Raw genomic sequence first — 57,671 nt, forward strand, 5'->3', positions numbered from 1 at the left:
GTCGTTGAATATAACCCTTTTCATAACGGTCATGATTATCATGTGCAACAAACAAAAAAGTTAACACACTCTGATATTATAATTGCCGTTATGAGTGGCCCTTTTTTGCAGCGTGGTGAGCCCGCACTCATTTCCAAATGGTATCGCACTAAAATGGCCTTAGCAAGCGGTGTAGACCTTATTGTAGAGCTTCCATACGCATTCGCAACACAAAAAGCTGAAACTTTTGCAAATGGTGCTATTTCCATCTTAAATGCCTTACGCGTTTCTGAAATTTGTTTTGGCAGTGAAGATGGACAAATCGAAAATTTTTATAATACCATCTCTGTACAAAAAAACGAAGAAGCGACTTTTAATCGTCTCGTAAAGCAATTTATGAGCGCAGGTAATAGTTACGCCAAAGCTACATCTGAAGCCTTTCTACACATTTTACCATCCAAAAAAAACATCGATATGTCACAACCAAATAACATTTTAGGCTTTCAATACATAAAAGCAATTCTGGCGCAAAATAGTTCTATGCAAGCACAAACTATAAAAAGATACGCATCTCATTATCACGATGAAACATTTAGTAACCAACATATCGCAAGTGCAACGAGTATTCGTAAACAACTCTTTAGCGAAAATGGTTCATTTACAGAAATTGAGCCTTTTATCCCGAAAGCAACCGCTTCTCTTTTAGCAACTTATAAACAAAACTTCGGGATATTACATAATTGGGAACAATACTTTTCATTTTTTAAATACAAACTTATGACGATGTCTCCAGGGGACTTACGACATATATATGAAATCGAAGAAGGTTTAGAGCATCGTATTTTATCAAAAATACAAAACAGCTCTTCCTTCCACTCATTCATGGAAGCATTAAAAACAAAACGTTATACATGGACTAGATTACAAAGAGCCTGTACACATATTTTAACAAACACGACAAAAGAAGAGATGCATATGGCAAATATAGAACAACATGCACCGTATATTCGTCTACTCGGCATGTCACAAAAAGGACAAACTTATATTTCAAAAAACAAGAAAAAAATAGAACTTCCAATCCTTACTCATACAAAAAGTTTTGACCATCCTACTTTACATATAGAGCGAAAAGCAAATTCTGTATATTTCTCTATCATGCAAGAACCATTACGGACACAACTACTAAAACAAGACGTAACACACCATCCAATTCGTTACGATGAAACAACTACAACGTTTCTATAAGAAAAACCTCTCTATTTCAGAGAGGTTTATTTTTTCTCACCCATTTTTTCCAAATACTTCAATGCATCATCCAGCGTATCCACTGGTACAACCTTCATTTTTGTTTTAATATCTTTCGCAGCCTCAAGTGCATCTTTATAGTTGGATTTCTCCGCACCTTTTTCATTTGGCGCAAAAAACACCTCAGCACCCGCATCACTAGCAGCTACCACTTTTTGCTGTATACCACCAATTGGGCCAATTTCTCCCTTTTCATTAATTGTACCTGTTCCAGCAATTTCATGTCCTTTTGTTAAATCTTCTTCCACAAGTTGATTATATATTTCTAATGTAAACATTAAGCCTGCTGATGGCCCACCTATTTCATGGGAATCAATTTTCACTTTCGGATCTACTACTAACTCTCTTTCCGTCACGATAGAGACACCTATACCTACGCGGCCATTTCCATTAGGAATTGTCTTTACATTTAAATTTTCTTTTAACTGTTTTCCGCCTCGCATGTACTCAATATTTACTGTATCTCCTTCTTTTTTCCCTGTCATATACTCAATAAATTGATCCGTCTTTTCGAATGTTTTTCCGTCGACAGCTATGATGATATCTCCAAGCTTAAGCTTCCCCTCTGACGGCATACCCTTCGCTACACCAGCAACTAATACACCTTTATTTTCAAAAGAAACAGTACGATTCGCTTGTTTATACGCATTATAAATTGCTGCATTTTGCGAGTCTTTCATTGCATAATTTTGGCGGAATTGATATTCTTCATCACTCTCGCCCCTTTGCAATATTTCTTCCGCCTTCGAAACATGTGTATATTTATTAAATTGTGCTGCTATTAAATTCACCACATTTGCCGGCCCCATCGAAACCGTTACAAGCATAAAATCACCAGATTCTTTTGTTCCACCCTCAACTTGGACATACGGCTCTAATTTCGCAGCCATTCCTGGTTTTGTTACATAGTACGGTAAACGCACATAAACAAGTAACATCGCCAATATCACACCTATTAAGATTGCATATATAAACCGAAAACGCTTAAACATTATGTTTCTCCTTCCACTGCTCAATTAATAAATAAATATTTGAAACATGTTTTTCTGCTTCTACTTCTCCGACTCGAATAATGTCTTCAATGTTTGTAAAAGCACGTGAACTAAATTGTTCCACAGCTGGTCGCATCATTAAATCTGATGCAATTTGCCGATTCATTACAAGCTCATGCTGCATAATTTCAATACTTTGCATAATTACATCATAAATAGATGTAACCTCACCATTCACCTTAATCGGAGATACATCAACAGCAATAACAATATCGGCACCTAACTCTTTTACAACCGAAACTGGGATGCGATCAATCACTCCACCATCTACTAATAATCGTCCATTTACCTTTTCTGGCACAAACACTCCAGGGACAGATATACTAGCCCTCACCGCATCTGCAACAGGACCACTTGTAAAAACCACTTTCTCCCCCTTCAATATGTCAGTAGCCACAACAGCTGTCGGGATATCTAACTCTTCTAAATTTTTATTATATGTAAACATTTTAATCATATCTTTGACACGTTTACCAGCAATAAACCCCATTTTTGGTACCGTGAAATCTAAATAGTATTTCCTCTTAAAAACAGTCGCCAATTTATACAATCGTTCAACGTTACAGCCAGCTGCATAAAATGTACCTATTAAGGCCCCCATACTACTCCCTGCAATCATATGAATCGGGATACCCGCTTCCCTTAAAACTTTTATAACGCCAATATGAGCAAATCCTTTCGCTCCCCCAGATCCAAGCGCTAAACCAATCTTCGGTTCTTTCATTTTTCTCACCCTTTAATTTTTTTCATCCCTTTTTCATACTTATGGTCTAAATTCACCACGTATCCACGTATACTGAAATGAACGTTTTTTGGGACAAAGGGGGATTTACTTACATGTATGAAAAATGGAAAACCGCTTTCCTTACCATATCAACACTATTTTTAACCTTTTCTCTTGTACTCCACCCCCAAGCTGCTTTGCAAGCTTCCATTCGAGGGTTAAATATATGGTGGGAAGTTGTATTCCCTTCACTATTACCGTTTTTCATCATTGCGGAACTTCTAATTAGTATCGGTGTTGTAAAATTTATAGGCGTTATATTAGAACCACTCATGCGACCACTTTTTCGCGTTCCAGGAATAGGTGGATTTGTTTGGGCAATGGGCATGGCCTCAGGGTTCCCTGCTGGCGCCAAATTAAGCGCTAGACTGCGAAAAAGCGATCAAATAACACAAATTGAAGCCGAGCGCCTCGTATCTTTCACAAACTCTTCTAATCCACTTTTTATTTTTGGAGCTGTTTCTATCGGTTTTTTCAATAATCCGAAATTAGGAATCGTACTAGCTACTGCACATTATTTAAGCAACTTTGCCGTCGGATTAATAATGCGTTTTTACGGGCATAACACATCTTACACAAATGATAAACAAACTACTAAAAAACGTCCTTTTCAAAACCCTTTTTCAATCCTTCACCAAACACGCTTGCAAGAAAAAAGACCAATAGGAAAATTACTTGGGGACGCTATCGTTTCTTCCATTCAAACATTACTTATGATTGGCGGATTTATTATTTTATTTTCTGTGTTAAACAAAATGATTACTGTATTCCATATTACAGCAACTCTTTCTTTTATTATGCAACATATTTTATCATTCTTCCAACTAAGTACTGATTTTAGTATTCCGATATTATCAGGTATTTTTGAAATGACACTCGGAAGCCAAATGATTAGTCAAATAAATGAAACACCCCTTCTGCAACAAGCGATGGTAACAAGCTTCATTTTAGCATTTAGCGGCCTTTCAATTCAGGCACAAGTTGCTAGCATACTAGCTGAAACGGATATCCGATTTAAGCCATATTTTTTCGCACGAATTATCCAAAGTATTCTTGCTCCTATTTTTACGTTTATATTTTGGAAACCTTTTTATGAGAAAGTAAGTTCTTTCTCACCTATGGAAAAAGATATTCCCGTATTTTTATCCAATCATTCTTCTACACTACTTGAAATTTGGACATCTTTTGTACACTACGGACCGATTTTCACATTATTTTGTTTATACTTATATGTTATCTTATTGTTTTTACGCATGAATAAAGAAAAACCCCGTTCACTTTAACGGGGTTTGAAACTTTTCTTTTAAAGCACGCTCTACAATAGGAGGCACAAGATCTACTACACTTCCTCCATACCTCGCAACTTCTTTCACAATACTCGAACTTAAAAATGAATATTGGTTGTTTGTCATTATAAAAAAGGTTTCAATATTTTCATCTAATTTTCGATTCATAGAAGTAATTTGCATCTCATATTCAAAGTCAGAAACCGCTCGTAAACCACGTAAAATTGCATTTGCATTACGCATTTTTGCATACTCCACTAATAGCCCACTATGCGAATCCACTTTTACATTTGGGATATCCTTTGTTGCTTCTCGAATTAAATCTAGACGTTCTTCAACTGAAAAGAATGGTTTTTTTGATGAATTGTTTAAAACAACTACGTACACTTCATCAAACACTTTTGCTCCCCTTTTAATAATATCAAGATGCCCAAGGGTAATTGGATCAAAACTCCCTGAAGAAATAGCTATACTTGTCATTCCGTCTCCTCACCTTCATACTTATAAATCGATATTGCTGTAATCCCATAATTTTCAGCTCTTACTTTTACAAGATTCCCTATAGAATCAGGTAAAACAACATCATTACCATGCTCTGACATAATTAATCCATCTCTATGTAGCAATCCATGTTGATCCATCACACTAATCAAAGATACAATTTTTTGATCTTTATATGGAGGATCTATTAGTATAAGATCGAATGACATTTCACGCTTTATGAGCGCTTTCACCGCACGCTCTGCATCATTTCGATACACTTCAGCTTGTTCATGTATTCTACAACTTTCTAAATTTTGATGAATGACTTTTATTGCTTTACTATCTCGATCAACAAAAATCGCTTTTTCAATCCCTCTACTTATAGCCTCAATTCCAAGGCCACCACTACCGCCAAATAAGTCAAGAGCGGTACCACCATCAAAATAAGGGCCTATCATATTAAAAATAGATTCTTTTACTTTATCCGTCGTTGGACGTGTTGTATTGCCGGGAACCGCTTTAAGTGGGTGCCCTTTACATTTTCCTGAAACTACTCTCATCTGTTGTCACTACCTTTATTTCAATCTATCGAGCGCTTATAAAATCATTTCCCAATTCAGTAACCGCTGCAAAACTATATGTAACTTTCACCTATCCATAAGAAACTTTCTCTAAAAATAACCGCTCGTCATTTTTTATGTATTTATCTCGCCATTCGCTAACACAAACCCATTATGTACATTAATTCCACTTTCCCCCGCATTAACGGGCAGTAAAACTCCCAACTCAAAATTCGGTTAGAACAAAAAGTGAGGTGGGAAATTAACTGCCCGTAAACGCCCGATTGGTGAAGGCTAATAATCAGCGGGGATGCCCCCCACTGTTTAAAGTTTCACTTTATCTTTTTTTATCCTATCATAAAATAAAAAAAAGAAAAATAAAAAGCCAAACATAAAATTTAAATTCATTATGTATATCTTCATTTAGATTGGACATAAATAATTATAACAACATCACCTTCGATGTTGTTGCCAACCGCGGAGAAGACTTACGTTTCCCCATAAGTTCTTCCTCCGGTTTCTCCTCTCCCTTTGCCTTCTTACTAGTACATACTAGTATAAGAAGGGCCCTGCTTTGCAGGGTTTTTTTTCTTTGTCTACTTTTCATTTAAAAAGTGAGATGGTACAGTAAAAGAAAGAGGAGGAAAAGATATGATTCAACGCTTTATAGAACTTGGAGAAGGCTACTCTGATTTATATGAATTACTTGAAATTGCCAAAGCAAACCAAGAACGTATAACACATATGTTACAATTTGAAACAATTAAAAACGAAAAGAAAGTATGCTCGCTTGTTGTAATATTAAAACCGACCACTACTGGTGATTTCCAGCCATTATACATATGTCGTGAAGGTATTCCTATGCCTGAAAATAAAAAAAGTAAACGTGTCATTTTATTTGAAGAAATGGCAGAAAAACTAGGAAAAAAAGTGACCACATTTACTGTAAAACCGTCCACAACTTTCCCAGAAAAAGAACTATTTTTCAATCATCTAATTGGTATTTTACGAATGAATAATTTCATTCCTCCAATGAAATAACACTTTATTTAAAGTAAAAAAATCCCACGCTAAACGTAGCAGGGGATTTTTTTACTTTAACTATAATCGTATTCTTTTGCCCGATCAGGACGGGAATTTTCAAATTCCGTTTTTAAAAACGGACGGTACGACTGTTCTATCTTTTTCACAAAAGGAAGTTTATTCAACTTATGCATCATATGCTCAATTTGTTCCATATCACAATATACAACGGCATATTTTAATCGTTTTGATATGTAATGTATGTTACCATATTTTCTTAAAATCTTGGCATGTTTCAATGAATGTAAATAAACAATCATACTTTGTCGTTGCCCGAACATAATCTTCTCCATCTTCTCCTTTTAAAAACTTATATTTTATATTTTTTGAAAACTAACCAGAAATTTATGACATAATGAAACAAACTCTGTATACGTTTTCTTACATCTTCTAAAAAACGGGGTATATCACCCCGTTTTTTTACAACCGCAACCTCCGCCAGTACCGCAACCTCCGCCACAGCCACCAGCATCGAAAAATGGATTTCCTGTTGGAACTTTAATAGAAGAGGATACCTCAGAACCAATTGCTACACTAACTTCATCTAATAACTTTTGTAAAGCAGTTTCTGCTCGTTTAAAGGTTGCAATCTTATCATGCAAGTCTACAGAACGCTTTAATTCCCTCATTTTTGTTGACACGATAGTATAGTCAGGATGGTATTTCCCAAAACGCTGCACTTCCTCATATCGTTCCTTCATCGCTGTAAATTGCTGAATTAATGTCTGAACTTCCACATCCTCATGCAATTCTTTATAACACTTACGATAATCTTCTGCTATATCTGAACAGATGATCGCTTTTGCAAGCTGCTCTGCCTTATCTAATATTAATACGCTTTCTAGCGTCGCTACAATCATGAGAGACACCTCCGAGTATTCATCATACCACATTTAGAATAGAACTACTAATTGAAGTGACTCACTTAAAAGAAAGATATGACTCTAACTATTTTCAAACAATCTCAGATACGCTTATACATTAATATGTCCCGCAATATTATATTTAAGAACATCCCATTCTCCGCCGTTTTCTTTCACATAACTAATACATGCATTTTTTAACGGGGTCTTAAACGTAATTTCATCTGGTGCAATTGCATGTAAAATAGCTTTTATCGCATGTGAATGAGCAACAATAATAATACGTTTACCAGAATGAGTTACTGCAACATCTTCTAAAGCAGCAAAGCAACGAGCTACAATTTCTTTATCTAACTCCATACCTTCTACTTTACCCTCCGCAATTAACTCTCTAACAGTCGCAACCGGCTTCCCTGAAGCTTCTCCAAAATTCCGTTCAACAAATCGTTCATCTAATAAAATGGATTGTAATCCAGCTGCCTCTGCGATTGCCTTAGCCGTTTCTTGTGCTCTAATTAACGGACTACTTATAATAATATCCCACGATTCTACTTGCAAAGCAGCCGCACTTTGACTCGCTTGCTTTTTCCCAACTTCATTAAGTGGAATATCTTCACGCCCCTGAATAATCTCTTGAAAATTCCAATCAGTTTGTCCATGTCGTACTAAACAAATTTCCGTCATGCTGCAACTCCTTTTTTAAATAATCCGCTTCTATTGTAACAAAAGTTCTGCATGACGGACATAGTTTTCCCTTCCAATTATGTCGTATTTTGCTGCTTCATATACTGAAACATATCAATCATGATCGAAGCAACCGCCAATTGATTTTGAAATTTTTCTACTTTATCTGGTATCGTTTTTTTGAAATGTTGCATAGCAGCCAGCTCAAAAGCTTCTTTTTCTTCAGGATTTCGGGTTAACTTCCTATACCAGTATGGCTGCTCCCTAATATAACGCGATAAGTCCTCATCAGCCTTTATAAACTCCATAAGTTCTTCTCTCATCATCTTTCCCCCTAATCCTTTTGAAAGAAAAATGGATTATTTTCTTTGGAAGTACTTTGTTCTTGTTGCGTGCGACTTCCTTGAAACTGTTGAATAACTTGTTGCACACTCCCGATAGCACTCGTCACATTAGCTAAATGATGCTGCATTTGTTCCACATCTAGCTTTTTAAAAAAAGAAAGCATTTGTCCCATCACATCAGCAGTTTTTTCCTCTTCAGTTCGATTGTCTTTTTCCTTCTCTTTTTTATTTTCTTTTACTGAAGAAAAGGCAGGCGCTCCATCAGGTCTATAAGTTGCCCATATTGGATCTTCCTCACCAAGTAAGTACCATTCTTCATAAAATTGCTGCCAAGTTTTTTGACCACTTCTAACGTCATGAACCATTTTAGGGTGATGGTTTACAAATTCTTTAAACTGTTGAACCGATGGATGTAACGGTCCTTTTGTTGTTGGCATAATCCTCACCTCTTCATGTATATCTACTTATATTGTAAGAAAAAAAAGGCGCATGGTTCGCCTATTTTTAGACGATTCATGCACCTTTTTTACACTACTTAAAGTTTCACTTTATTTTCGAATAAAGTTTTGCGTATAAAATTTATCATATACCCCAACACCTAATCCGGTAAATTGTTCATTAAATAAATTTTTTCTATGCCCCTCACTATTTAACCAACCTTGTACCGCCGCAATTCCATCACTATGTTGTGCCGCTATATTCTCACCAGCAAGCTGAAACCCTACTCGTCCTCGTTGTAAACGATCTCCTAACGTACCTAATGTAGGTGAATCATGTGAAAAGTAATTATTGTCTTTCATATCTTTGCTATGTCCAATAGCAACATCTGCTGTTTGTTGATCCCACGTTAACAATGGTAGTTCATGACGACTTCGAATAATATTTGTTAAATCAAAAATTTGTTGCATATTCCCATTCTCTACTTGTTTCATCTTTTCTGGTGTTAATGGTTGTTCTGCTATTAATTCACCTGAATAAACAAGCTGATACGGTCTTTGGCGCAATAACGTTTCATCATCCATATAACGAACACCAACGAGTTCATGTGTGAAATGATCAAAATATAATTGTGCCCATCCATCTTCTACAGGTACTAACGGCTGTTCCATTACTTCCGTATCAGATAACTCAAATTGATAACTATTCTTCCCTCTTTTTAATGAAATCTCATGCGAGAGCGGATTCTTTTTGTATACATCTTCATATTTTTCATTTATATAATAAGGCGGTACCTTAACTTGTTCACCAGCAACATACGCTGTTACAATTTTACGTTCAGCAACTCCAAATTGAACGTACTGATTTAAATCTTGATTGTACACCCACCATTCATAACCGTAAGCAGATGGCTCTATTCGAGCTGGTTCTCCCCACTTTGCCAATAGATTTTCAGAATCTCCACCAATCATATTTAAAACAGTGTCTGAGGAGTCCTCATCGACTTGTTTTTTCTTTTTCACAATTTTATTTTCTTGTTTTGATTGAGATGGGGTTAATATATATTGTGAAACGAGTAATTTCCCGTATAAATCAACAGCTAAAATTAAAAATGTAATCATTACGATACGCAATAATTTCTTCAAACGATATACCTCCTGCACAAAACATAAAATTGAGATATACACAAATCCTTTTATTTCCTTTTTTGTGTGTACCGTACTCTTTTCACTATATCATATTTTCACAAAAAAAGTCTGGATTATCCCTTTTCTCTCAATATGAATTGCACTTTCTTATTATTCATACTATTATAAAAATAATGATGTAACATTAAAAAAGGAGGTATTATATGCAATTTACAAATACGAAATTTAATGGGGCCGTCGTTGATTTATCCCTTTTAACTGAGATTATGGAAAAGAACCATTTTGTACTAGCTGGACAGTGGGATTACGAAAGAGTTACATACGATTATAAATTTGAAATATTAAAGGATATTTATTACTTACGAGTGCGCGGAGTTGCTGTTGAAGGCGACATTGGCAGCAGACACGCTGAAGTAAAACTACTCCCTCCCTTATTAGGAAAACATTATTATCCTCACGGTGTTGAATATGGTGATGATGAGACTTTCCCAACAAATGTACTCCAAAAAAGCGAACAACTCCTACAAAATGTCGAAAAAGAGTTAAAAGAATTTCAAATTATTGAGTAAACCGAACAAGCGCATCAATATGATGCGCTTGTTCTATTTATCTTCCTTAAGAATGAATCGTCTTTTTAACTGGATACCCATAAATGGATCCATCTTTCACTTTAATCTCATCTTCCCAGGGAACCTTATACTTACCTTCAGCTAAATCTTTTACAAACGTATACGGGTTCTCTTTCACTCCACCAGGAGTCGCTACATATCCCCTTGAGCCTAAATTATATATATTATTTTCGAGCCCCCATCCTAATCTAGCCTGATCTGCTAGCTCTGGATATACTTCGGCAGTAACAATCTCCCAAGGGTTTCGGTGCCCCTGCACTAAAGTAGTCCCATCAAAATTACATACTTGTCCTTCACCAAAGTAATAAAATACACCATCATAACCCGCTAAGTTCACTGACAATGTATACATTAAATTTTGCCATGCATTTGAACGATTGGTTAACATCCATTGTTCACTAACTTGTGTGCTATATCCGGAAATACGGATCAAGACATTCGCACCTTTATAGGCTGCTTCACGGGCTACTTCAGGGAACATGCCATCATGACAAATACAAACAGCTAATTTACTCCCTCCAGGTCCATCACAAACAGGTAAGCCTAAATCTCCAGCTTTCCAAGGCTCGACCGGCACCCAAGGATTTAACTTACGATACTTCAAAATCATTTCACCCTGTGGATCAATAATAATCGCTGTATTATAAGGTTCTCCACCATCAGGATTTCTTTCCATTATAGAAAAAACACCATACACTTCAGATTCTTTACATGCCTCAGCAAATAAGTCTGTTTCTGGCCCAGGCACTGTACATAAAAACTCTTCTGTAGTCCATTTTTTTGTATTGAGCCCTTGTGTACTATATTCGGGAAATACTATTAATTCTAATCCAGGATAACCTGATTTAGTTGAATGAATTGTTTTTATGATTTGTTTAATTTGTTTATCAATGTCTGCACGTGACTCTACTACCGGTACTGGATATTGAATTAACGCTGTTAAAAAACCACTAATCGGCTTTACCATACTTCCGCTACTACCCATTTAAATTCCCCCTTAAAATAGTTCGTGTTTATTAAAGATAACAATATAAATTTGTAACTCTCTAAAAAACTTGCACTACATATGGAATTATTACACATGAAAGCTAGTAGTAAATTTTATATCCACTTTTAGTACACGCCAACACTAACTTAACACTAAAAGATTGAAAATTCAATCTTTTACAAATACCTAAAGCTAAAACTAAAAAAAAGAAAAAGCGTATGGAATCCCATACGCTTTTTTACTTAGTCTGTAAATATGGCGGCAATTGTTGCAACTGCTCCTTATCCTTTTCGCGTTCTCTACGCGCCCATTTAAAGAATACATAGCCGATAATCGTACCGTACACTATTTCCTGGACAATTTTCATAATGATACCGCCCGTTTGTTGGTCTTGTACTACTGGCATCCAGTGTAAAAATTCTGGTCCAGTTATATTTAATTCTGATAAAGTTCCCGCAGGTACGCATAGTTCCATCGCTTTCATCCAAGCAGCTGAATCCGTATACGTTGCAAATAACGGTGCAGTTGCAAAAATTATTAATGCACAAGCTGGCGTTAATAATATACCGTTAGCAAACATATAACCAAGTTTCTTTATATCACTTAACGTTTGATATTCTGGTAACGGATTTAACATCGGCCACCACATCATGATTGCCGAAAAAAATAATATAGCGAGGCAAATCGGATGGGCAATTTGGCTTTGTTTTACTGCATCAAAAACAACTGGCAAATGATAAAAAGAAAACAGTCCATTAAATACAAACAATGCAATAAGCGGTTTAGCAAAAATTTTCAACACAATTTGAACTAGCTTAAAAGAAGTAATATAACGATATAACCAAACTGGTATACCAAGTAATAATAAAGGCGGAACTGCAATATACATGACTGCCATTTCAAACATATGTGCACTAAATATAATATGGCCAATTAAATCAATAGGTCCACCCTTTACAAAATACAAAAGAACAATTCCAGACGTAAAATAAAAAATTTGCTTTTTACTTACCTTCGTCGCATTTTCAAATCGAGTTCTATATGGTCCAATAATTAAGAAGTATCCAATAAGAATCGAAAGCATAAATAATAAAAAGAATGGACTCCATAAAGCTTGAAAGCCAAATATCCATAAGTTACTCATTGTCACCCCCACCTTCCTAATGGTTATCCTTCCACATAATGTGAAGAGGGGGCTGTGACAACACAAGCCCCCTTATTCTTCACTTTTCAAATCCACACGATTGTCATAAAAGCTAAAATTGTAATTAATCCTATTAACAGGCCAGAATACAGAAAGAAACTTGCAGCCTCATGCCCTTTATGGCTCATATGCATAAAATAATACAATTGAAAAATTACTTGCACCACTGCTAATAGTAAAATAAACGGAACAGAGAAGGTTGGACTAAAAGTTTTTGGATATGCTACCGCTACAAATGCAACTAATGTCAGGAAAATCATTAGCGCAAACGTAATAACTTGGTGCTTCATCTCCTCTGCACTTTTTCTCTTCCGATAAACAAGATCCACCTTAGGATTATTTGTTTGTCTTATCGCCATTGTTTATCCCACCATTCCCATTAAATATACTACAGTGAAAATAAACACCCAAACTACGTCAATAAAGTGCCAATAAATTGATGCAACATAAAACTTTGGTGCGTTGTATAAATTTAAACCACGCTTCGCATTTCTAAAGATTAATGTTAAAATCCAACACAATCCAAACAATACGTGAAGTCCATGTGTACCAACAAGAGCATAAAATGCAGAGCCAAATGCACTACTTCTCATAGTATGCTTAAATTCATGTGTATAATGATAAAACTCATATATTTCAAATCCCAAAAACCCTAAGCCAAGCAACACTGTTACAAGTAGCCAAAGTTGCATTTTCTTAAAATTAAAGTTTTTCATATGGTACATCGCATATACACTCGTTAAACTACTCGTTAATAAAAGCATCGTCATAATGAAAACGAGCGGCATTTGAAACATCTCTTGAGATGTTGGTCCACCATTTGTAGAGTTTTTTAATGCTAAATATGTGCCAAACAAGGAAGCGAACAATACTGTTTCGCCTCCAAGAAATAACCAAAAACCGACAAACTTATTTTTCCCCTCAAGGGTTGCTTTTTCAGGCTCTGCTGGAAATGTTTCATTCGTTAATTTTTCATCTACATGCATTATGCCTTGCCCCCCTTATCCTCTAAATCTTCCTTATGAATATGATATCCATGATCATCGACTACTGAACGAAGGAACATTGCGCCAAATGTAATGATTAAACCAATAATTGCTACTAATAACCAGAACTTATCTTTTCCACCTTGCATATACATTGCACCGAATGCCGCTATGAATAAGCCTAGAGAAATGATAAATGGTGAAAATGAAGCATTTGGCATATGAATATCACCAACTGGTTCCGCCGCCGTCATCTCTTTATTACCTTCACGTTTTTCAATCCAAAACGGATCTAACCCGCGAACAAATGGTAATTGTTTGAAATTATATTCCGGTGTAGGTGCTGGCATTGTCCATTCTAGTGTACGTCCATCCCATGGATCACGACCAGCCTTCTCTTTTGATACAGTTGTTTTTATTACATTGAATAGAAGAACAATCGTTCCAAGAGCCATAAACACAGCTCCAATAGAACTAATCATATTCCCCATTTCCAATCCTTGCCCCTCAAGATATGTGTAGTAACGACGTGGCATACCAATCAATCCAAGGAAATGCTGAATAAAGAATGTTAAATGGAAACCGATAAAGAATAACCAAAATGTTATCTTACCTAATGTTTCATTTAATATTTTATTAAACATCAGTGGCCAATAATAATGAGCCCCTGCAAGTAAACCAAATACAACACCACCGACGATTACATAATGAAAGTGCGCTACTACGAAATAGTTATCATGAAATTGATAATCAGCTGGTGCAGATGCAAGCATAACGCCTGTAACTCCACCCATTACGAATGATGGAATAAAAGCTACCGCCCACATCATCGGTGTTGTAAAACGAATACTTCCGCCCCACATTGTAAAGAGCCAGTTAAATATTTTAATACCTGTCGGAACCGCAATTGCCATTGTCGCAACTGAGAAAATAGCATTTGCAACTGGACCAAGGCCAACAGTAAACATGTGATGCGCCCATACCATGAATCCTAAAAATCCAATTAATACTGTCGCAAACACCATCGATGAATAACCAAATAATCGTTTTTTCGAAAATGTCGCGAAGATTTCTGAGAATATTCCGAAAGCTGGGAGTATAAGAATGTATACTTCCGGATGACCGAAAATCCAGAATAAATGCTCCCATATAATTGTGTTCCCACCTAATGCTGGATTAAAGAAACTTGTTCCAAATAAACGATCTAACATTAAAAGTCCTAATCCTACAGTTAACGGCGGAAAAGCAAATAATATAAGTGAAGATGTTACAAACGTTGTCCATGTAAACATCGGCATACGCATATATGTCATTCCTGGCGCACGCATATTAATGATTGTAACAAGGAAGTTAATACCTCCAATTAATGTACCAATACCTGAAATTTGCAAGCCGAGTACATAAAAATCAACACCATGGCCTTTAGAAGCTAAAGCTAATGATGCATAAGATGTCCATCCTGCATCAGGTGCTCCACCTAAAAACCAACTTAAATTTAAAAATACTCCACCAAAGAAAAATAACCAAAATCCGAGTGAATTCAAAAACGGGAACGCTACATCACGCGCACCAATTTGAAGTGGCACGGCGGCGTTCATAAATGCAAACACGAGTGGCATAGCTGCGAGGAAAATCATTGTTGTACCGTGCATCGTTAATACTTGATTATAAGCATCCCCAACAAGAAAAGCGTTGTTAGGAATCGCTAATTGAAGGCGAATAAATAGTGCTTCTATTCCGCCTATTATAAAAAACAATCCACCTGCAATTAAATAGAGAATGGCAATCTTTTTATGGTCTACTGTCGTTAAATAATCCCATATGACAGCACCCATCCCCTGTTTTTTTGCTACAGAGCTCACGTTTTCAACCTCCCCTTCGCGAATAATCCCTCTTTACTTTTCAATCTTTAACGTTTGTAAGTATGCATTTAATGCATCAATTTGATCATCCGTTAAGTTGCCATATTTACCAGTCATTTTATTTCCTGGCTTCATATTTTCAGGATCTTTCAGCCATTTTTTTAAGTTTTCTTCATTATTTTCGGCAATACCAGCAACCGTATCACGATCAGCAAAGTTCGCTAAGTTTGGTGCGATACGAGCGGAAGGTGGTCTACTATCATTAGATCCAACTGCATGACAACCAATACAGCTTTTATTAAATATTTCTTGGCCCTCTTGCGCCTTTGTTGAAGCTACTTCTTTTTTCCCATCAATCTTCTTCATATCAGCAAGCCATTTTTTGTACTCGCTTTCATCTAAAGCTTTCACTTTAAATTGCATTAAAGAATGTGACGGGCCGCAAAACTCTGTACAAAAACCATTATAAGTGCCCGATTTATCTGCCTTTAACCACATTTTGTTTACATTGTCTGTATTTGTATCCATTTTACCAGCTAAAGATGGAACCCAGAATGAATGTTTAATATCGGCACCCTTCAAATTCAAATACACTTTCTTACCTGTGGGGATAACTAAATCTTGAGAAGTTACTATTTTTTCTGATTTATAAGAAAATTCCCACCAATAAAGATTCGCTGTTACATCAACAACGATCGTATCTTTATCAATATTCTTTTTCTCCATCGCACTTACATCAGCAAGTTTGAATGTATATGTAACCGTCGGAACAGCTAAGATTAGTAAAAGAATAATCGGAATAACTGTCCATATAATTTCTAGTTTGTGATTCCCTTCAACTTGTTCTGGAATATAATCTTCCTGACCTTTCTTTTGTCGGAAACGCACAATTACATACAAGAAAATAATAGTAACTACTAGTACTACTCCTACCATGATCGCACTCGCTAGTAAGAGCAGATCATATTGCATTTTTGCTACTTCTCCTTGCGGAATTAAAGTAGATTGAAAGGCTTTACCGCATCCCCCTAACAGTAAAGCCAGCAGTGAAACGAACGAAAGCAGTCGCCACTGTTTCTTCATACAAACAACCCCCACTTTCCTTGTGAATTAGATTGTACTTTATAGTTAAGTAAAGTAAATCTCAACGTAAAGAAATCCAATTATGTCGTTGTCTTAGAAGAATGTAACTACAATCATTGATACAAATAAGATTGTTAAATAATTTAGGGAATAAACAAACATTTGTACGGACCATTTGATGTCATCCTTCTTACGGAAGCCATAAAATCCTAAAACGATCCATCCGATGTTAAGCAATGTTGCAAGTACCATAAATGTTATCCCAAGTCCACTCATATAAAATGGTAGTGGTAATAAACATACTGTCCAAATCATAATTTGGCGTTTCGTAATTTCAAATCCATGAACTACAGGAAGCATTGGAATTCCTGCATTTCGATATTCATCAACACGTTTCATCGCTAACGCAAGGAAATGTGGGATTTGCCAAATAAACATAATTAAAAATAACATCCAAGCAATTGGATGGCCTAAAGATGGATCAATTGCTGCCCATCCAATTAAAGGTGGAACTGCTCCAGAAATACTACCTACAACAGTATTTAGCGTATACTTTCTCTTTGTCCATAAAGTATATAAGACAACATATGTGAAGGCACCAATAAATCCCATTAATACTGCCATCGGTGTTGTTAATAATAAGAATACAAATCCAAGTAGTAATATAACTAGTCCAAATGTAAGTGCAAAACCTGGTTTATACTTTCCTGTAACCGTTGGACGGGTTTTTGTTCTTTCCATTAACGGATCGATGTCTCGATCAATGTAGTTATTTAAACAACATACCCCTGCCATAATTAATCCGGAACCAACGATTGTAAAAAATAGCTTATCCAGATTGTCCATCACACTTAATCCATTAAAGTGTAACGCCAACCAAAATCCTGTAAATACAGTAAGTGTATTTGAGTTTACAATCCCCATTTTAACGAGCGCTGATAAATCTTGTAACCGAGTTGTTTCGGGTACACTTGTTACAGCTGACTCATCATGCAGCTCACTTGTTGCATGGTTCATCACTTTAACCCCCTCTTAAAACTTTCATCTTTCTTTTTGCGCCTATTTCGAATGAAATAATTCGCTTCTATATAGCAATATTATTACAGTAGAAATATTGTTAACCCATTCTACTACTAATCTACGCCCATACTCCAATATATTAAATCATATTTCCCGAACATTTTGTGAAGAAAACATGAACTTTTTGTGTCGAATATAAAAAAGCTTACTTCTTACTTATCCTTATCATAACATGATGTTACTTTCTATAATAAACTATTTTGTCATATTTAACACGTATTCTCCCCATTTCTTTTCAAAATAGCCTATTTTCCCCCTAAAAATTCCCTTATAAATTCTATTTTCACACCCTTTTTCTCCCCTTTGTCTTCCCCCTCCATTTCTTTGCTATTTTATTATTTTTTATATATCATAGGAACTAGCGCGTTTTATTCTATACATAATGGAATGAAAATATTTCGCAATAACTTCATAGCAGAAAGATGGTGAAAGAGATTGCAACGCTTTATTAAATGGTTAGCAGTCATTACAAGTCTTGATTTATTAGTAGTATTATTAGGAGGCGCTTTAGTTACAAAAACAGGTTCTGGCCAAGGCTGCGGTAAATCATGGCCGCTTTGTAATGGTGAGTTAGTTCCATCTAATTTATCGATGGAAACTATTATTGAACTAAGTCACCGCCTTACATCAGGATCAGCAGGAATACTTGTCACTCTCCTTTGTATTTTATCCTGGAAGTATTATAAACATGTGCGCGAAACAAAAACGTTAGCAATTTTATCCTTCGTATTTTTAGTTGCACAAGCATTAATGGGAGCGGCAGCCGTTGTTTGGGGTCAAATGCCAGCTGTACTTGCTATCCATTTTGGTATTTCCTTAATTTCATTCGCTTCTGTTATTTTGTTAACGTGTCTTATTTTTGAAATTGATCAGAAATTTGATGCACGTTCACTTATTATGGATAAAAAAATGAAATTTCACATTTATGGTGTAACAATTTACAGTTATATCGTCGTCTACACAGGGGCTTTAGTACGTCACGAACGAGCTAGCTTAGCCTGTCCAGACTTTCCTTTATGTAGTAAAAATAGACCATGGCCGACTCAATTACATGAGTGGGTTCAAATGGGGCATAGAGCTGCAGCGATATTAATATTCCTTTGGATACTATACGCAATGATTATTGCTATTCGTCAATATAAGCAACAAAGCGTAGTATACTGGGGATGGATTATTTCCTTTATTCTTGTAACACTTCAAGCTATTGTTGGGATTTTAGTTGTATATACAAATGCTAGTTTAGCAATGGCATTATTACATTCCCTATTCATTTCTTGCTTGTTTGCTGTATTATGCTATTTAGTTATGTTAGGAACAAGAAGTAAAGTGAACGCAAAAGAATCCGAATCAACTTCTAAACAAACAAAATAATTTAAAACTGAAATCCCTTGCCGAATCGGCAAGGGATTTTTTGCAATAAAAAAAGAGCTGTATTTACACAGCTCTTTTCTTATTTTAGTGATCTAATTCAATAAGTAAATCACCCGTTTGAATTGCATCACCATCGTTAACATATACTTTCTTCACTTTACCATTGAACGGCGCTTGAACTGTCGTTTCCATTTTCATCGCTTCTGTAATTGCCATAGAATCGCCTTTTTTCACTTCATCGCCTTCTTTTACAACTACTTTAATAACCGTTCCTGGCATCGTTGCGCTAATATGGTTTGGATTTTCACGGTTTCCTTTCACACGTTGTGCAACTGTTGCTTTCACACTTTCGTCTTTCACAACAATCTCACGTGGTTGTCCGTTAAATTCTAAGTAAAGAATACGATTTCCATCCGGCTGAGGTTCTCCAATTGATACTAGTTTAACCATCAATGTTTTACCTTGCTCAATTTCCACATCAATTTCTTCACCAAGTCTCATACCATAGAAGAATGTCGGTGTATCAAGCACAGATACATTACCATACATCTCAGCAACTTTTTCGTAGTCCATAAATACTTTCGGATATAACGCGTACGCAACTACATCGAAAATCGTTACTTCGCGTCCAAGTTTATGGAATAACTCTTCTTTTAAAGCATCAAAATCTACTGGCTCTAACAATTCACCCGGTCTTACTGTTAACGGCTCTTTCCCTTTTAAAATAATCTTTTGTAATTCTTTCGGAAAACCACCGTACGGTTGACCTAAATCACCAGAGAACATTTCAACAACAGATCCTGGGAAATCCAAAGCATGTCCACGCTCTAAAATATCTTGTTCTGTCAAATGGTTTTGAACCATAAATAATGCCATATCACCAACAACTTTTGAAGATGGCGTTACTTTTACAATGTCTCCAAACATGTCATTCACACGACGGTACATTACTTTCACTTCATCGAAGCGATCTCCTAAACCAACCGCCTTTGCTTGTTGCTGAAGATTACTATACTGCCCACCCGGCATTTCGTGCATATATACCTCTGTGTGAGGTGCATTCATACCACTTTCAAACGGTGCATAGTATTTGCGTACATCTTCCCAGTAATGAGATAGTTTTTCTAATGAATCTATATTAACATCTGGTTGTCTTTCATTTCCGCCTAATGCGTAGTATAGTGTGTTCGCACTTGGTTGTGACGTTTGACCTGCCATTGAACTCACCGCTACATCGACAATATCAACACCCGCTTCAATTGCCTTCGTATACGTTAATATACCGTTTCCGCTCGTATCATGTGTGTGCAAGTGAATCGGAATCGATACTGTCTCTTTTAATGCAGAAACTAAATCGTATGCAGCATTAGGTTTTAATAAACCTGCCATATCTTTAATACCTAATATATGAGCACCTGATGCTTCTAATTCTTTCGCCAAGTTTTTATAATAATTCAAATCATATTTACTACGTAACGGATCATGAATATCTCCTGTATAACACATTGTCGCTTCTGCAATTTTGCCAGTATCTCGTACAGCATCAATCGCAACTCTCATACCTTCTACCCAGTTTAAGCTATCAAAAATTCGGAATACATCAATGCCAGCTTGAGCAGAACATTCCACAAATTTTTGAATTAAATTATCTGGATAGTTTTTGTAACCAACTGCGTTTGAAGAGCGAAGTAACATTTGGAATAAAACATTCGGCATTTTTTCACGAAGATCTAGTAATCGTTCCCATGGATCTTCTTTTAAGAAACGATACGCAACATCGAACGTTGCACCGCCCCACATTTCCGCTGAGAATAAGTTCGGTAACATTCTCGCTGTCGGCTCTGCAATTTGATGTAAATCTTTTGTACGAATACGAGTTGCAAGTAGTGACTGATGCGCATCACGGAATGTTGTATCAGTTAAAAGTACACGTTTTTGATCTTGAACCCACTTTACTAATCCATCCGCTCCACGCTCATCCAAAATTTGTTTTGTTCCATTTTGTATCGGCTCTGAGTGTACTACATTTGGTATACGAGCATCCGGAAAAATTGGTTTCTCTTTTTTCCCTACTCCCGGGAAACCATTTACTGTTACTGAACCAATGTAATTTAACATTTTCGTTCCGCGGTCTTTACGTTTCGGGAATAAGAACAGTTCAGGTGACGCGTCAATAAACGACGTATCATATTCTCCTGATAAGAAGTTTTTATGTTTTACTACATTCTCTAGGAATGGAATATTTGTTTTAATACCACGAATACGGAATTCTTTTAAGTTACGTTCCATTTTTGCAGCAGCTTGTTCAAAAGTAAGAGCCCAAGTCGTAACTTTTACAAGTAAAGAATCGTAGTACGGTGTAATAACTGCACCTTGGAAACTATTACCTGTATCAAGACGAACACCAAAGCCACCGCCTGATCGGTACGCCATAATTTTTCCTGTATCCGGCATAAAATTATTTAGTGGGTCTTCAGTCGTTACACGAGATTGGATTGCAAATCCGTGCACAACCACTTCTTCTTGCTTCGGAACACCTACCATTTTACTATGTAATGCATGTCCATCAGCTATTAAAATTTGCGATTGAACGATATCCACTCCTGTAATCATCTCTGTAATCGTATGTTCAACTTGAACACGTGGGTTTACTTCTATGAAGTAAAACTCATCACCTTTTACAAGAAATTCTACCGTTCCTGCGTTTAAATAGTTTACATTTTTCGTTAACTTCACAGCAGCTTCACAAATACGTCGACGCAAATCATCTGAAAGCGAAACGCTTGGTGCGATTTCGACAACTTTTTGATGGCGACGTTGCACAGAACAGTCACGCTCGAATAAGTGAACAACATTGCCTTCTTCATCTGCTAAAATTTGTACTTCTATATGTTTAGGTTTTTCAACGAATTTTTCAACGTATACTTCATCATTACCAAAGGCTGCTTTTGCTTCTGATTTCGCGCGATTATACGATTCTCTTAATTCTTCACTAGCTCGTACTATACGCATACCTCGACCGCCACCACCAAGGGACGCTTTAATAATAATCGGGTAATCATACTTTTCAGCAAACTCTTCGACTTCTTCTATTGAATCTATTGGACCATCACTACCAGGAATAACCGGAATTTGTGCTAGCTGCGCTTGTGTTCTTGCTTTCACTTTATCTCCAAACATATCTAAATGCTCACTTTTCGGACCAATAAAGATAATTCCTTCTTCTTCACAACGTTTTGCGAATTGGATATTTTCTGACAAGAAACCATATCCAGGGTGGATTGCATCTACATGATTGCTTTTCGCAATCTCAATAATGCCCTCAATATCTAGATAAGCATCAATTGGCTTTTTCCCTTCCCCAACTAAATAGGACTCATCGGCTTTATAGCGATGATAAGAACCGCTATCCTCTTTAGAATAGATTGCAACTGTTTTTAATCCAAGTTCCGAACAAGCTCGAAACACACGAATTGCAATCTCTCCACGGTTAGCTACCAATACTTTTTGAATACGTTGCAGCTTTGTCATGATTTTCCCCCTCTACTTTCCTACCACTCTAGAGATAAAATATATACACACCATAAAAAGCGTGAAGTTCTTCACTTTCCACATTATATTATACTTAGAAAGTTTCACTTTATTTTTATCCATCATACCTTATTTTTTAACAAATGATAAGTTTTCTGTGCAATTTGTTTCACAAAAATAGTATAGCATACCTCTTCCTTTTCGAACAACCTAATTGTATATCACATTTGTTTTAATGTGATATATCTTTTGGATATAAAAACAATTAATATATCACATTTGAAATTACTTTAAATAAAAAAACACATTGTGCTCTACAGCGCAATGTGTTTTTATTTTACAACTACAAGATGCGGTCCACCCTGTTCTCTTTCTTTAACTAACTCATTTTGTTGTTTTTCTTGTCTTTTCACATGACTAGCAATATTCAATAATATCCCCATCGCAAGTAGATTAGCTAACAAGGAACTTCCGCCGTAACTAACAAAAGGTAACGGTACCCCAGTAAGCGGTATTAATCCAGACATACCACCGACATTGATAAACGTTTGAACTCCAAACAAACTTGCAATTCCGATGGCTATTAAACTTCCAAATGGATCTGTACACTTTTGCGCCACTCTAAATGAACGAATGATAATTAACAATAAACAGATTAAAATGATAGCTACACCTATAAAGCCTAGTTCTTCAGATATAATCGCCATAATAAAATCCGTTTGGGGCTCTGGTAAGTATCCATACTTTTGCACACTATTCCCTAACCCTCTACCATTTAACCCACCTGAAGCAATTCCAATAAATGAATTTACCAATTGGAATCCATCATTTTGAGGATCGTTAAACGGATCCAGAAAAACTGAAAATCGCGCTTTTTGGTATGAACTCAATTTATAATTCCCAATAAAATACAACATTGGGACCCATACTACAGACGTTAATAAGAACCTTTTTATCCATAAATTAACACTAACTCCTGAACAAAGAAACATGATTCCTACCGTTCCCGCAATTAACATATCGGTACCTAAGTCATTTTGCTTTAAAATTAAAAACATGATTAAACCAATACCTAAAAGTACCGGTCCCGATCCTTTGAAAACAGACGTATTTGTTTCTTGCCTTTTCGCAAAAAAATGAGCCAATACGAGAATAACTGTTATCTTTACAAATTCCGCAGGCTGTATTCCAAATATCCATCCATTTGCACCATTTACTTTCTTAGTGAAAAAGGCTGCTGCCGCTAATAAGGCAACACTAGCACCGTAACTTCCCAATAAGAAAATTCGTTTTCTCCACACTTTATATGGGATAATAGCCATAATTATTAATACCATTGTCCCAGCAGCTAAAGTAAGTAATTGTCTTTTAAAAAAGAAATTTGCTGGTTTATCAAACCGCGAAATCGCAACAATGGAACTAGAACTATATACCATTATGACTCCCAGCACACATAAAATAACAAGAGGAAGTAATAATGAATAATCCATTGATTTCCATATTCTTTTCATTTCATTTCCTCTCTCTGTTTCAAATTAATTATTGTTGTATTCCATATGTATATACGTTCTTCCTGCTTTATTATACAAATAAAAAGCTCAAACTGTTTTAGTTTGAGCCCCCTTATTTGAACCCATTATTGTTGTTTGTTTGTAAATGCTTCATGAAGTGCAGATAACTCACGTTCGAGCTCTCCTAACATTGCTTTCCCTTGCTCTTCTGCAATAAGACCAAGGCGAACCGCAAAATCGACCTCGCGGGATAGTCCAAACATTTGTGTGTCTAAAACTTCTTCATATAATGGACATTGCGGCATTGTAAGATGGTCCATTTGCACCTTAATAAGTCTTAAAATCTTCTCTGCATCCGCTTGTAGAAGGGCTAGTGCCTTTTCCTGATGATTTGATACTGTCTCAGACGCCAAATTGATTCCCTCCGTTTCCGTCCTACTCTCTCATATCTATTAATATTAGCGATAGTTTTAATAAATTGCAATAGAAACATTTTTTGTGACAACAGTGTCTAATACTATTATACTGAAAAGTGGGAGTATAACACAAATGGGGGAACAACAATGAGCGAAATTTTATTTATTAATGGAAAAGTACGTTTTCCAATCACTATTGATCCAACTGTTTGGATTTTTGACGATCGAAAAGTAGATTTGACAACTTACTTTGATGAAACTAGAGAAAACACGTCTGAACTAGAAGCTTACTTAAAGAACACTTCAGAACATTGGGATCGTGAAATCCGTGATGGTGCTGCCTTCCCGCCAATACAACAAAGTGTAAAGAAATATAAAAAAGAACAGCTGATTACTGGGACATTTGGTATACCATTTCATCCATTTCTTGCTAACGCCGAAATTTTAGAGGACGCTATGCAAGTTGAAATTGAAACAGTAGATACTACCATTACACTACCATTAGAAACGGTCAACAAGGCCATTCTTGGTTTTTCAAAAGAAGGAAAACCATTAAAAGAGGACGGACCTGTACATCTATATTTCAATGATGGATCTAATAGACAAAATCCAATCCGTAACATCCGTAAATTCACAATTATTTAACGAGTATACTAAAAAAAGGAGTGAGCTGAAGCTCACTCCTTTTTATAATAAATCCGCTGCTAGTTGAGCTAAATTCGAGCGCTCCCCTTTAACAAACTTTACATGACCACTAATACGTTGCTCTTTAAATTTCTCGACAACGTATGTTAAACCGTTATTATATTCATCTAAATATGGATGATCGATTTGCTGAGGATCTCCCATTAATACAATCTTACTTTTCTCTCCTACTCTCGTTAATATCGTCTTCACTTCATGCTTCGTTAAATTTTGTGCCTCATCAATAATAATGAATTGGTCTGGAATACTTCTGCCACGTATATAAGTAAGAGCCTCTACTTCAATCGAACCCATTCCAGCTAAAATAGCATCTAATTCCCCTGGCTTTTTCGTATTAAATAAATACTCTAGATTATCAAAAATCGGCTGCATCCATGGTCTTAACTTTTCTTCTTTTTCTCCTGGTAAATAACCGATATCTTTTCCGACTGGAACAATTGGTCTTGCAACAAGTAATTTTTTATATAACCCTAAATCTTCCGTTTGCATTAATCCCGAAGCTAACGCAAGTAACGTTTTTCCTGTACCAGCTTTCCCCGTTAACGTTACAAGCGGAATATCTTCGCGAAGCAACAATTCTAATCCCATTATTTGCTGCACGTTTCGTGGTCGTATCCCCCACACTTGCTCATTGTGAAAAATAAGTTTCTTCACCTTCTTACCTAAGTGATCTACAATGCCAAGTGCAGAACTAGAACCCCCAAGTGCATCCTTCATTACCACAAACTGATTTGGATAAAAAGGATGATTTGCAATTTCAGATAAAGGTAATTCACCTTTTTCATAAAAATAATCCAATTGTTCTTTTGATATATACCCTTCTAAAAAACCTGAATATATATTATCTACTTCAATTACGCGATCACTTAAATAATCTTCAGCCTTCAATCCAATTGCATCAGCTTTTACCCTTACGAGCACGTCTTTACTTACTAAAATAACAGACTTCCCGTCCTCTTTTTCTTGTTCTTCTAAAGATAGATTTTTTGCTACTGCTAAAATTCGATTATCATTTGTTTTTTCTACAAAAATATCTTGTAGTTGAACAAATGAACGATGATTTAATTCAATACGAAATGTACCGCCGTTTTCTAGCGGAATACTTTCATGCAGCTTTCCTATTTCACGAAATTTATCTATTAACTTAGATACATAACGAGCATTTCGTCCTACTTCGTCCATATAACGTTTCTTCGAATCAACCTCTTCTAATACAACTGCCGGAATCACTACTTCATTGGTTTCAAATGAAAAAATAGATAAAGGATCCTGCAAAAGTACATTCGTATCTAACACATAAATTTTATCCAACCTGTTACCCCCTGACTCCACTTTTAAATTTGTAGAACAAGGGTTTCATCCATAAAATATGGACGAACCATTGTTATAATTATATGTACCGTATAAACGAGGTAGAATCGAAAATTATAGCAATTAAACCTTTTCTTTATTTTTTATTCATTTCTATTCAATATATTACTTTTAATTTTAATTATTAACGTTAAACCACAATAACTGATTCCAAAAGTTAATGAACAATTTTCTTATTCATCTCACTTATAATTCTTTTATCCCTACCAACACTTGGTTATCCAGTTTTTTTGCTGCCCGAAGATCGTATGTTTTTTCATATTTTGGTTCAATTGCAAGTTTTGCTCCATAAAACATAACATCACGTACTTCTTGCACACTTACTTCTATTACAGCTAATTTTAGAGGAATGCCTTCCATTCTATCTGTCAAAATTTCACCTGCACCACTTATGGAAAATACGGATCCATTCGCCATTATAGTCAATACCACTCCCGGATTGCGCCTTATATTTTCCACAATACGTGAACGTTGATCTACCGCAAATCGAATACTAGTTTCACTCACTGCATACACCCAAGAAATAGCACTTACGTTAGGAACTTGTTTTTCGAAATCTGTTGTTGCTACCATAACAATACATTCTTTACGGAACGTTTGTACTAAATCATCTGTTAATGTAGGCTCTACTACATTCGCCATATTTCCACCTCCAAATATACTTAATATATCCTTATCATAACTTATTTTTCGAATTGCGAAAATATTATTTTTTCCTCCTATTATTCAAAAACATCATACTTCCATGATATACTTATACCGATAGAATTCGTATTGAGGTGACGAAATGAGAGTCAAATGTATGATCTGTGATAAAAAAGATATGTTAGATGACGAAAATCCTACGGCAAAAAAACTGCGTAATCGCCCTATTCATACATATATGTGCATGGAATGTTCGGAACGAATTGCAGAGCGTACGATGGAACGTCATGCAAGTGGTAATTTCCGATTATACCGTGATAAAAAAGTTGAAGACGATTGGTAAAATATAAATAAGTCCTTAATCATATCGATAAGGACTTATTTATATTTTTCAGGTTCACGATTCATCTGATCCAAAAAACAATCAATAGCTTCTAATGGAAATCTCACAGATTTTCTTTCCCCATCAATTTCATATGTAATCAAATACATTTCCTCATTCTTTTTAACTTCCACATCCCTTAATTTATGTTCTTCATATATCATATTTTGAAATAACAAATACGTTTCTTTCGCAGCACTATCATCGGGGCGTGCTTCCGCAACTGTTTTAATCGTTAACCAATTATATAGTGCATCTTGTACTGAACGCATGTCATTAATTCCCCCTCATCCTACTTTTTCTTGTTTTGCTTGACGTAAGCGCAATCTATAAATTCCTAGTACAATTGCTGCTACAACAAGCCCCTCCCCAACAGGTAAAAATACAGCAAAAAAGGTTAACACTGTACACCCAATTGCTAAAGAAATATATATCACGATATTTTTTAGTACAGATAATTTTCTAGCAAATCCTAAATTATAAACGAGAGCACTTAATATAATAATCGTTCCATAAAGTAACCACATTCCTAACTCTGGATTTTCATCCACCTTACATAATTTAGCAAAAAAAGACATCCTTTCTAACACACTCTTCCCCCCTAGCTATAAAAACAAGTTTTCTTTATACACTTAATACAAGAGTAACTCGCAAAAAAAATACTGTCCACAAAAAAGAATAAATATTCTAAAAATAAATAAAACAAAAAACAACTACCTTTTGGAAAGGTAGTTGTTTTTTGTTTTTACGCTTCTACAGATTTCTTTTTCTTAGCAGCTCTTTCGCGCTCGCTCTTATCAAGAATCTTTTTACGTAGACGAATTGATTCCGGAGTCACTTCACAGAACTCGTCATCGTTTAAGTACTCTAATGACTCTTCTAAAGTCATTAAGCGTGGTTTTTTCATTGTTGAAGTTTGGTCTTTCGTTGCAGAACGAATGTTAGTTTGTTGTTTCATTTTTACAACGTTAACTGTTAAATCATTTTCACGTGTATGTTCTCCAACAATCATACCAGCATATACTTCTGTACCTGGTTCAACGAAGATTACACCGCGATCTTCAACTTGCATAATACCGTATTGTGATGCTTTTCCTGTTTCAAGTGAAACTAGAACACCTTGACGACGTCCACCTACTTGTCCAGCGTGTACTGGTTGGTAGCAATCGAATGTATGGTTTAAAATACCGTAACCACGAGTTAATGTTAAGAATTCTGTTGTGTAACCAATTAAACCACGTGCTGGAACCATGAAAGTAAGGCGAACTTGACCGTTTCCGTTATTCACCATATCTAACATTTCACCTTTACGTGCACCCATTGATTCCATAATAGAACCAGTGTATTCTTCAGGCACATCGATTTGTACGCGCTCTACAGGTTCACATCTTACGCCATCAACATCTTTAATAATTACTTCAGGCTTAGATACTTGTAGTTCATAACCTTCACGACGCATGTTTTCAATTAGGATAGATAAATGTAACTCACCACGTCCAGATACGATCCACGCATCAGGAGAATCTGTATTATCTACACGTAAACTTACATCTGTTTCTAATTGTGAACGAAGACGCTCTTCAATTTTACGAGATGTAATGTATTTACCTTCACGACCTGCAAATGGGCTGTTATTTACAAGGAATGTCATTTGTAGTGTTGGCTCATCAATACGTAATAATGGTAAAGCCTCTTCATGCTCAACTGGGCATACTGTTTCACCAACGTTAATGTCTTCCATACCTGAAACAGCTACTAAATCTCCAGCTTTTGCTTCTTCAATTTCTTGACGTTTTAATCCAATGTAACCAAATAATTTCGTTACACGGAATTGTTTTACACTTCCGTCAACCTTCATTAATGCAACTTGTTGTCCTACTTTCATAGTACCGCGGAATACGCGTCCAACTCCGATACGACCAACGTAGTCATTGTAATCAAGAAGTGCTACTTGGAATTGAAGTGGCTCTTCACTGTTATCAACTGGTGCTGGAATATGTTCAATAATTGTGTCAAACAATGATTTCATATTCTCTTCTTGATTTGCTGGATTTGAATCTAAGCTTGCTGTTCCGTTCATTGCTGATGCAAATACAACTGGGAACTCTAATTGATCTTCGTTTGCACCAAGCTCGATGAATAAGTCAACAACTTCATCAACCACTTCGTCAGGGCGAGCAAAGTCACGGTCAATTTTGTTTACAACTACGATTGGTGTTAAGTTTTGCTCAAGAGCTTTCTTTAAAACAAATCGTGTTTGTGGCATACAACCTTCATATGCATCAACAACAAGTAGAACACCATCAACCATTTTCATGATACGTTCTACTTCTCCACCGAAGTCCGCATGACCAGGTGTATCTAAAATGTTAATTCTTTTATCTTCATAGTGAATCGCAGTATTTTTTGCTAAAATTGTAATACCGCGTTCTCTTTCTAGATCATTTGAGTCCATTGCGCGTTCTTCAATATGTTCATTCGCACGGAACGTCCCCGCTTGACGTAATAACTGGTCAACAAGTGTTGTTTTACCATGGTCAACGTGGGCAATAATTGCTATATTTCGTAAATCTTGTCGTTTTTTCAACATGTCCAACTCCTAATGTCTTTTTAATCCTTCTCTATTATAAGAGCGAAGGGGATACAATGGCAATCAAAATAAAATCAAGAATGAAAATATAGTTGTATTCTTACTTTTGTGAAAGTAAAATGAGATTGGAGGGTGAAGAAATGGAACACATTCAATATCGCTTTTTATTAACTGCAATTATCGGTGTTATTTTCTTAATCGGTATCGGCATTATGGTTGCTGAAAATAGTCCCATTGGTATTATTATTTGCATTATCGGCACATTTGTTACAGTTGGATATGGTTTTGTAACAAAAAGAAAAATGCGTAAATCGCAATAATGTTAAAAAGTAAGAAGCTTGTATATAGCCTCTTACTTTTTTTGTTACTGCGATATAAATGATAATACTTCCTCATATACTCCCGGTTTTGCAACTAATACACTGCTTTTCTCTATAATAGACAGCGGAGATCCGGAGAATGTTGTCACTTTTCCTCCAACTTCCTCAACTATGATCTGCCCCCCCCCAAAATCCCATGGTGATAATCTCGGCGTTACATATGCATCTATTCTTCCCGTTGCAACGTATACCATTTCTAATGCTGCACAGCCATATGATCTCGTACCCCTTGCTTTCTTAACAAGAGCCATCATACTTTCCATATTAAGCAATGGATTGTCGGTAAGCCATATCGCATTTAAAGCTATAATACCATTCTCTACTGTTCCTTTTTCCAATAGAGGAATTGGCGTATCATTACAAAACGCTCCAACTCCCTTTACTGCATGATATAATTCATCATGAACAGGATCATAAATAAGACCAATTTTTCCGATACCGTTCTCATAAATTCCAATTGAAATTGCGAAATTTCTTTTTTGATGTACAAAATTCATTGTACCATCAATTGGATCAATTAACCAAACAACCCCGTCAGAAGAAGTTATCTCATCTCCATAGCCTTCTTCTCCTAAAATATTATGGGTTGGGAATGTTTCTTTAATTTTCCCAATTAAATACTGTTCTATTTCCCGGTCCATGTTTGTTACTAAATCAGCTGCATTTGATTTCGTTTCTATAATAAGTGCTTGTTTCAGTGATGCCATTAAACGCTCTCCTGCATCTCGAATCCACCGTTTGGCGTGTGCATCGATATCTTTCCATACCTCTTGCATGTTTAAACACTCCGATCTATACTGTTCACAGAAAAAACGAACCCTTTATAAGGTTCGCACCAACTAATTTTTTATACATATACTATTATTACGCTTCTAAACGAATCATTTCAAGTCTCAACACTTCTAATTTTTGTACGCACTCTTCTTTTTTCTGTTTGTCATCCTCCATCATTGCATCATATAAAGTTGCTAATTCATAATCTAACTCCAAACGTAGCACCGGTATTCTCTTTTCAGCATCTGTTCTCTTTAACGCATTAATCACCTGTCTCATATTATTTGCCTCCTCCCAATATTCGTCTGCCCTCGGACTAGAATTAATTCAATTTTCTGATTTTTTGTTTTATACTATACTATGTTGGATAAATCATCTATGCAACAAAATTATATTTTTTTATTTAAATTTTTTTGTGCTGTTTTTTTTATGAATAGTACAAGCTATGCTAAAATAAAAACAAAATAGGAGTTGGAGGAACAATCATGACACTACAAACATTCAAATCAACTGATTTTGATGTCTTTACAGTTGATGGTCTCGAAGAACGAATGAGTGCAATTAAAACGAACATTCATCCTAAGCTAGAAGCTTTAGGGGAACAGTTTGCAGAGTATTTATCCAAACAAACTGATGAGAACTTTTTTTATCATGTTGCAAAACATGCACGCCGCAAAGTCAATCCACCAAACGATACTTGGGTTGCTTTTTCAACAAATAAACGAGGATATAAAATGCTACCACATTTTCAAATTGGTTTATGGGGTACTCACGCCTTCATATACTTTGGTTTAATCTATGAGTGTCCACAAAAAGTGGAGACGGCTCACGCCTTCTTAGAACATTTAAATGATTTAAAAACAAATATTCCAAATGACTTCGTTTGGTCCATTGACCATACTAAACCAAGTGTAAAATTGCATAAAACGCTTGAAACAGAAGACTTACAAAAGATGATTGAACGTTTAGCTACTGTGAAAAAAGCAGAACTATTAGTTGGTATTCATATATCACCAGAGGAGTTTTCAGCAATGACCAACGAACAATTCCTTGCTAAGATTGAATCTACGATGCAATCACTCCTTCCTTTATATGCACTTTGTAATCGATAGTAGAAAACGGACAATTTATATTGTCCGTTTTTAGTTGTTATCACATTATATCACTTCAGTTTTTATTTTTCAAAATATTTTTACATTTTTACAAGCTTTTGTTCTTCGACTTCTTTCGCCCTTTGAATAGTACGATATATAGAATATCCACTTACTTCTTGAAACTCTTTATCAATTTTCTTTTCTTCTGCTTTTGATGGAACAATCTCTTTAAAACGACGATATAATCCCATTAATTCTTCTCTTCTAATTCCTTTTTCATATGCCTTCTCAATTGCTTCATAAAACTTCACAATGGCAACCATTTCTTCATTTGACCAATCGTAATCTAACGGATATTGATATTCCATTTTGCACCTCATTTATCATTTCTACGTGTTTCATTATGCTATCTTAAAGAGAATTTTTTATTCTTCATTATAGCCACTCTGCATTATACACTATTTATTCATTTTAATGGAATTGTCTTCCTCTATGAGTTGACTTGGAAATAACTATTACACATACTCACCATAAAAATATTTTTTTATATACATCTATAATTATTGGTGATATAATGCTTTTGTTTTATAGAAAATAAAGTGTGACTACCATCCAAAAGGATTTTGTGAATGGCAGGAAAACAAGTCTCGTTTTAAAAGTTAATTACCTTACTTTCCTTTTAGAATGAGATGAAATCATATAAAACAAATTCTAATAAATATTACAAAAAAGAAGGGGTGTATAGATTGTCCCAATACGAAACACCATTGTTTACCGCTTTAGTTGAGCACAGTAAGCGAAATCCAATCCAATTCCATATTCCTGGTCATAAAAAAGGACAGGGCATGGATCCTGAATTTCGCGAATTTATTGGGCATAACGCATTAGCAATTGATTTAATTAATATTGCGCCACTCGATGATCTACATCATCCAAAGGGTATGATTAAAGAAGCACAGGATTTAGCTGCTGCTGCATTTGGTGCAGATCATACTTTCTTTTCTATTCAAGGTACAAGTGGCGCTATTATGACAATGGTGATGAGCGTTTGCGGTCCTGGCGACAAAATCCTAGTACCACGAAACGTGCATAAATCAGTAATGTCAGCTATTATTTTCTCAGGTGCAAAACCTATTTTCATGCATCCTGAAATCGACCCAAAACTTGGTATTTCTCATGGAATTACAATTCAATCTGTCAAAAAAGCACTTGAAGAACACTCAGATGCCAAAGGCTTACTTGTTATTAATCCAACCTACTTTGGCTTTGCTGCAGACTTAGAACAGATTGTACAATTAGCACATTCGTACGATATCCCTGTACTAGTCGATGAGGCTCATGGTGTTCATATTCATTTTCACGATGAATTACCGATGTCAGCGATGCAAGCTGGTGCAGATATGGCAGCAACAAGTGTTCACAAATTAGGAGGCTCTTTAACTCAAAGTTCTATTCTTAATGTGAAAGAAGGTCTTGTGAACGTAAAACATGTTCAATCTATTATTAGCATGCTTACGACTACATCAACTTCTTACATCTTATTAGCATCTCTTGATGTAGCAAGAAAACGTCTTGCTACAGAAGGAACAGCGCTCATAGAACAAACAATACAATTAGCTGAACATGTTCGTGATGCTATAAATGCTATTGAGCACCTTTACTGTCCTGGAAAAGAAATGTTAGGTACAGACGCTACTTTTAACTATGATCCTACAAAGATAATTGTGTCTGTGAAAGATTTAGGTATTACCGGCCATCAGGCTGAAGTATGGCTTAGAGAGCAATATAACATTGAAGTAGAACTCTCCGATTTATACAACATACTATGTCTTATCACTTTTGGAGATACAGAAAGCGATACAAATACGCTTATTGCAGCATTACAAGATTTAGCGGAAACATTTAGAAATAGGGCAGATAAAGGTGTTCAAGTACAAGTAGAAATTCCAGAAATACCGGTGCTAGCACTTTCTCCACGAGATGCTTTTTATTCAGAAACAGAAGTCATTCCATTTGAAAATGCGGCAGGTCGTATTATAGCTGATTTTGTTATGGTTTATCCACCAGGGATTCCAATCTTTACTCCGGGGGAAATTATTACACAAGATAACTTAGAGTATATTCGTAAAAATTTAGAAGCAGGTTTACCTGTACAAGGTCCTGAAGATATGACATTACAAACATTACGTGTTATTAAAGAGTACAAGCCTATCAGTTGATAGGCTTTTCTTTCACCTTTTTTCCCTTTCTTCATACGCTACTAAAGAATGTAACGTATAGGTGGGGATACCATTATGATTGTAATAGGTCGTTCTATTGTACACCCTTATATCACAAATGAATATGAGCCATTTGCAGCTGAGAAGCAACAAATTTTATCCATAATGGCAGGAAATCAAGAAGTTTATTCCTTCCGAACTGCTGACGAACTCAGCTTTGATTTAAATTTGCGAGTTAATATTATTATTTCTGCATTGGAACTTTTTCAAAGTGGATTTCAGTTTCGTACGTTTCAACAATCCTTTTGCAACCCCCAGTTTTGGAAAAGAACATCTCTCGGAGGATTCCAACTACTTCCAAATATACCACCTTCTATTGCCATACAAGATATTTTCAAAAACGGGAAACTATATGGGACTGAATGCGCAACCGCTATGATAATTATTTTTTACAAAGCTTTACTATCATTGTATGAGGAAGAAACCTTCAATCACCTCTTTGCAAATCTTTTACTTTATACTTGGGACTACGATCAAGATTTAAAACTCATAACAAAAACAGGTGGCGACCTTGTTCCTGGCGATCTCGTTTACTTTAAAAATCCACAAGTGAATCCAGCTACGATTGAGTGGCAAGGAGAAAACACAATCTATCTAGGAAATTTCTTTTTTTACGGACATGGCGTAGGTGTAAAAACAAAAGAAGAAATTATCTACTCATTAAATGAACGACGCGTCCCTTACGCTTTTATTTCAGCTTTTTTGACCGATACTATTACTCGTATTGATAGCCGTATAATGAGCCACTACGCCTCTCCAAACACACCACAAACAGCCATAGGGTTTATTCCGATTAGAGATGATGCAATCGTTGCTACAGTTGGCCATACAACTACAATTTATTAAAAAAAGCGCCTACACATGTAGGCGCTTTTTTTAATAATTAAGCTTTTGTATGTTCTTTATGGTCACATTCGCAATGAGATCCACATTTCCCATATAATACTGTTGATTTTTCATCTTCAAAATGTGCGATTGTTCCTTCACATACTTGGCATACGATTGTTCCCATTTTTCATTTCCCCCTGATTTTTAATAGTAATCTACTTATTTATTATTAAGCTTTCGCATTATCTCTATTAGCACAATCACAATTTGTACTACATTTTCCGTAAAGTACTGTCGTTTTCTCATCTTCAAAATGTGCGATTGTTCCTTCGCATACTTGACATACGATTGTTCCCATTTTTCATTTCCCCCTAAGTTTATGGTCCTAAAAACTTTCAGTTGTCCATGTCCTATCAATTATTGGGCCTTTGTATGCTCTGTGTGATCACACCCGCAAGATCCACATTTCCCGTAAAGTACCGTTACTTTCTCATCCTCGAAGTGTGCAATTGTACCTTCACAATCTTGACATACGATTGTTCCCATTTTTCATTTCCCCCTAAGTTTATAATCCCAAAAACTTTTGTAACCGCTTAACTTTCTGTCTTTATTTTAATATGTTATACTTTTTACGTCAATAGGTTTTTAGTATAACACATTAAATATTTTAATTTTAAATTAGTATGCGATATTAACACAAAAAAACAGCCATATTTATACGTACGACTGTTTCAAATTAATTATTCTTCATATTCTGCATGCAATGAAGTAGATGGAACGAGAAATTTAAAAAACTGAGCTAACTCCGCTGCTTCCTCTTGAGATCCTAACTTGAAAATTTCCTGCATATATTGCACATTCTCTACATCATCTTGTCCCAGTAAAGTAGACCTTCCCGTTTGCATACAAACAATGAGTGGCTTTCCAAAAAACATATTTGTATAAACAATCCCAAAGTCATAACGAGTATCATGTGTCATAAATCCTAAAAATCGTACCTTCACACTTTCATGCTCATCATACAATTTTTCAAACATTGGTTTCCACCTCTCTACATCACCTTTCCTACTCATACATATATTAAACAAAAACAGCAATACTCCTTTTAATTGTCAAAAAATTCAGTAGGTTGTAGAATGATATTATTCTACTAAGCTAGGGGGAACTTATATGCAACATGCCTTTATTACGCTTGTACCTAAATCCAATCAACACTCTGTTTCAACAGATGATATAAAACAACTTTTTCAGTACTATAAAACAGTTACTTCCCAAACCGGAGTTCAAATTAATTACGCTTATACAAATACCGCTTTTCCTTATGAAATTTTAGATACATCAGCAACAACATTAAAGCTTCAATCCAGTCATGATCGATATGACTCAATTTATGTCGGTGTTGGAATAGAAAATGAACAATCTTTCATTCAAATTTCTTTACCCTCTAATGCAACATTTGGTGATAAAGGAAAAGCAAATGAATTTTGCCGTTTTCTAGCGAAGAAATTAGAAGGAGAATTACAATTATTTAATGGAAGGATAATGTATTTCTATAAACGTTAGTTTAAAAACAAAAATAAACGATTAGAAAAATCATACTATTCGTGCAAGTAAGAAGCATTGCTTTTCTCCTTGCACTTAGTATGACATACGCTATCACATACGCTAAATAAAAGAATATGAGAAAAAGAAAAATCTTATAATGAAGTTTATCACGACTTGACAATAATAACACTGCTGAAAATCCACTCCATAAAACTAGATGTAAAAATGAAACTAGCGTAATTTTCATAGCGTTACCTCCTATTTCTTCTATTATATTGTGCAGCCCATCCCTCTCCTTATTTTAAAAACAAACTTCTACGTGTATAAAATATTTGAAGCTTCTACTTACTCTATGATTTATCTTCTACCATTTATGTAAGCTCTTAACTATTTTATATGCCAAAACTTCCTCGTTTTTTACGTTACATTCTCTTTCTTTCCTTACAATATAGATTATTCCATTAGTAGCTTGGTATAATTCCTTTGGATTAACTATAGAAAGGAATCAATGATACATGGTATTTAGTAACCTATTTTTTTTATGTCTTTTTTTACCTGCAATTCTTCTAGTGTACTATTCAGTACGTAAAGAATTACAAAACATCGTTCTTTTGTTATTTAGTTTATTATTTTATGCCTGGGGAGAGCCTATATATGTCTTCCTTATGCTTTTTTCTATTTTCATTAACTATTGGTTCGGGTTATGGCTTAATACAGGACAAATATCTAATACAAATAGAAAACTCATTCTTACTATAGCAATCGTCGTCAATATTGCTATACTAGGATATTTTAAATATGCTAATTTCTTAGTAGATAATATAAACGGGATTTTTCATACAAACATTGTACTCGAAAAAATCCCATTACCAATCGGGATTTCATTTTTCACTTTCCATGCAATGAGTTATATTATTGATATTTACAAAAGAAAAGTAGAGGCTCAGCGAAATCTGTTTGATTTGGCGCTATACTTTACTATTTTCCCTCAATTAGTTGCGGGACCAATTGTTCGGTATAACACAATAGCTCATCAATTACATGTTAGAACCGTTAATGCTGATATGTTTTCAGAAGGCATTCGTCGTTTTATCCTTGGATTAGGAAAAAAAGTTTTGATTGCAAATCAATTGGGAGCTATTGCCGATGAAATATTTGCAATGGACCCAGCAACAATGAGCGTATCTACTGCTTGGATTGGTGCGATCGCTTATACATTACAAATTTATTTCGATTTTTCAGGCTACAGTGATATGGCCATTGGATTAGGAAAAATGTTCGGGTTTGATTTCTTAGAAAACTTCAATTATCCGTATATATCAAAATCGATTTCTGAATTTTGGCGTCGCTGGCATATTTCCCTTGGTTCATGGTTCCGTGATTATGTCTATATCCCACTAGGTGGCAATCGAGTATCTAGCTGGAAAATCTATCGTAATCTCTTTATAGTATGGGCGCTAACAGGTTTTTGGCATGGGGCTAGTTGGACATTTATGATTTGGGGTATCTATTACGGATGTTTAATTGCTTTGGAAAAATCCGGTTTTGAGAAAATCTTGCAAAATTATGGTGGCCAATTCAACATGTATACGTGCTGTTTTTAGTGATTATCGGTTGGGTTTTCTTCAGAGCTGACAACTTTAGCTACTGTTCTAAATTTTTACAAGCAATGTTCGGATTAAATGGATCGTTGACTGACATTACTAGTTATTTCTATGTGATGAATTATTGGGGAATCTTTATACTTGCAATAGTGACATCAGCTCCAATTTTCTCTTGGATCAAGACTCTATTTGTAAATAAAAAGATAGTACTTTTATCTCCACTTTACTATTTGAGTGTTTTAATCATTACTATGATGTACTTAACGAATGCAACTTACAATCCATTTATTTACTTCCGCTTCTAAAGGAGGGCTAACTATGAAAAATTTAACTAATCGTATATTAATCACTGGATTTCTCGCTATTATTTTCGGGATGTGTATATGGACAGCCAAAATAATATATTGGGATAAAAAAAGTTTTTCTGATTTTGAAAACAGAGAATTAGCTTTAGATCCAGTCCTAACTATGGATACTATAAAATCCGGAAAATATTTCAAAGATACTGAATTACACTTTACAGATCATATTGCCGCACGAGATAAATTTATTGAAACTTACACAAAGTTGCAATTAAAATTCAATCGCACTTTTGTAAATAATAATTTCGTCGCAGATGACGGTTTCATTTTGTCTGCACCTACAAATATTGATATGCGTGATCAAATAAAACAATCTGTAAGTGAACTAGACAACTTAAGAAATCAATTTACAAAAACAGAATTTTATTTCCTGTTAGCTCCAAGTAAACTAACGACATTTTCGTATAAGTACCCACCATATGTAGATCGTGGGTATGATCAAAAATATCGTGATTATTTTGTACAAGAATTACATCAATAAATTTTCCATTTATTGATGTTCTACCTGCTATTCAAAAAGAATTTACTCACGAACAATTAGAAGAACTATACTTTAAAACGGATCACCATTGGAATATGAAAGGTGCGTTTTATGCATACGAACAAACAATGAATTACATTGCTAATCACTCTAAAGTATTTACAGGAAATGTTGTTAATCGAGATGATTATAAAACCACTATAGAAGAACCTAATGGGCAATTTATCGGTAGTTGGAATAGACAATTATACAAATTAATAAAAACACCTGAAACAATTCCATATGTACAATTAAAAGAAAACCCAAATGTGTGGGATAATTATACTGTCTATCTCGGTCCAAAATCAGAAGAAACAAGTAAAATACCGATGAAAGAATTCTTTGCAGTGAACAAAAAGAAGCTTTCACCAGACTATGCATCGGTTTATCAAACAGACTATTCACAGATTAACATCTTAAATCCAAATGCAAAAAGTAAATTGCATGCTGTCATTATTAAAGATTCTTATGCAGATGCAACTTATCCTTTATTCGCACAAGAATTCGAACAAACAACTTTTATTGATCCACGATTTGGGGCAAGTAAAAATATTAAACAAGATCTTGAAAAACTAAATGCTGATATCGTCTTATTTCTTTATAATGACACTAGTACAAGTAAACAAATGTATCAATTTGAAAATAAAGAATAAAAAACAAGAGGTGAATCATTCCGATTCACCTCTTGTTTTTCTATTCATATAACACATACATAAAAAAACGTCTTCTAAATTTAGAAGACGTTTTTTTATTATTTTACAATGTGAATTGGCATTCCAAGAGCAACTTCAGCTGCTTCCATTGTGATTTCACCTAATGTTGGGTGAGCGTGGATTGTTTGAGCGATATCTTCAGCTGTCATTCCAGCTTCGATAGCTAAACCAATCTCAGAGATAATATCAGAAGCACCTGCACCTGCAACTTGAGCACCTACAAGAAGACCATCTTCTTTACGTGTTACAAGTTGTAGGAAACCGTCAGTGCTGTTTAATGATAACGCACGACCGTTTGCAGCGAATGGGAACTTAGATACAGTTACAGTCATTCCTGCTTCTTCAGCTTGTTTCTTAGTGTAACCAACAGATGCTAATTCTGGATCAGTGAAGCATACTGCAGGAATTCCGATGTAATCGATAGCTGATGCATGGCCACTAATTGCTTCAACAGCTACTTTACCTTCGTAAGAAGCTTTGTGAGCTAATGGTGGTCCAGGAACGATATCACCGATTGCATAGATGTTTGATACGTTTGTACGGCATTGCTCATCGATTTCGATGATACCGCGGTCAGTCATTTTAACTCCAACTTGCTCAAGACCGATTTCTTGAGTGTTTGGACGACGACCTACAGTTACTAATACGTAATCTGCTTCTACAGTTTGGATTTCACCTTTAACTTCGAAGCTAACTTTTACGCCAGTTTCTGTTTCTTCAACGCCTTTAGCCATAGCTTTTGTATGGATATTTACGTTACCTTTCTTTTGAAGAGCACGTTTAACAACAGAGCTCATTGCTTTTTCAAAACCAGCTAAGATTTCGTCGCCAGCTTCTACTACAGTAACTTCTGTACCGAAGTTAGCATATGCAGTACCTAATTCCATACCGATGTAACCGCCGCCGATTACAACAAGTTTTTTAGGAATTTCAGGTAAGCTTAAAGCACCTGTAGAGTTGATAACACGTTTAGAGTATTTGAATCCAGGAATTTCGATTGGTGTAGAACCAGTTGCAAGAACAGCATTTTTAAACGTATACGTTTGAGCTGCATCTTCAGTCATTACGCGTAATGTATTAGCATCTACGAAGTAAGCTTCACCGCGAATGATTTCAACTTTATTACCTTTAAGAAGGCCTTCAACACCGCCAGTTAATTTCTTAACTACGCCGTTTTTCCATTCTTGAACTTTTGTAAAGTCAACTTTTACGTTCTCTGCAGTGATACCCATGTCATCAGAATGCATTGCATTCTCATAACGATGACCTGCATTGATTAACGCTTTTGAAGGAATACATCCAACGTTTAAGCATACGCCACCAAGGTTAGCTTTTTCAATGATTGCTACCTTTTGACCTAATTGTGCTGCACGAATTGCCGCAACGTATCCACCAGGACCTGCACCAACAACGACTGTATCTAATTCAATTGGGAAATCTCCTACTACCATTGTTATTACGCCTCCATTACTAATAATTGTGGGTCATTCAATAGACGTTTAATTTGGTTTAATGCTTTTTGAGCAGTTGCGCCGTCAATTAAACGATGGTCAAAGCTTAGAGATAATGCTAATACTGGAGCTGCAACGATCTCACCATTTTTCACAACTGGCTTCTCAGCGATACGGCCGATACCAAGGATTGCTACTTCTGGGTGATTGATAACTGGAGTGAACCATTGTCCACCTGCAGAACCAATGTTTGTAATTGTGCAAGAAGCACCTTTCATTTCAGTTGGAGCTAAACGACCTTCACGTGCTTTACCAGCAAGATCATTGATCTCGTTAGAAATAGTGAAGATAGACTTGCGATCTGTATCTTTAACAACTGGTACTAATAGACCTTTGTCTGTATCAGCTGCGATACCGATGTTGAAGTAATGTTTGTGAACTACTTCTTGAGATGCATCGTCTAAAGAAGTGTTTAACATTGGGTATTCACGTAATGCAGATGTTAAAGCTTTAACAACGTACGGAAGGTAAGTTAATTTAATACCTTTGTCAGCTGCAACAGCTTTGAACTTCTTACGGTGAGCAACAAGCTCAGTTACATCAACTTCATCCATTAATGTTACGTGAGGAGCTGTATGCTTAGAGTTAACCATTGCTTTCGCAATCGCTTTACGGATACCACTCATTTTCTCACGAGTTTCTGGATATTCACCAGCTGGGATTGGTTGTGCTTTTGGTGCTTCTTCTTTCGCTGCTGCTGGAGTAGCTTCTACTGCTGCTGGAGCCTCAGTTGCTGCTACAGTTTGTCCACCATTTGCAAATGCATCGATGTCAGCTTTCACAACGCGACCGTTCTTACCAGATCCAGCTACTTTATGAATATCTACACCTTTTTCACGAGCATATTTACGAACAGATGGCATAGCGATAACGCGCTCATTTACTACTTCTGCAGTTGCTGCTGGAGTAGCTTCCGCTGCTGGAGCTTCTACTGCTGCTTCTTCAGCTTTTGGAGCTTCATCATGATCGTCACCTTTAAATTTAAGGTTTTCGTATCCAGGAGCATCAAATTTAATTAATGTATCTCCTACGATTGCAACTGTTCCTTCTTCTACAAGTACTTCAAGTACTTTACCTTTAACAGGAGAAGGGATTTCTACTACTGCTTTATCATTTTGTACTTCAAGAAGTACATCGTCTTCATTTACTTCATCGCCTGGTTTAATAAACCATTTTACGATTTCACCTTCGTGGATACCTTCACCGATATCTGGTAGTTTAAATTCAAATGCCACGGAATTCAGCCCCCTGATTCATTTCATTATTATGGAATATGTACAAAAGAAACCAGCATGTGCTGATTTCTTTTGCACATGAAAAGCTAAAAATTAGAAGTTCATTACTTTGTTAACAGCTTCAACAATATCTTTATGGTTTGGTAACCATACGCTCTCAGCTTGAGAGAATGGGAATACTGTATCAGCAGCTGCAACACGTACAACTGGAGCTTCTAAGTTTAAGATTGCACGGTCGTTAATTTCCGCTACAACGTTAGCTGCAATACCAGCTTGTTTTTGAGCTTCTTGAACTACAACTACGCGACCTGTTTTTTCAACAGAAGCGATGATTGTTTCGATATCTAATGGTTGAACTGTACGTAAGTCAACAACCTCTAAAGAGATACCTTCTTTTTCAAGTTCTTCAGCAGCTTTTAATGCAGCGTGAACCATAGCACCGTAAGCGATAACAGATACATCTGTACCTTCACGTTTGATATCAGCTTTGCCTAAATCAATTGTGTATTCGCCTTCTGGTACATCTTGGCGGAATGAACGATACAATTTCATATGCTCTAAGTAGATAACTGGATCGTTGTCACGAATCGCAGAGATTAAAAGACCTTTAGCATCGTATGGAGTAGATGGAATAACAACTTTTAGACCAGGTTGTTGAGCTACTAATCCTTCTAAGCTATCAGCATGTAGTTCAGGAGTATGAACACCACCACCGAATGGAGAACGAACTGTTACTGGAGCAGTCCAACGTCCACCAGAACGGTAACGCATACGAGCTAATTGACCAGAAATTGAATCCATTACTTCAAATACGAAACCGAAGAATTGGATTTCTGGAACTGGACGGAATCCTTCAAGTGCAAGACCAACTGCAAGTCCACCAATACCAGACTCTGCAAGTGGAGTATCCATTACACGATCTTCACCAAATTCAGCTTGTAAACCTTCAGTGGCACGGAATACACCGCCGTTTACACCAACGTCTTCACCAAATACAAGTACGTTAGGGTCATTTTTCATTTCAACGCGTAAAGCATCAGTGATTGCTTGAATCATTGTCATTTGAGCCATGGCTTACTTCGACTCCTTTTCTTTGTAGATTTCATATTGTTCAGCTAAGTTGTAAGGCATTTTTTCGTACATGATTTCCATTAAATCAGTTACTTTTTGTTTTGGAGCTTGGTCAGCCTTAGCAATTGCTTGTTTGATATCTTCTTTTGCTTCTTCGATTACTGTCTCTTCAACTTCTTGAGACCATAGGCCTTTAGCTTCTAAGAACTTACGGAAGCGTACGATTGGGTCTTTTTGTTCCCATTCGTTTTCGATATCTTTTGTACGGTAACGAGTTGGGTCATCACCAGCCATTGTATGTGGACCATAACGGAATGTTAAAGTCTCGATTAAAGTAGGGCCTTCGCCATTTACTGCGCGCTCACGAGCGAAAGCAGTTGCTGCGTATACAGCTAATGGATCCATACCGTCTACTTGAATTCCGTAAATACCTGCTGCTACTGCTTTTTGTGCTACAGTTTTAGCTGCAGATTGCTTTTCTACTGGAGTAGAGATTGCATAACGGTTGTTTTGAACAACGAAGATTGCTGGAGCTTTGAATGCACCCGCAAAGTTCATACCTTCGTAGAAGTCACCTTGTGAAGCACCACCGTCACCAGTGTAAGTAATTGCAACAGATTTTTTACCACGTAGTTTCATACCTAACGCAACACCAGCAGTTTGGATGATTTGCGCACCGATAATGATTTGTGGAGCTAATGCATTTACATTCTCAGGCATTTGGTTACCCATGAAGTGTCCACGAGAGAATAAGAATGCTTGATATAATGGAAGTCCGTGCCATACTAATTGTGGTACATCACGGTATCCTGGTAAGATGAAGTCTTCTGCTTCAAGTGCGAAATGACTCGCTAATTGAGAAGCTTCTTGTCCAGCTGTAGGTGCGTAGAAACCTAAACGTCCTTGACGGTTTAAAGAAATAGAACGTTGATCTAATACGCGAGTATACACCATACGACGCATTAATTCTTTTAATTGATCATCAGATAATTCAGGCATAGCTGCTTCATTCACAACTTCACCGTTTTCATTTAAAATTTGTAATGTTTCAAATTGAGCTGCGATAGCTTTCATTTGCTCATCAACATTAAATAGGGTCTTTTTTGTTTTAGTACCCATTCCGTTCACCTCTTCCTCTCTTGAACCATATTCTGAAACGCTTTCACTGGCTATTTTCCAGTTTAAAAAGCGCAACGATGTAAACCAACATGTTTATCTGTCGGTTGAGAATAATTTTGTGTACCTAACAATCTGTACTAATGTTTTTTCAGAAACATATTAATACAATCTTGATCACGTTTTTTAGTTTACAACTATTCTAATTACGATGTCAATTACTTTGAATACGTTTTTTTATAAATAATATGCAGGTTTCTACTACACAAACGTGTTTTTATTTTTTACATCTGTATTAGTAAGCGTTGACCTACTGTTATATTATTCCCTTTTTCACTTATTTTTTCTCTTAGAATAATATGTAAACGATTTAATTCTCTTTAGTTTTTCTCTCTTCGTAACAAAAATATACAAACTATCCTTCCTTTTTTAGGTAAATACCTATACATTTCTCCCCTCTCTTCCATACATTATAGTAACCGCAGTATTAGCGGGAAATGATAAAGGAGGTCATCTCATGTACGGATACTCATATTGCTATCCAACTTGTTCATATCCTTCCTACGGTTATGGCGGTTCTTGTGGCGGGTCTGGACGCGGCTTCGCCTTAATCGTTGTGTTGTTTATTCTTTTAATTATCGTTGGTGCTGCTTGCATTCGCTAATGTAAAACGAAACAACTATGGAAAGAAAAAGACGGCTTTGCCGTCTTTTTCTTTTTATCACATACATAAATACTCTATAATAGAACGATTTCCAAAATGCCTTCCCTTTCTTGCCGATGACTTTTTCCATCTCCTTTGGTAGACTAAAGAGGAAAGGAGAGATTACATATGCTTACAATGAAAGATGTTATTCGCGAAGGAGATCCTATTTTGCGCAACGTTGCAGAAGAGGTGTCATTACCGGCAAGCGAAAAAGATACAACTACCTTAAAAGAAATGATTGAATTTGTAATAAATAGCCAAGATCCTGAAATGGCTGAAAAATATAGTTTACGCCCTGGAATCGGATTAGCGGCTCCGCAAATCGGTGTTTCAAAAAAAATGATTGCAGTTCATGTAACCGATGCGGACGGTACATTATATAGCCATGCATTATTCAATCCAAAAATCATTAGCCATTCTGTTGAACGTACATATTTACAGGGTGGTGAAGGCTGTCTATCTGTAGACCGCGAAGTACCTGGTTATGTTCCTCGTTATACAAGAATTACAGTAAAAGCGACTTCTATTAACGGAGAAGAAGTAAAATTACGTTTAAAAGGTTTACCAGCAATCGTATTCCAGCACGAGATTGACCATTTAAATGGTGTTATGTTCTATGACCATATCAATAAAGAAAATCCTTTTGCCGCTCCTGATGATTCAAAACCTTTAGAGCGCTAATAATAAAAAGGCGGGAATTAATCTCCCGCCCCTTTATTTTATGAAATGGGTTCCATATTTACTTATAACAAGCCAGCCCATTTTAATCCATGATATATACCGTCTTCACTTACATCCTTTGTCACATGATTTGCAAGTTTTTTCAAATCTTCATGACCATTCCCCATCACAATGCCTGTCCCAACTGCTTCAATCATTTCTAAATCGTTTAAACCATCCCCAAATGCATACACTTGTTCACGGCTAAATCCTAATTTTTCAATGAACTTCTCAATCCCTTTTGCCTTAGAACCACCATTAGGAATGATATCCATTGAATACGCATGCCAACGAATAAAATGAAAATCTGGATATTGATTAATAAACTTTTCCTCTTCATTTACTTCACAAAAAAGAAGCGTTTGATAAATATCGCGTTTTTCGTAAAAATCAGGTTCATATGCCGGATGCTCGAACTGCAAGCTTCCAAAACCTTCTTTCACATAATCATGATATTCCACTGTCGCTCTCATTTCTTGATGATCAAGATATACAAGTGGATATCCTTCTTGTTTTGCAAACTGAGTAAACTTATGCAAGGCAGCTGGGTGTAACGGATTATTAAATACTACTTCATCTTCAAAGACAACATACTGTCCATTAAAACTAACATAATTATGTATATTGAGTTCCTTACGAATATCTTCAAACATAAACGGTGCGCGTCCTGTCGCAATTGCTACATGCACCCCTTTTTCCTGCAAATGTCTTACTGCATCTCGTGTAGATTGCGGAATTTTTTTATCGTGATCTAATAATGTTCCATCAATATCAAAAAAGACAATTTTATCATTCATTTGTCAAAACCCTTTCTGGCACTCTTTACTCCTATTTTGATAATCGCTTTTCAAATTCTAAAAAAAAGTATAACATATTAAACATCTGTGAAGAAAGCGTTCACTTTCTGACCTTATTTATGAAACATGCATATATATATTAGTAAAAAAGGTGAATACTTGTTCTAATGAATTTTCTTTTCCATTCTTCCTCATACTATATCTATAACTAACGGCTACTAATCGTTACTATAGAATAACTTTCACTGTATGAGAAAGGACAAGGTTTTCCATTCACTTTCCCCTCTTTCTTATGTCAGAGATAGAGTTTTCACTAGTAATATGCATGTTTAGAATAAGGAAAGGAAGGAGTAATCATGCTGAAGAAGCTGAAGAAAAAGCTTAAGCGTTATTTAAACGATTTAGTCCGGAAGAAGACAATCGCTTAAATTATGCCCATTTCGGGCTTTTTCTTCATTCTCATTCGAAAAAACATGAAAATCGTGACTGTTTGCTTTATAATAAGTAACAGATAATGCAAAACATAGACAAGGAGAGGTTTTCCAAATGATTTTTAAAGTATTTTATCAAGAAAAATTAACTGAGGTCCCAGTACGTGAAAATACAAAAGTTGTATATTTAGAGGCTACGTCTGAAAAGGATGTTCGTAAAAAATTAAATAAGTTCGCATATAATATCGAGTTTGTTCAGTCTGTTACTGGCGCTCATCTTGAATATGAAAAACAAAACGCTGATTTAGTATTAGCGGAGATTGTATAGCCATATGAAATTTCTAAAAAATGATCAAGTTGCCGTTTTTGCTCTCGGTGGTCTTGGTGAAATCGGTAAAAATACATATGCTGTTCAATTTCAAGATGAAATTATTATAATTGACGCTGGAATTAAATTTCCAGAAGACGAACTCCTCGGGATCGATTATGTAATACCTGATTACACTTATTTTGTGCGAAACGAAGATAAAATTAAAGGATTATTCATTACACATGGTCACGAAGATCATATCGGTGGAATCCCTTATCTATTACGTCAAGTAAACATTCCAATTTACGGTGGAAAATTAGCAATTGCACTAATAAAAAACAAATTAGAAGAGCACGGATTACTTCGTAAAGCGAAGCTTTATGAAATTCAAGAAGATGATGTTATTAAATTTAAAAAGACATCTGTTTCCTTCTTCCGTACAACTCACAGTATTCCGGATTCATACGGAGTTGTTGTGAAAACACCTCAAGGACAAGTCGTTCATACAGGTGATTTCAAATTCGATTTCACACCAGTCGGTGAGCCAGCAGATTTAACAAAAATGGCTGAAATCGGAAAAGACGGTGTACTTTGTCTCTTATCTGACAGTACAAACAGTGAAGTTCCAAACTTTACGATGTCTGAGCGCCGTGTTGGCGATAGTATTCAAGATATATTCCGCAAAGTAGAAGGTCGTATTATCTTCGCAACCTTTGCATCGAATATCCATCGCTTACAACAAGTTGTTGAGGCTGCTGTTGAAAATAATCGTAAAGTAGCTGTATTTGGTCGAAGTATGGAAGCAGCTATCGAGATTGGACAAAACCTTGGGTATATCCGATGTCCAAAAGATACATTCATAGACACATCTCAACTAAACCGCCTACCAGCTAATAAAGTGGTTATTTTATGTACTGGTAGTCAAGGTGAACCAATGGCAGCACTTTCCCGTATTGCGAATGGTACTCATCGTCAAATTCAAATTATTCCTGGCGACACAGTTGTTTTCTCTTCTTCACCAATCCCTGGTAACACAATTAGTGTAAGCCGTACAATTAACATGTTGTATCGTGCTGGTGCTAATGTAGTCCATGGCAAGCTGTCAAACATTCATACGAGTGGACATGGCGGACAAGAAGAGCAAAAACTAATGCTACGTCTAATTAAACCAAAGTATTTCATGCCAATTCATGGTGAATATCGTATGCAACGTATGCATATGAAATTAGCGAATGATTGCGGTATTCCAGAAGAGAACTGTTTCATCATGGATAACGGAGATGTTCTTGCCTTGCGTTCAGATGAAGCAAGTGTAGCTGGAAAAATTCCATCTGGTTCTGTCTATATCGATGGAAATGGTATTGGAGATATCGGTAATATCGTATTACGCGATCGTCGCATCCTTTCTGAAGAAGGGCTTGTAATTGTAGTTGTAAGCATTGATATGAAGGAATTTAAAGTTGCAGCAGGACCTGATATCATCTCGCGTGGTTTCGTTTATATGCGTGAAAGCAGCGATTTAATCAACGATGCTCAAACATTGATTACAACACATTTAGAAAAAGTAATGGAACGGAAAACAACACAATGGTCTGAAATTAAAAATGAGATTACAGACACATTAGCACCATTCCTATACGAAAAAACGAAACGTCGCCCAATGATTTTACCAATCATTATGGAAATATAAGAAAAAGGACAATGCCTTCATGGCATTGTCCTTTTCTCTTATCTTAAAAAGTGTTTAAAACGATCTACTTCGTCATCATGACCAATTACAATTAATATATCCCCCGCTTGAATATTTTCCGTAGCTCGAGGAGAGACGATAACTTCTTTACCACGTTTAATTGCTACAATATTCAATCCAAACTTCGCACGAATATCTAATTCAATTAAAGAGTGCCCATCAATTTTTTTATTTGCAATAATCTCTACAATACTATGCTCATCTGAAAGCTCAAGATAGTCTAATACATTACTTGATGCAATATTATTAGCAATCCGTTTTCCCATATCACGCTCTGGATGTACAATGTGATCTGCACCTATCTTACTTAATACTTTTTCATGATAGTCATTTTGAGCTTTTACAGTAATATTTTTTACACCTAACTCTTTCAAAATTAACGTTGTTAAAATACTTGAATTTAAATTATCTCCAATAGCAACGACTACATGATCAAAATTACGAATACCGAGACTTTTCAATACCATCTCATCTGTTGAATCTGCAATTACAGCATGTGAAGCTATATTTGCAAACTCATTAATTTTATCCTCATCTGAATCAATTGCCATTACTTCCATACCTAATTGAGCTAGTTCTCGGCAAATACTTCCACCGAAACGCCCAAGCCCGATGACAGCAAATTCTTTTTCTTTCTCACTCACAGGAATTCCTCCAATAACTTCAAGTACTATGTATTTTCATTGTAACATACTTTATTTACGTCACAAAAACGTGTAAATCATACTTATTTTTGTTTTTGTATATAAAAATATTGTTGTAAATAAAAGGCGATACCAACAAGTAACATACCAAATACAAATATATTTCCAAACGAACTAAATGTTTCAAAAACGAACAATAACGTTTCTTGGCCGAAAAAAGCAAATAGAAGCTGCGTAAAAGCAAATACAAGCGCCCATATGTAATGATGTTGATGGAATAAATAATGCGTTGCGCCTAAAAAAGCAATAAATGAAACGATGAAAATCCACCAATTTTCTAACAACAGTTGCCAATTAGAAAATTGGTATCCATTCACTAATATCGCAATAATCCCGATAACCGCCATTGTTGGCACACTCCAGAATAGTGCTCGCCCTCTAAAGAAGCGGGTACCTTGAACATCTCCTTTTTCATATGCAATGTATGTTAGTACTACTGTACTTATATACAAAACAGAAAGAATCGTTAAAACGATAATAAGCCAAAAGTGTAATTGATAATATTCATGCTCTATATTTGTCACGATTGCAGCTAGCATACACGGGATTAACATTCCCGTCCAACCATCTACTTTTCTTTCATTCCAAAAGACCGTATTACCAATTCGTATACCTAGCAGCATAAAAATAATGATACCTAGTACAAATAATGTAGTTTTATTCCCTACTAAACTCGTTGAGAAAGCAATTAATCCAATAAATAAAAAGAGCACAAACCCATTCATAATTTCTAGTACAGGTGATAAATATCTCTTCACCCATTTGTATGTTTCGTCATATTCATTATTATCTACTAGACGATAGGCATAAAAACTTATCCCAAAATAAACCGCCGCAATAATAACATACGCATATAAGACGAAACATAAAATCGCACTGCTAATTTGCACGTAATTCCCCACCCTTTTTTCTATGTTTCACATTGATTTTACACACTTTTCATACTAAAAGTAAACATATATAAGTTAGTCAAATAATTAATAATGAGCAGTGGCTAAAACCCCCTGCTCATTATTAAAACAGTACAATTAACTTTAATTCTTTCATTTGTATGTAAATGTCTAAAATCAATCTATACGAGCGTTACTTACACCTCAGAACAAAAAGTTTTTTGGAACCTTCAAGAGAGCGGAAGTTTTATTTTCTATTTCCTTTCCACTTTACATATTGGCTTAAAAATGTAATTGCCTTTTCAATCACTTCTTCGTCTGGTTTTAATTTCGCATGATGTAAACCATATTCTGAATTTACTCCAAGCCAAAACATAAATCCAGGGATTTCTCGAAGCATATAACCAAAATCTTCACCTGTCATTGCCTCAGTACATGTAATAACATTCATATCAGTTTGTTTATGTACAAATTGCATAAACTCTCTCGTTAACTCTTCGTGGTTATATACTTGATGATACATTGCTCCGTAATCTATAATCGCCTCACACTGGAAAGAAGCTTCGATACCTGCAACAATTGCCTCAATTCTGCTTTTCACACGCTTCATTGATTCCACTGATAATGTTCGAATCGTTCCTTCTAAACGAGATTTTTCTGCGATAATATTTTGAACTGTACCACCTGTTATTTTTCCAATTGTAATTACCGCACTGTCAAGAGGATTCACATTACGACTAATAACGGATTGAAGTTGTGTAACAAGGTGACTGGCTGCAACAATCATATCATTCGCAGTATGTGGATAAGCCGCATGTCCACCTTTTCCTTTTAAATCAACATATAATTCTGATGTATTCGCAAATAACAGACCTTCTTTTGTCGCAATTGTTCCTACAGCGTATTCTGGTGCAATATGAAGACCAAGAATTATATTAGGCTTCCATCCTTTTAGCTCTTCACTTTCTAACATAGGAAGAGCGCCACCTGGACCTTCTTCTGCCGGCTGGAATAGAAACACAAGGTCATCATCTATTCTTTCACTCACAGCTGCTGTTAGGAGGCCTAGACCAATTGTTGTATGCAAATCATGTCCACATGCATGCATCATTCCTTCATGTACAGAAGCAAATTCGTATCCAGTTTCCTCTGTTATTGGCAAACCATCTATATCTGCACGATAACCTATTATTTTCTCTGGGCTTTTCCCATTTACTTTAACAATTACACCTGTTTTCCATGTTCTCACTTCCAAATATTCGTTAGGAAGTGTTTCTATATACTCTAAAATGTACTGTTGTGTTTTCCACTCTTTAAATCCAATTTCCGGGATTTTGTGTAAATCTCTACGAACTTGGACAAATTTGCTTACTGTCATTTTTGCACCTCTATCTATAAAAAGCGTAAGAGCCTATTTATGCTCTTACGCTTTTTGTTTTTTATTTCTCTGGGTTTAATTGACGAAGCTCTTGTTTGATTTCAGTTTTCGCTTTTGTCTTCTCATCAATTTCTTTAATTACACGTGCTGGAGTTCCCGCAACAACTGTATATGGAGGCACATCTTCTGTTACAACAGCTCCTGCTGCTACAACTGCACCTTTACCTACTGTAACGCCCTCTAAAACAACTACATTTGCACCAATTACAACATCGTCTTCAACGATAACTGGTTTTGCAGAAGGTGGCTCAATAACACCCGCAAGTACAGCACCTGCACCTACATGACAGTTTTTGCCAACCGTTGCACGTCCACCAAGCACTGCGTTCATGTCGATCATAGTACCTTCGCCAATTACAGCACCGATGTTAATTGTTGCATTCATCATGATAACAGCGTTGTCACCAATTTCAACGTGGTCACGAATAATTGCGCCTGGCTCAATACGAGCTTTAATACCTTTTAAATCAAGCAATGGGATTGCAGAATTACGACGATCGTTCTCAACTACATAGTCAACAATGTGCTTGCTATTTTCATCAAGAATTGTCTTAATTTCAGACCATTCTCCGAATACTACACCAGATTTTTTATTTACAAATGCTTGTACTGTTTCAGGGAACGTTACTTCTTTTAAATCCCCTTTTATGTATACCTTTACAGGAGTTTTCTTTTCACTTTTTTGAATAAACGAAATAATTTCGTTAGCGTCCATCATTTTCATTCTTGTTGCCTCCTAAATCCATTTATATTGTTACTCTACCAAACGATAGAGCGAGTAGCAAGACAATAATCTTATTTTTCCCTTTGAATTTCTTCTATAATTTCTAAAAACGCTTGTACTTGCTTCAATTGTCTTGCTGATTCACTCGTTAACAACCATGTTTCTCTCGTTAATTGAACAGGTGTTTTATACATATTTTCCTGCACTTCTTTTAATACTGTAGAAGGCAATAATGCATAACCTATACCATTTAGAACAAGTTGTTTGCACGTCTCAATTTGATCAACTACAATTGTTCGCTTAGGTGGGTTAGAGAATAACCCATACCACCAATTTTGTATTTGACCATAATAAGTCGAATCACTTTTAAATTGAATAAATGGTCTATTTGTTTCTTTTAACATCGAAATATCTTTTATTTCTTTATCGACTAAATATAATTCATCTTCAAATAATTGTTGCTTTTGTCCTTTATATTCCTGTGATCCCCTTAATATAGCTACATGAACATCGCCCTCATAAAATTGCTTTTGCACTTCACTACTCCAGCCAGTAAACAGCGATATTTTCACAGAAGGATACTTTTGTACAAACTTTTTCAACACAGGAGGGAGCCAATATTGACCAATAACCGATGCAACAGCTATTTTTAACGTTCCATATGTTTCCGTTCTAAAAACTGCCAGTTCGCTCTTAATATTCTCTTCTCTTTGTAACATTTCTTTTGCATAATTTGCGACTTTTTCCCCTTCAGGTGTAATTGTCAATCCTTTTTGTGAACGAATAAAAAATTTCATTCCCCATTGTTTCTCCATAGATTGTAATCGTTGACTAAGCGCAGGTTGGGAAACAAATAAACGTTCCGCCGCTTTTCTCATATTTGATTCCTGGGCTAACACAACCATCATTTGAAAATCATCAATTTGCAACTTTCTCCCTCTTTCCTTAGCTTCCATACACCTTATTTCAATAAGCTTTTCATCCTGAATTTAACTGAATACTTTTATACAAAAAATACAATTTTTCAGTTCGAACTTTCCTTATGTTTTATGTCTTTTTAAATATAATACATACACAACTGATATGCACGAAAAAAAGTGACTTCTCCGTTTCTATGAAGTCACTTTCCTCCTATTGTCTATCGATTATGCTGCCGTACTTTTTTATTCAATAATTTTAAAATAGCTCTACGTGTTAAAATCCCCTCGAAATACCCTTCTTCATTTACAGCACAAATAAAAGGATGATCAATTGTCATTTCTAAAGCTTTTGCAAATGAATCTTCTAACTTAAGAACCGGAATATCTTCCTTCATCACTTGTTCTACTTTCATATCATCAAGTCTTTCAAACTCAATGCGCTCTAACCCTAACATACCATCTAAAATCATAGCAGTACTAATCAACCCATGTAATTTATACATTGGGTCTAAAACAGGTATTGCCGAATATCCAGATTTCACAAGAACGAGTAAAGCATGCTCTAATCCATTCCCAATTTGGACATGTGCTACTTTTTCTGATGAAATCATTAAATCTTTCACAAGAATTTGCTGAAACTCGTCTTTTGGAATACTAATCATGTTACATCCCCCATTTTCCCTTTTTCCTGCTTATATTCACCGATTCTATTCTTATTTTATGACAGCGTTTTCATATTATTATTTTGTCCTAACTTTATTTCAATAAAAATACAATTACACAGCTATTTTAGCATACAACACAAAAAAAAGACTACCATTACGGTAGCACTTAATACCCTTTATTTTTTAATCTGTAAAATAACCTTGTGATTTTTTTATATTGCGTCACATCTGTCTGTTTCAAACCATTCTCAATATCTGTAAGTTCTACAGCTAAAATTTCACTCGCATAATTTTGTTGAAATAAAATATCTAGTAACAAACTTTCTTCTTCTTTCGTTAAAACAAATTCCCTTTGCATATACCCCTCTCCTTATAATCCCATCGTTACTCTCATTATATAAAATTTCCAACTTATTTAGTAGATGTAATATTCAGTTTTTAATAAAAACATGTAACAATTGTAACCTTATAAAAATTATTTCGTATATCGATTTGCATAGCTAAATGCCGCATAAGCATCCGGCTTAATTTTTGCAGTTAATCCCATCGCTTGAATTTTCGCTGTCATATCTAAAATAAATTCTTTTGTTAAACCATCATTCCCTATGTCCAAATGAATTTCCATTATGAACCCAGCCCCATCTTGAGCATATGGATGCAATAAATCCCATATGGTTTGTATATGGTTAGGAGTAAATAGGCAAGCGATTTCTTGACTAAACTGTGTTTCTAAATATATTTTCTCCCGTAATGTTGCCGGCTTATCTTTTACTGACCTATGGTGTAAACATCCCCAAGCCCCTTTTCCAACACGGTGAATATGGATTGCCGTAATAAATCTCGTATCTTTTTGATGTGCTTGTGAGTCTGTCCCAATAGATAATCGATATAAATTTCGTGGATCCTTTTCAATGAAACTACAAATGCGGTTAAAGACCGTATCAAAATTCAAATGTCTCTCTGAAACATTATAGAATTTATGCCCACCGTCCACATAGTCACGTCCTTTCCATTAGACAGACTTTTCGTATTCTCATTGTATGGGACAAAAACAAAAATTATAACTTACTATCCTTTATTCGTCTCAATATTTCGCATTACAAAATGACAAACTTGGCAAGTATAAATTACATTTTGATTCGATTGAGCCGTTAATACATGAATAATCTCTGCAGAATTGTGGCAATTAGGACAGATCACAACTGGTAAACGTTCCACATAACACACCTCCTATTTATTTTTATCACGCTATTTTCGAGCAGTAAAACTCCTGATTGATGTAGTCCAATCATCAGTCGATAATAAGCACTTCCACTGATTAAAGTCTCACTTTATTACCATTGTAGGAAAAACGAAAAATTCCTATACATATATACTGGAAAGTAAAAGAACTAAAAAAGGTACTGCCATAGGCAGTACCTTTTTTATATGTATCAAGAAATGATATCGTAAATCTCAATTGCAACCATATCGATATTATCGAATTGATACACTTGAGGTTTTTCACCTTGTTGATACACTTCTAATTCATACATTTCACTTTTATCGAAAAATTTCACGCTACATTTGCGCTCACCGTTCACTTCAAAATAGCGTTGTGCTACTTCACCGCTTACAGCTTGTTCTTGTAGACTAACAAGTCGTGTTAAAATTCCTTGGAGTAGAGACATGAAATCTCTCCTTTCTCTAATCTTCCTACCAATAGGTTTTACAGCTATACTCATTCTATCCGTCATAACAGAAAAAATGTTCCACAGTCTAGGATAAAGGTTATTGGCCAGAAACTCAACTAAAAATTTGTCGAAATGCGAAGGAAAACACAGAAAGAACATCTTTTTCCTTCTTTATTGCGATTTTCATAATGGAATAATATAATAAAAAACAGAAAAAAGGAGGAATTACAATGAAAAAAATTGAGGTTTACACACAACCTGATTGTCCGCCATGTGTCATTGTGAAAGAATTTTTAAAGCATAATAACGTTGTATATGAAGAATTTGACGTAAAAAAAGACGCTGCTGCTCGCGATCGTCTTTTATACGACTATGATTCCTATTCAACTCCAACAGTTGTAATCGACGGTGAAGTGGTTGCAGGTTTTCAAATCGAAAAATTACAACAGCTACTCAATATAGAATAGGAATAGGTAAATACCTATTCCTATTTTTATCCCGCTATTTATGGGCAGTAAAACTCCCGATTGATGAAAGCTAATAATCAG

At 35.6% G+C, this 57,671-nt stretch carries 65 protein-coding genes and 2 pseudogenes (1 of these 67 only partly in view); 19 read left to right on the forward strand and 48 right to left on the reverse strand.

Annotated features, from left to right (window positions below):
• Positions 1–1,224: the 3' portion of a nucleotidyltransferase gene (locus JDS95_RS04080; RefSeq protein ID WP_167545148.1), read on the forward strand. The gene continues 18 nt to the left of window position 1, outside the view; 1,224 of the gene's 1,242 nt are visible here — the last part of the coding sequence; its start codon lies beyond the left edge, outside the window; its stop codon occupies positions 1,222–1,224.
• 26 nt (positions 1,225–1,250) lie between these two features.
• Here the strand turns inward: JDS95_RS04080 and JDS95_RS04085 are convergent, their stop codons facing one another.
• Both JDS95_RS04085 and JDS95_RS04090 read right to left on the reverse strand, forming a co-directional pair.
• The gene (locus tag JDS95_RS04085) at positions 1,251–2,276 is read right to left on the reverse strand and encodes a SepM family pheromone-processing serine protease (RefSeq protein WP_000476315.1); all 1,026 of its coding nucleotides are present in this window, start codon (positions 2,274–2,276) and stop codon (positions 1,251–1,253) included.
• Positions 2,269–3,060 carry a patatin-like phospholipase family protein gene (locus JDS95_RS04090; RefSeq protein WP_000662585.1) on the reverse strand — a complete coding sequence of 264 codons (792 nt, stop codon included), beginning with the start codon at positions 3,058–3,060 and terminating at the stop codon, positions 2,269–2,271. The genes JDS95_RS04085 and JDS95_RS04090 overlap by 8 nt, the downstream gene beginning before the upstream one ends.
• A 113-nt stretch (positions 3,061–3,173) precedes the next feature.
• Between JDS95_RS04090 and ylbJ the strand changes: the two genes are divergently transcribed.
• Complete coding sequence (gene ylbJ / locus JDS95_RS04095) at positions 3,174–4,403, forward strand: sporulation integral membrane protein YlbJ (protein WP_144467040.1); 1,230 nt, start codon at positions 3,174–3,176, stop codon at positions 4,401–4,403.
• On the opposite strand, the gene coaD is transcribed toward ylbJ, so the two are convergent.
• Both coaD and rsmD read right to left on the reverse strand, forming a co-directional pair.
• Entirely contained in the window at positions 4,395–4,886 is a 492-nt protein-coding gene (gene coaD, locus JDS95_RS04100; protein ID WP_000200597.1) for a pantetheine-phosphate adenylyltransferase, read from the reverse strand. The genes ylbJ and coaD overlap by 9 nt on opposite strands.
• Positions 4,883–5,449, reverse strand: a complete 567-nt coding sequence (gene rsmD, locus JDS95_RS04105; RefSeq protein WP_001266984.1) for a 16S rRNA (guanine(966)-N(2))-methyltransferase RsmD — start codon at positions 5,447–5,449, stop codon at positions 4,883–4,885. The genes coaD and rsmD overlap by 4 nt, the downstream gene beginning before the upstream one ends.
• Positions 5,450–6,100: 651 nt before the next feature.
• On the opposite strand from rsmD, the gene JDS95_RS04110 reads away from it, so the two are divergent.
• Entirely contained in the window at positions 6,101–6,490 is a 390-nt protein-coding gene (locus JDS95_RS04110; protein ID WP_000616007.1) for a DUF7147 family protein, read from the forward strand.
• A 56-nt stretch (positions 6,491–6,546) separates the two neighbouring features.
• On the opposite strand, the gene JDS95_RS04115 is transcribed toward JDS95_RS04110, so the two are convergent.
• The 6 genes from JDS95_RS04115 to JDS95_RS04140 all read right to left on the reverse strand — a co-directional run bounded on the left by JDS95_RS04115 (position 6,547) and on the right by JDS95_RS04140 (position 10,006).
• Positions 6,547–6,813, reverse strand: a complete 267-nt coding sequence (locus tag JDS95_RS04115) for a YlbG family protein (protein ID WP_002093356.1) — start codon at positions 6,811–6,813, stop codon at positions 6,547–6,549.
• 126 nt (positions 6,814–6,939) lie between these two features.
• Positions 6,940–7,392 (reverse strand): YlbF/YmcA family competence regulator, encoded by a 453-nt coding sequence (locus tag JDS95_RS04120; protein ID WP_000634357.1) that lies wholly within the window; start codon positions 7,390–7,392, stop codon positions 6,940–6,942.
• 114 nt (positions 7,393–7,506) lie between these two features.
• Positions 7,507–8,079 (reverse strand): histidine phosphatase family protein, encoded by a 573-nt coding sequence (locus tag JDS95_RS04125; RefSeq protein ID WP_000134951.1) that lies wholly within the window; start codon positions 8,077–8,079, stop codon positions 7,507–7,509.
• Between the two features lie 77 nt (positions 8,080–8,156).
• Entirely contained in the window at positions 8,157–8,402 is a 246-nt protein-coding gene (locus JDS95_RS04130; RefSeq protein WP_001206442.1) for a YlbE-like family protein, read from the reverse strand.
• A gap of 11 nt (positions 8,403–8,413) precedes the next feature.
• Entirely contained in the window at positions 8,414–8,860 is a 447-nt protein-coding gene (ylbD, locus tag JDS95_RS04135) for a YlbD family protein (RefSeq protein WP_001143329.1), read from the reverse strand.
• 111 nt (positions 8,861–8,971) lie between these two features.
• On the reverse strand, positions 8,972–10,006 hold the full coding sequence (locus JDS95_RS04140) for a CAP domain-containing protein (protein ID WP_000735382.1): 1,035 nt from the start codon (positions 10,004–10,006) through the stop codon (positions 8,972–8,974).
• A gap of 206 nt (positions 10,007–10,212) precedes the next feature.
• Between JDS95_RS04140 and JDS95_RS04145 the strand changes: the two genes are divergently transcribed.
• The gene (locus JDS95_RS04145) at positions 10,213–10,578 is read left to right on the forward strand and encodes a YugN family protein (RefSeq protein WP_001160935.1); all 366 of its coding nucleotides are present in this window, start codon (positions 10,213–10,215) and stop codon (positions 10,576–10,578) included.
• 46 nt (positions 10,579–10,624) lie between these two features.
• Here the strand turns inward: JDS95_RS04145 and JDS95_RS04150 are convergent, their stop codons facing one another.
• The 7 genes from JDS95_RS04150 to ctaB all read right to left on the reverse strand — a co-directional run bounded on the left by JDS95_RS04150 (position 10,625) and on the right by ctaB (position 17,778).
• Positions 10,625–11,623, reverse strand: coding sequence for a formamidase (locus tag JDS95_RS04150; protein ID WP_000535796.1), 999 nt, complete (start codon positions 11,621–11,623; stop codon positions 10,625–10,627).
• Between the two features lie 241 nt (positions 11,624–11,864).
• Positions 11,865–12,770, reverse strand: coding sequence for a cytochrome c oxidase assembly factor CtaG (gene ctaG / locus JDS95_RS04155; protein ID WP_000069007.1), 906 nt, complete (start codon positions 12,768–12,770; stop codon positions 11,865–11,867).
• An 86-nt stretch (positions 12,771–12,856) separates the two neighbouring features.
• Positions 12,857–13,189 carry a cytochrome c oxidase subunit IVB gene (gene ctaF, locus JDS95_RS04160; protein ID WP_001007827.1) on the reverse strand — a complete coding sequence of 111 codons (333 nt, stop codon included), beginning with the start codon at positions 13,187–13,189 and terminating at the stop codon, positions 12,857–12,859.
• A 3-nt stretch (positions 13,190–13,192) separates the two neighbouring features.
• Positions 13,193–13,816, reverse strand: a complete 624-nt coding sequence (gene ctaE / locus JDS95_RS04165; RefSeq protein WP_000557861.1) for a cytochrome c oxidase subunit III — start codon at positions 13,814–13,816, stop codon at positions 13,193–13,195.
• Positions 13,816–15,651 carry a cytochrome c oxidase subunit I gene (gene ctaD, locus JDS95_RS04170; RefSeq protein WP_170957719.1) on the reverse strand — a complete coding sequence of 612 codons (1,836 nt, stop codon included), beginning with the start codon at positions 15,649–15,651 and terminating at the stop codon, positions 13,816–13,818. The genes ctaE and ctaD overlap by 1 nt, the downstream gene beginning before the upstream one ends.
• Before the next feature lie 60 nt (positions 15,652–15,711).
• Entirely contained in the window at positions 15,712–16,761 is a 1,050-nt protein-coding gene (gene coxB, locus JDS95_RS04175; protein WP_000745270.1) for a cytochrome c oxidase subunit II, read from the reverse strand.
• Positions 16,762–16,854: 93 nt separating this feature from the next.
• On the reverse strand, positions 16,855–17,778 hold the full coding sequence (ctaB, locus tag JDS95_RS04180) for a protoheme IX farnesyltransferase (protein WP_001015063.1): 924 nt from the start codon (positions 17,776–17,778) through the stop codon (positions 16,855–16,857).
• Positions 17,779–18,276: 498 nt separating this feature from the next.
• On the opposite strand from ctaB, the gene ctaA reads away from it, so the two are divergent.
• Positions 18,277–19,212, forward strand: a complete 936-nt coding sequence (gene ctaA, locus JDS95_RS04185) for a heme A synthase (protein ID WP_001188753.1) — start codon at positions 18,277–18,279, stop codon at positions 19,210–19,212.
• Positions 19,213–19,296: 84 nt separating this feature from the next.
• Here ctaA and pyc read toward each other — a convergent pair whose 3' ends face one another.
• The 3 genes from pyc to JDS95_RS04200 form a co-directional block, all read right to left on the reverse strand.
• Positions 19,297–22,743 carry a pyruvate carboxylase gene (pyc, locus tag JDS95_RS04190; RefSeq protein ID WP_000164047.1) on the reverse strand — a complete coding sequence of 1,149 codons (3,447 nt, stop codon included), beginning with the start codon at positions 22,741–22,743 and terminating at the stop codon, positions 19,297–19,299.
• Positions 22,744–23,075: 332 nt separating this feature from the next.
• Positions 23,076–24,254 carry an FtsW/RodA/SpoVE family cell cycle protein gene (locus tag JDS95_RS04195; protein ID WP_000822961.1) on the reverse strand — a complete coding sequence of 393 codons (1,179 nt, stop codon included), beginning with the start codon at positions 24,252–24,254 and terminating at the stop codon, positions 23,076–23,078.
• A gap of 125 nt (positions 24,255–24,379) precedes the next feature.
• Positions 24,380–24,667, reverse strand: a complete 288-nt coding sequence (locus JDS95_RS04200; protein WP_000135695.1) for an Fpa/YlaN family protein — start codon at positions 24,665–24,667, stop codon at positions 24,380–24,382.
• Positions 24,668–24,817: 150 nt separating this feature from the next.
• On the opposite strand from JDS95_RS04200, the gene JDS95_RS04205 reads away from it, so the two are divergent.
• Positions 24,818–25,315, forward strand: a complete 498-nt coding sequence (locus tag JDS95_RS04205) for a hypothetical protein (RefSeq protein ID WP_001289791.1) — start codon at positions 24,818–24,820, stop codon at positions 25,313–25,315.
• Positions 25,316–25,357: 42 nt separating this feature from the next.
• Here the strand turns inward: JDS95_RS04205 and JDS95_RS04210 are convergent, their stop codons facing one another.
• Positions 25,358–26,686, reverse strand: a complete 1,329-nt coding sequence (locus JDS95_RS04210) for a PhoH family protein (protein ID WP_000358079.1) — start codon at positions 26,684–26,686, stop codon at positions 25,358–25,360.
• 246 nt (positions 26,687–26,932) lie between these two features.
• The gene (locus JDS95_RS04215) at positions 26,933–27,388 is read right to left on the reverse strand and encodes a pyridoxamine 5'-phosphate oxidase family protein (RefSeq protein WP_000024575.1); all 456 of its coding nucleotides are present in this window, start codon (positions 27,386–27,388) and stop codon (positions 26,933–26,935) included.
• 145 nt (positions 27,389–27,533) lie between these two features.
• Between JDS95_RS04215 and JDS95_RS04220 the strand changes: the two genes are divergently transcribed.
• Positions 27,534–27,734: a YlaI family protein gene (locus JDS95_RS04220; protein ID WP_002093346.1), complete on the forward strand. Its 201-nt coding sequence runs from the start codon at positions 27,534–27,536 to the stop codon at positions 27,732–27,734.
• A gap of 35 nt (positions 27,735–27,769) precedes the next feature.
• On the opposite strand, the gene JDS95_RS04225 is transcribed toward JDS95_RS04220, so the two are convergent.
• From JDS95_RS04225 to typA, 3 genes are all read right to left on the reverse strand, one after another.
• Positions 27,770–28,045, reverse strand: a complete 276-nt coding sequence (locus JDS95_RS04225; protein ID WP_001258146.1) for a hypothetical protein — start codon at positions 28,043–28,045, stop codon at positions 27,770–27,772.
• 15 nt (positions 28,046–28,060) lie between these two features.
• Positions 28,061–28,363 (reverse strand): YlaH-like family protein, encoded by a 303-nt coding sequence (locus tag JDS95_RS04230; RefSeq protein WP_000893661.1) that lies wholly within the window; start codon positions 28,361–28,363, stop codon positions 28,061–28,063.
• 155 nt (positions 28,364–28,518) lie between these two features.
• A complete protein-coding gene (gene typA / locus JDS95_RS04235) occupies positions 28,519–30,363 on the reverse strand; it encodes a translational GTPase TypA (RefSeq protein ID WP_000914753.1) in 1,845 nt (614 codons plus the stop codon).
• A 140-nt stretch (positions 30,364–30,503) separates the two neighbouring features.
• Between typA and JDS95_RS04240 the strand changes: the two genes are divergently transcribed.
• Positions 30,504–30,683 carry a DUF5325 family protein gene (locus JDS95_RS04240; protein WP_000400129.1) on the forward strand — a complete coding sequence of 60 codons (180 nt, stop codon included), beginning with the start codon at positions 30,504–30,506 and terminating at the stop codon, positions 30,681–30,683.
• A 44-nt stretch (positions 30,684–30,727) separates the two neighbouring features.
• Here JDS95_RS04240 and JDS95_RS04245 read toward each other — a convergent pair whose 3' ends face one another.
• Positions 30,728–31,519 carry an inositol monophosphatase family protein gene (locus JDS95_RS04245; RefSeq protein ID WP_001158713.1) on the reverse strand — a complete coding sequence of 264 codons (792 nt, stop codon included), beginning with the start codon at positions 31,517–31,519 and terminating at the stop codon, positions 30,728–30,730.
• Between the two features lie 88 nt (positions 31,520–31,607).
• Positions 31,608–31,796 (reverse strand): hypothetical protein, encoded by a 189-nt coding sequence (locus JDS95_RS04250; protein WP_001250164.1) that lies wholly within the window; start codon positions 31,794–31,796, stop codon positions 31,608–31,610.
• A 206-nt stretch (positions 31,797–32,002) separates the two neighbouring features.
• Between JDS95_RS04250 and JDS95_RS04255 the strand changes: the two genes are divergently transcribed.
• A complete protein-coding gene (locus JDS95_RS04255; protein ID WP_000175079.1) occupies positions 32,003–32,629 on the forward strand; it encodes a YktB family protein in 627 nt (208 codons plus the stop codon).
• An 80-nt stretch (positions 32,630–32,709) separates the two neighbouring features.
• Here the strand turns inward: JDS95_RS04255 and JDS95_RS04260 are convergent, their stop codons facing one another.
• Complete coding sequence (locus tag JDS95_RS04260) at positions 32,710–32,979, reverse strand: UPF0223 family protein (RefSeq protein WP_000456544.1); 270 nt, start codon at positions 32,977–32,979, stop codon at positions 32,710–32,712.
• Between the two features lie 378 nt (positions 32,980–33,357).
• Between JDS95_RS04260 and speA the strand changes: the two genes are divergently transcribed.
• Together speA and JDS95_RS04270 are read left to right on the forward strand one after the other, a co-directional pair.
• A complete protein-coding gene (speA, locus tag JDS95_RS04265) occupies positions 33,358–34,830 on the forward strand; it encodes an arginine decarboxylase (RefSeq protein WP_000084886.1) in 1,473 nt (490 codons plus the stop codon).
• A 75-nt stretch (positions 34,831–34,905) separates the two neighbouring features.
• Entirely contained in the window at positions 34,906–35,736 is an 831-nt protein-coding gene (locus tag JDS95_RS04270) for a protein-glutamine gamma-glutamyltransferase (RefSeq protein WP_085450629.1), read from the forward strand.
• A 37-nt stretch (positions 35,737–35,773) separates the two neighbouring features.
• Here JDS95_RS04270 and JDS95_RS04275 read toward each other — a convergent pair whose 3' ends face one another.
• From JDS95_RS04275 to JDS95_RS04290, 4 genes are all read right to left on the reverse strand, one after another.
• On the reverse strand, positions 35,774–35,902 hold the full coding sequence (locus JDS95_RS04275; protein ID WP_000536785.1) for a GapA-binding peptide SR1P: 129 nt from the start codon (positions 35,900–35,902) through the stop codon (positions 35,774–35,776).
• 45 nt (positions 35,903–35,947) lie between these two features.
• Complete coding sequence (locus JDS95_RS04280; RefSeq protein ID WP_000536790.1) at positions 35,948–36,076, reverse strand: GapA-binding peptide SR1P; 129 nt, start codon at positions 36,074–36,076, stop codon at positions 35,948–35,950.
• Between the two features lie 59 nt (positions 36,077–36,135).
• A complete protein-coding gene (locus JDS95_RS04285) occupies positions 36,136–36,264 on the reverse strand; it encodes a GapA-binding peptide SR1P (protein WP_000536778.1) in 129 nt (42 codons plus the stop codon).
• A 194-nt stretch (positions 36,265–36,458) separates the two neighbouring features.
• Positions 36,459–36,755, reverse strand: a complete 297-nt coding sequence (locus JDS95_RS04290; RefSeq protein ID WP_000462031.1) for a DUF3055 domain-containing protein — start codon at positions 36,753–36,755, stop codon at positions 36,459–36,461.
• A gap of 133 nt (positions 36,756–36,888) precedes the next feature.
• Here JDS95_RS04290 and JDS95_RS04295 point away from each other — a divergent pair, with 133 nt between their 5' ends.
• The gene (locus tag JDS95_RS04295; RefSeq protein ID WP_001163290.1) at positions 36,889–37,281 is read left to right on the forward strand and encodes a DUF1885 family protein; all 393 of its coding nucleotides are present in this window, start codon (positions 36,889–36,891) and stop codon (positions 37,279–37,281) included.
• Between the two features lies 1 nt (position 37,282).
• Here the strand turns inward: JDS95_RS04295 and JDS95_RS04300 are convergent, their stop codons facing one another.
• Positions 37,283–37,510, reverse strand: a complete 228-nt coding sequence (locus JDS95_RS04300; RefSeq protein WP_000705227.1) for a hypothetical protein — start codon at positions 37,508–37,510, stop codon at positions 37,283–37,285.
• A 268-nt stretch (positions 37,511–37,778) separates the two neighbouring features.
• Here JDS95_RS04300 and JDS95_RS04305 point away from each other — a divergent pair.
• Together JDS95_RS04305 and JDS95_RS04310 are read left to right on the forward strand one after the other, a co-directional pair.
• Positions 37,779–39,172, forward strand: a pseudogene (locus JDS95_RS04305) (MBOAT family O-acyltransferase).
• A 13-nt stretch (positions 39,173–39,185) separates the two neighbouring features.
• A pseudogene (locus tag JDS95_RS04310) lies at positions 39,186–40,402 on the forward strand (DHHW family protein).
• Positions 40,403–40,500: 98 nt separating this feature from the next.
• Here JDS95_RS04310 and lpdA read toward each other — a convergent pair.
• From lpdA to pdhA, 4 genes are all read right to left on the reverse strand, one after another.
• Positions 40,501–41,913 (reverse strand): dihydrolipoyl dehydrogenase, encoded by a 1,413-nt coding sequence (gene lpdA, locus JDS95_RS04315; RefSeq protein ID WP_000260107.1) that lies wholly within the window; start codon positions 41,911–41,913, stop codon positions 40,501–40,503.
• A 5-nt stretch (positions 41,914–41,918) separates the two neighbouring features.
• Positions 41,919–43,208: a pyruvate dehydrogenase complex dihydrolipoyllysine-residue acetyltransferase gene (gene pdhC / locus JDS95_RS04320; RefSeq protein WP_000863414.1), complete on the reverse strand. Its 1,290-nt coding sequence runs from the start codon at positions 43,206–43,208 to the stop codon at positions 41,919–41,921.
• Positions 43,209–43,301: 93 nt separating this feature from the next.
• Entirely contained in the window at positions 43,302–44,279 is a 978-nt protein-coding gene (pdhB, locus tag JDS95_RS04325; protein ID WP_000068163.1) for a pyruvate dehydrogenase complex E1 component subunit beta, read from the reverse strand.
• Between the two features lie 3 nt (positions 44,280–44,282).
• Positions 44,283–45,398, reverse strand: a complete 1,116-nt coding sequence (pdhA, locus tag JDS95_RS04330; protein WP_000536895.1) for a pyruvate dehydrogenase E1 component subunit alpha — start codon at positions 45,396–45,398, stop codon at positions 44,283–44,285.
• A gap of 514 nt (positions 45,399–45,912) precedes the next feature.
• Between pdhA and JDS95_RS04335 the strand changes: the two genes are divergently transcribed.
• Positions 45,913–46,059 (forward strand): YjcZ family sporulation protein, encoded by a 147-nt coding sequence (locus JDS95_RS04335; protein ID WP_000274562.1) that lies wholly within the window; start codon positions 45,913–45,915, stop codon positions 46,057–46,059.
• A gap of 168 nt (positions 46,060–46,227) precedes the next feature.
• On the forward strand, positions 46,228–46,782 hold the full coding sequence (gene def / locus JDS95_RS04340) for a peptide deformylase (protein ID WP_000957051.1): 555 nt from the start codon (positions 46,228–46,230) through the stop codon (positions 46,780–46,782).
• A gap of 62 nt (positions 46,783–46,844) precedes the next feature.
• Here def and JDS95_RS04345 read toward each other — a convergent pair whose 3' ends face one another.
• A complete protein-coding gene (locus JDS95_RS04345) occupies positions 46,845–47,618 on the reverse strand; it encodes a Cof-type HAD-IIB family hydrolase (protein ID WP_000998284.1) in 774 nt (257 codons plus the stop codon).
• A 546-nt stretch (positions 47,619–48,164) separates the two neighbouring features.
• On the opposite strand from JDS95_RS04345, the gene JDS95_RS04350 reads away from it, so the two are divergent.
• Positions 48,165–48,377, forward strand: a complete 213-nt coding sequence (locus JDS95_RS04350; RefSeq protein WP_000576438.1) for a DNA-dependent RNA polymerase subunit epsilon — start codon at positions 48,165–48,167, stop codon at positions 48,375–48,377.
• Positions 48,378–48,381: 4 nt separating this feature from the next.
• Complete coding sequence (gene rnjA / locus JDS95_RS04355) at positions 48,382–50,049, forward strand: ribonuclease J1 (protein WP_000670378.1); 1,668 nt, start codon at positions 48,382–48,384, stop codon at positions 50,047–50,049.
• A gap of 38 nt (positions 50,050–50,087) precedes the next feature.
• Here the strand turns inward: rnjA and JDS95_RS04360 are convergent, their stop codons facing one another.
• From JDS95_RS04360 to JDS95_RS04405, 10 genes are all read right to left on the reverse strand, one after another.
• The gene (locus JDS95_RS04360; RefSeq protein ID WP_001290442.1) at positions 50,088–50,753 is read right to left on the reverse strand and encodes a potassium channel family protein; all 666 of its coding nucleotides are present in this window, start codon (positions 50,751–50,753) and stop codon (positions 50,088–50,090) included.
• Between the two features lie 83 nt (positions 50,754–50,836).
• The gene (locus tag JDS95_RS04365; RefSeq protein ID WP_001167326.1) at positions 50,837–51,703 is read right to left on the reverse strand and encodes a hypothetical protein; all 867 of its coding nucleotides are present in this window, start codon (positions 51,701–51,703) and stop codon (positions 50,837–50,839) included.
• Positions 51,704–51,950: 247 nt separating this feature from the next.
• On the reverse strand, positions 51,951–53,081 hold the full coding sequence (locus JDS95_RS04370) for an N-acetyldiaminopimelate deacetylase (protein ID WP_000218680.1): 1,131 nt from the start codon (positions 53,079–53,081) through the stop codon (positions 51,951–51,953).
• 61 nt (positions 53,082–53,142) lie between these two features.
• Positions 53,143–53,865, reverse strand: coding sequence for a 2,3,4,5-tetrahydropyridine-2,6-dicarboxylate N-acetyltransferase (gene dapD, locus JDS95_RS04375; RefSeq protein ID WP_199690293.1), 723 nt, complete (start codon positions 53,863–53,865; stop codon positions 53,143–53,145).
• 71 nt (positions 53,866–53,936) lie between these two features.
• Positions 53,937–54,821, reverse strand: coding sequence for a LysR family transcriptional regulator (locus tag JDS95_RS04380; RefSeq protein WP_002039481.1), 885 nt, complete (start codon positions 54,819–54,821; stop codon positions 53,937–53,939).
• A 182-nt stretch (positions 54,822–55,003) separates the two neighbouring features.
• Positions 55,004–55,447, reverse strand: a complete 444-nt coding sequence (gene cbpB / locus JDS95_RS04385) for a cyclic-di-AMP-binding protein CbpB (protein ID WP_000623575.1) — start codon at positions 55,445–55,447, stop codon at positions 55,004–55,006.
• A 169-nt stretch (positions 55,448–55,616) separates the two neighbouring features.
• On the reverse strand, positions 55,617–55,808 hold the full coding sequence (gene abbA / locus JDS95_RS04390) for an antirepressor AbbA (protein ID WP_001188532.1): 192 nt from the start codon (positions 55,806–55,808) through the stop codon (positions 55,617–55,619).
• 117 nt (positions 55,809–55,925) lie between these two features.
• Positions 55,926–56,444, reverse strand: a complete 519-nt coding sequence (locus JDS95_RS04395) for a ribonuclease H-like YkuK family protein (RefSeq protein WP_000348650.1) — start codon at positions 56,442–56,444, stop codon at positions 55,926–55,928.
• A gap of 74 nt (positions 56,445–56,518) precedes the next feature.
• Positions 56,519–56,668 (reverse strand): hypothetical protein, encoded by a 150-nt coding sequence (locus JDS95_RS04400; RefSeq protein ID WP_000440536.1) that lies wholly within the window; start codon positions 56,666–56,668, stop codon positions 56,519–56,521.
• A 215-nt stretch (positions 56,669–56,883) separates the two neighbouring features.
• Positions 56,884–57,120 (reverse strand): YkuJ family protein, encoded by a 237-nt coding sequence (locus JDS95_RS04405; protein ID WP_000055152.1) that lies wholly within the window; start codon positions 57,118–57,120, stop codon positions 56,884–56,886.
• 233 nt (positions 57,121–57,353) lie between these two features.
• Here JDS95_RS04405 and JDS95_RS04410 point away from each other — a divergent pair, with 233 nt between their 5' ends.
• Entirely contained in the window at positions 57,354–57,590 is a 237-nt protein-coding gene (locus JDS95_RS04410) for a glutaredoxin family protein (protein ID WP_016135269.1), read from the forward strand.
• Positions 57,591–57,671: the final 81 nt, after the last annotated feature.

Origin of the sequence: Bacillus cereus group sp. N24, assembly GCF_016483345.1 — a bacterium.
Lineage (GTDB): Bacteria > Bacillota > Bacilli > Bacillales > Bacillaceae_G > Bacillus_A > Bacillus_A toyonensis.

What these genes read in the sequence shown, in the direction of transcription:
- JDS95_RS04205 (WP_001289791.1), top strand. Translation starts at nt 24,818, where the DNA reads ATGAGCGAAATTTTATTTATTAATGGAAAAGTACGTTTTCCAATCACT.
- JDS95_RS04380 (WP_002039481.1), bottom strand. Translation starts at nt 54,821, where the DNA reads ATGGAAGCTAAGGAAAGAGGGAGAAAGTTGCAAATTGATGATTTTCAA.
- JDS95_RS04350 (WP_000576438.1), top strand. Translation starts at nt 48,165, where the DNA reads ATGATTTTTAAAGTATTTTATCAAGAAAAATTAACTGAGGTCCCAGTA.
- pdhB (WP_000068163.1), bottom strand. Translation starts at nt 44,279, where the DNA reads ATGGCTCAAATGACAATGATTCAAGCAATCACTGATGCTTTACGCGTT.
- JDS95_RS04280 (WP_000536790.1), bottom strand. Translation starts at nt 36,076, where the DNA reads ATGGGAACAATCGTATGTCAAGTATGCGAAGGAACAATCGCACATTTT.
- JDS95_RS04260 (WP_000456544.1), bottom strand. Translation starts at nt 32,979, where the DNA reads ATGGAATATCAATATCCGTTAGATTACGATTGGTCAAATGAAGAAATG.
- dapD (WP_199690293.1), bottom strand. Translation starts at nt 53,865, where the DNA reads ATGAAAATGATGGACGCTAACGAAATTATTTCGTTTATTCAAAAAAGT.
- JDS95_RS04115 (WP_002093356.1), bottom strand. Translation starts at nt 6,813, where the DNA reads ATGTTCGGGCAACGACAAAGTATGATTGTTTATTTACATTCATTGAAA.
- abbA (WP_001188532.1), bottom strand. Translation starts at nt 55,808, where the DNA reads ATGCAAAGGGAATTTGTTTTAACGAAAGAAGAAGAAAGTTTGTTACTA.
- JDS95_RS04275 (WP_000536785.1), bottom strand. Translation starts at nt 35,902, where the DNA reads ATGGGAACAATCGTATGCCAAGTATGTGAAGGAACAATCGCACATTTT.
- JDS95_RS04250 (WP_001250164.1), bottom strand. Translation starts at nt 31,796, where the DNA reads ATGAGACAGGTGATTAATGCGTTAAAGAGAACAGATGCTGAAAAGAGA.
- ctaG (WP_000069007.1), bottom strand. Translation starts at nt 12,770, where the DNA reads ATGAGTAACTTATGGATATTTGGCTTTCAAGCTTTATGGAGTCCATTC.
- JDS95_RS04270 (WP_085450629.1), top strand. Translation starts at nt 34,906, where the DNA reads ATGATTGTAATAGGTCGTTCTATTGTACACCCTTATATCACAAATGAA.
- JDS95_RS04110 (WP_000616007.1), top strand. Translation starts at nt 6,101, where the DNA reads ATGATTCAACGCTTTATAGAACTTGGAGAAGGCTACTCTGATTTATAT.
- ctaD (WP_170957719.1), bottom strand. Translation starts at nt 15,651, where the DNA reads ATGGGTGCTGTCATATGGGATTATTTAACGACAGTAGACCATAAAAAG.
- ctaE (WP_000557861.1), bottom strand. Translation starts at nt 13,816, where the DNA reads ATGCATGTAGATGAAAAATTAACGAATGAAACATTTCCAGCAGAGCCT.
- JDS95_RS04120 (WP_000634357.1), bottom strand. Translation starts at nt 7,392, where the DNA reads ATGATTGTAGCGACGCTAGAAAGCGTATTAATATTAGATAAGGCAGAG.
- JDS95_RS04300 (WP_000705227.1), bottom strand. Translation starts at nt 37,510, where the DNA reads ATGAAAATTACGCTAGTTTCATTTTTACATCTAGTTTTATGGAGTGGA.
- coxB (WP_000745270.1), bottom strand. Translation starts at nt 16,761, where the DNA reads ATGAAGAAACAGTGGCGACTGCTTTCGTTCGTTTCACTGCTGGCTTTA.
- coaD (WP_000200597.1), bottom strand. Translation starts at nt 4,886, where the DNA reads ATGACAAGTATAGCTATTTCTTCAGGGAGTTTTGATCCAATTACCCTT.
- JDS95_RS04125 (WP_000134951.1), bottom strand. Translation starts at nt 8,079, where the DNA reads ATGACGGAAATTTGTTTAGTACGACATGGACAAACTGATTGGAATTTT.
- pyc (WP_000164047.1), bottom strand. Translation starts at nt 22,743, where the DNA reads ATGACAAAGCTGCAACGTATTCAAAAAGTATTGGTAGCTAACCGTGGA.
- ylbD (WP_001143329.1), bottom strand. Translation starts at nt 8,860, where the DNA reads ATGCCAACAACAAAAGGACCGTTACATCCATCGGTTCAACAGTTTAAA.
- ctaF (WP_001007827.1), bottom strand. Translation starts at nt 13,189, where the DNA reads ATGGCGATAAGACAAACAAATAATCCTAAGGTGGATCTTGTTTATCGG.
- rnjA (WP_000670378.1), top strand. Translation starts at nt 48,382, where the DNA reads ATGAAATTTCTAAAAAATGATCAAGTTGCCGTTTTTGCTCTCGGTGGT.
- JDS95_RS04195 (WP_000822961.1), bottom strand. Translation starts at nt 24,254, where the DNA reads ATGAAAAGAATATGGAAATCAATGGATTATTCATTATTACTTCCTCTT.
- JDS95_RS04285 (WP_000536778.1), bottom strand. Translation starts at nt 36,264, where the DNA reads ATGGGAACAATCGTATGTCAAGATTGTGAAGGTACAATTGCACACTTC.
- JDS95_RS04410 (WP_016135269.1), top strand. Translation starts at nt 57,354, where the DNA reads ATGAAAAAAATTGAGGTTTACACACAACCTGATTGTCCGCCATGTGTC.
- JDS95_RS04225 (WP_001258146.1), bottom strand. Translation starts at nt 28,045, where the DNA reads ATGCGTTCAGTACAAGATGCACTATATAATTGGTTAACGATTAAAACA.
- JDS95_RS04370 (WP_000218680.1), bottom strand. Translation starts at nt 53,081, where the DNA reads ATGACAGTAAGCAAATTTGTCCAAGTTCGTAGAGATTTACACAAAATC.
- cbpB (WP_000623575.1), bottom strand. Translation starts at nt 55,447, where the DNA reads ATGATTAGTATTCCAAAAGACGAGTTTCAGCAAATTCTTGTGAAAGAT.
- JDS95_RS04295 (WP_001163290.1), top strand. Translation starts at nt 36,889, where the DNA reads ATGCAACATGCCTTTATTACGCTTGTACCTAAATCCAATCAACACTCT.
- JDS95_RS04255 (WP_000175079.1), top strand. Translation starts at nt 32,003, where the DNA reads ATGACACTACAAACATTCAAATCAACTGATTTTGATGTCTTTACAGTT.
- JDS95_RS04215 (WP_000024575.1), bottom strand. Translation starts at nt 27,388, where the DNA reads ATGGCGAATGTAGTAGAGCCTACATTAACAGATGATTTAGTACAAACG.
- JDS95_RS04090 (WP_000662585.1), bottom strand. Translation starts at nt 3,060, where the DNA reads ATGAAAGAACCGAAGATTGGTTTAGCGCTTGGATCTGGGGGAGCGAAA.
- JDS95_RS04405 (WP_000055152.1), bottom strand. Translation starts at nt 57,120, where the DNA reads ATGTCTCTACTCCAAGGAATTTTAACACGACTTGTTAGTCTACAAGAA.
- JDS95_RS04345 (WP_000998284.1), bottom strand. Translation starts at nt 47,618, where the DNA reads ATGAATGATAAAATTGTCTTTTTTGATATTGATGGAACATTATTAGAT.
- rsmD (WP_001266984.1), bottom strand. Translation starts at nt 5,449, where the DNA reads ATGAGAGTAGTTTCAGGAAAATGTAAAGGGCACCCACTTAAAGCGGTT.
- JDS95_RS04085 (WP_000476315.1), bottom strand. Translation starts at nt 2,276, where the DNA reads ATGTTTAAGCGTTTTCGGTTTATATATGCAATCTTAATAGGTGTGATA.
- JDS95_RS04220 (WP_002093346.1), top strand. Translation starts at nt 27,534, where the DNA reads ATGAGAGTCAAATGTATGATCTGTGATAAAAAAGATATGTTAGATGAC.
- JDS95_RS04145 (WP_001160935.1), top strand. Translation starts at nt 10,213, where the DNA reads ATGCAATTTACAAATACGAAATTTAATGGGGCCGTCGTTGATTTATCC.
- def (WP_000957051.1), top strand. Translation starts at nt 46,228, where the DNA reads ATGCTTACAATGAAAGATGTTATTCGCGAAGGAGATCCTATTTTGCGC.
- JDS95_RS04335 (WP_000274562.1), top strand. Translation starts at nt 45,913, where the DNA reads ATGTACGGATACTCATATTGCTATCCAACTTGTTCATATCCTTCCTAC.
- JDS95_RS04240 (WP_000400129.1), top strand. Translation starts at nt 30,504, where the DNA reads ATGGAACACATTCAATATCGCTTTTTATTAACTGCAATTATCGGTGTT.
- JDS95_RS04130 (WP_001206442.1), bottom strand. Translation starts at nt 8,402, where the DNA reads ATGAGAGAAGAACTTATGGAGTTTATAAAGGCTGATGAGGACTTATCG.
- JDS95_RS04150 (WP_000535796.1), bottom strand. Translation starts at nt 11,623, where the DNA reads ATGGGTAGTAGCGGAAGTATGGTAAAGCCGATTAGTGGTTTTTTAACA.
- JDS95_RS04290 (WP_000462031.1), bottom strand. Translation starts at nt 36,755, where the DNA reads ATGTTTGAAAAATTGTATGATGAGCATGAAAGTGTGAAGGTACGATTT.
- typA (WP_000914753.1), bottom strand. Translation starts at nt 30,363, where the DNA reads ATGTTGAAAAAACGACAAGATTTACGAAATATAGCAATTATTGCCCAC.
- ctaB (WP_001015063.1), bottom strand. Translation starts at nt 17,778, where the DNA reads ATGAACCATGCAACAAGTGAGCTGCATGATGAGTCAGCTGTAACAAGT.
- JDS95_RS04245 (WP_001158713.1), bottom strand. Translation starts at nt 31,519, where the DNA reads ATGCAAGAGGTATGGAAAGATATCGATGCACACGCCAAACGGTGGATT.
- lpdA (WP_000260107.1), bottom strand. Translation starts at nt 41,913, where the DNA reads ATGGTAGTAGGAGATTTCCCAATTGAATTAGATACAGTCGTTGTTGGT.
- ylbJ (WP_144467040.1), top strand. Translation starts at nt 3,174, where the DNA reads ATGTATGAAAAATGGAAAACCGCTTTCCTTACCATATCAACACTATTT.
- pdhA (WP_000536895.1), bottom strand. Translation starts at nt 45,398, where the DNA reads ATGGGTACTAAAACAAAAAAGACCCTATTTAATGTTGATGAGCAAATG.